Origin of the sequence: Psychrobacter sp. L7, assembly GCF_002810365.1 — a bacterium.
In the GTDB taxonomy this organism is placed as follows: Bacteria; Pseudomonadota; Gammaproteobacteria; order Pseudomonadales; family Moraxellaceae; genus Psychrobacter; species Psychrobacter celer.
On the sequence record NZ_NEXR01000011.1, the window covers coordinates 1 to 57,671 of the forward strand.

The window sequence follows — 57,671 nt, forward strand, 5'->3', positions numbered from 1 at the left end:
ATATATCTAATAACCAAGCAATGTGCTTATCGTTATTAGCGAGCCGACTATCATATCATAACGATTTGGTTTGTCAAGCTTTTTTATTTAATTTGTTTCTCAAGGTTCGCTGCGTTGTTACTATGTAATTTACCCTAGTAATGCTTGGCTCGTCCTGATGAGGTGCGTATTATAGACGTTTTAAATAAGTTGTCAAGAGATAAATTATCTTATTTTAAATTAATTTAGTAGGCTAGATAATTACTTAATAGCTGCGCTATTAATGTGTTAGTCAGTGGAAAACCACTTTCTGATCCGCCTTCCCTTTCGACTGGGTGGCATTATACGCGTATTTGGGTGGGGGTCAAGGGGCCAGACTTATTAATTAAGAGATTATTTGGCATGATGATTGATACTTGATATATATCAAACAGTTAACAGGGGAAATAATTTACCGCTAATCTCAATTTCTCTACTTTAATCTCAATTACTCTGCTTTAGCGTTTAGCCCTCTTGGTTCTCAGACGACGTTATTCTATCTATGCTTCTTTATGCATCCTTTATAGCTTGCCCATTTTTTCAAAAAAAGCTTTATAGGCGGCGATTTTTTTGTCTAGCGCCAAAGGATAAGCGCGTGAGGTGGAGGGCAGACGATATAAGGTCAGCTCTTTGACGGCAGGGTCTTTGTCATGATGCTGCCAATGATAAGGATACTGCATGCTTTGATTGGTCTTCGGATGCTTGGATTTGGCGGGTGGCTCCACTAGTAGGCTTAGCAAGACCTCAGTTGCTTTGCCGCCAGTGGTAAAGAGCGTCTTAACCTTTGGTACTTGCAGCAAGATATTATCTAAATCCACTGGGGTAACGACGGTTAGGTGTTTGTCCGACGCATTTCCGGTCTCACGAATGGCTTGCTTCACCGTCGGGCACGAGGCAATACCGCGATCAAACATAAAGTCACGAATACGCTCAGGATCAAAACGCTTTTCGCCCTCTACTCTAAAGTAATCAATATCGTCAAAAAACACGCCGCCATAAATACGCCACATATCATTATAAAAGTTTGGATAGTGAAAACGCATTGCCCATTTATCAGCGGTCGGTGGAAACGTGCCCATCATCATTACATTGGCATTTGCAGGCAGTACTGGGGCAAACGGATGGGTTTCTACTTCTAAAGCATCGTCTTTTGACAATGCTGCGTCGATTTCTGTATGAGACATGGGGTGCTGGTTGCTAGTTGGTTGATTGGTCATAAGATTCTTCATCAAAAAAGCGGTTTTTTTGGTATCATAGCAGGCCTAAACACTACTTCACCGACCCTGACGTCATATAGTCATCCATAATAGTAAAACATAGTCGATTTAATACAACATAGCATCCTCATTGATGCGCTCAATACGTGGCCGCTTACCATAACAATTCAACTTTGTTGATAATATTTTGCGCGGTAAGCATGTTGTGATAACTCTATATATGTCGCCATTTATGTAGTCAAAGAGAATCGTGCTGTCAAGAGATAAAAGCTCTAGGCGCGGTTGTTAGGCAGGCTAAGCTTACTGTGGATGCGCTAAAGGCGGGGTAACGTGTGGTAAGTGTTTGTATCTTTTATACTAATGGCAACCGCAGCGACTGCGCAAGCATCAGACCCAAAACCAAGCCAAAACCAAGAGAGTACTTATGAGTGACTTAAAAATTACTGTAATCGATCATCCGCTAGTCCGTCATAAACTCAGCCTAATGCGCGAAAAAGACTGTAGCACTTATAAATTTCGTACATTAACCAAAGAGCTTGCGCGCTTGATGGCGTACGAAGCAAGCCGTGATTTTGAAATTGAGACCTTCCCAATGGAAGGCTGGTGTGGTGAAATCACAGGTGAGCAAATCATCGGTAAGACGGCAACCATCGTACCTATCTTACGTGCCGGCATTGGCATGCTAGATGGTGTACTCGACCTGATTCCAACCGCTAAAATCTCGGTCGTCGGTCTACAACGTGACGAAGAGACTCTGCAGCCTGTGCCTTTCTTTGAAAAGTTCGTCAGCCACATGGACAAGCGCCCTGCCCTAATCATTGATCCAATGCTAGCCACAGGCGGTTCGATGGTCGCAACCATTGAGATGCTAAAGAAAAACGGCTGTACCAATATCAAGGCGTTGGTATTGGTAGCGGCTCCTGAAGGGGTGCGTTTGGTCAACGAAGCACATCCTGATGTGACCATCTTTACAGCGGCGCTAGACAGCCATTTAGATGAGCACGGCTATATCATCCCAGGTCTTGGCGATGCTGGCGATAAAATCTTTGGTAAACAGCTATTTAATAGATAAGCGCAAGCTGCCACAAAACAGCGCACCATTCATATCACAAAAGCCACATACGATATCACTTATAAGGACATAACATGAACGTATTGATCACAGGAGCAAGTGCAGGGTTTGGTAAGGCGCTGGCAGAGCGTTTGGTCGCAGGCGGTCACCAAGTGATCGGTTGTGCCAGACGCCGCGATAAGCTTGATGCACTGGCAGCTACATTGGGCGAGGCGTTTTTGCCGGTGGTCATGGATGTCAGTGATACAGCGTCTATCCCGCAAATCATTGCTGACTTGCCGGCTGGCTTTCAGCACATCGATGTTTTGGTAAATAACGCTGGGCTAGCGCTCGGCACTGAGCCTGCCCATGAGGCAGATCTCAATGACTGGATGCGTATGCTCGATACCAATATCAAAGGTCTGGTGGCGCTGACCCACGCTGTACTACCTGCGATGGTGGCACGCGACAGCGGTTATGTCATCAATGTCGGCTCTATCGCTGGCAGTTGGCCATATTTTGGCGGTAATGTCTATGGCGCGACCAAAGCCTTTGTCAAACAGTTTAGCTTAAATCTGCGCGCGGACTTAGTCGGTACGCAGGTGCGCGTCACCAATCTTGAACCAGGTAATGTCGCGGGCACTGAGTTTTCGAACGTGCGCTATCATGGCGATGATAAGAAAGCGGCCAAAGTCTATGACGGCTTTAAAACCATGACCGGTGAGGATATCGGCGATATTTTATTGTGGTTAATTGGATCGCCCGCCCATATCAATGTCAATCGCTTGGAAGTGATGCCAGTGGCGCAAACTTATAATGGTTTGACGATTGCTAAAGACTGACTATAAAAGACTAACTATAAAAAGTAAGCCTGCAAGCTCAAGCGATGTCAAAATAGCCGTAATTATTGTAGTTAGCGTAATTCATAATAACGAAGCAATATAGTCTCGGCTATATTGCTTTTTTTTATCTCGCTTGTCTCGATTACCTCTTCATTCACCAAGCGCAAATCTCTAAAATCCAGTATGAGCACTTCATTACGGGTGCGCTCGCTGGTACGCTTATTATGGCGTATCGGAAAGCCCATAACTTGCTTGCCTACTATAGTTAGCTGATTGACTACCGTCTGTGCAGGTTGCTCAGCACGGCTACTTGGCTGCGCATCGATGATAGCAGTCGCAGGATTGACCGTGGTGGTTAGCAACTTGGTTTGTCGTACCCGCTTTGGCATATCACCTGCAAAAAACAGCACTTGCCCCAGCGGTAAATACTGCGCATGCCGCGTCAGCTCACGGCGAAATAATGCGGGCATATCGGTATTAAAGCTGTCCTCGTTTTGCCGATAAAAAGCGGTAAAGTTCCGATGCAAATAGCGGCCAAACACACTGCTATTAATCCAGTCCTGATACACCTCATTGGCTAATAACTGTTGAGTAAAATCCCGAGCATCAGGCCTGCTCTCTGCGCTTAGCATCGCAACTAGTAGCGCCTGCGGGGTCGCAAAAGTTTGCTGCTGCCAGCGCTGTGGATACAAACTACTATCAAGCAAGGCTAACGTCGATTTGCTCACACACTCTCCCTTTATGTCATTGATAATCATTGATCGGCCGCTCATCCCTTAACCTGCTCGCCGCTATTACCGCTAGGCATTTTTTATGCTATGGTCAGTTTAATTGTTTTAATATAGCAGGGTTTTATCAGTGGCAAAACGTTTGCGTCAGCGCGATGCCCTGCTCTGCAACAAGGTATCATACCTGATGAAAACCAACCTATTTGCTGTGCCGCGCCCTGCTTTGTTCAATCAGTATCAGCTGCATACAAAAAACATCGAGGTGGCAAAAGGCACGCTGCTACCCATGTCAGTTATCGGCCACGGCAAGCCGGTGCTCCTGCTCCATGCGTACGGGATGGATGCACGTGAGTTTTTGCCATTTATCCTGCCTTTGCTCGGTCACTATACGTTTTATCTGCCACATTTACGCGGGTTTGGTGCCGCAAAGGATATCGAGCTGAGTGAGTTTGATTTTTTGCGGCAATACGCCGATGATCTCCATGTCGTCATTGAGCAAATTTGTTTGGCACGCAACATAGACGCATTGCCCGTCGCCGCCATCTCGATGGGTGCACAAGTGATGTGGGCGTATTTTTCGCGTTATGGCAGCGCAAGAGTCAGTCGTTATTTAAACATCGACCAAAGCCCTGCGATTCATAACCAGCCTGACTGGCAAGGCGGTTTGTTTGGTACGCGGCAGCGCGAGGTGTTTGCAGTCTTTCATGAGGTGGTGAATATGACGCTGCCGTATATTCAGCTCGAGAGTTTTACCCACCTGCCCTTTGCGCTCAAGCGCCGCGTCACTGATGTCGAGCGACAGTTTTCCTTACTATCCGTCAACCGCAGACGCTCAAAAGCGTTTATACAAGCGATGACTTATAAGAACGATCCTAAGCTTGCTCTCTATGATCACCGCATTTGGCAGCATAAGATGTGCTGTTTGCAAGCATACTTAAATCTGGAGTACGATTTTCGGGCGGTGATAGAAAAAGTCACCATTCCAGTCGTGAACTTAATCGGCGGTCGCTCACAGCTCTATGACGCTAAGTGGCAGCAGCAGGTGACGCAGATGCTACCCAACGCCACAGAAATCATATTGCCGCACTCTGGTCATGCGGTACCGATGGATGAGCCGATTGGCTTTTATAAAGCATTGAAGGGATTTTTGGAAAATGAGCTATAGGCGATATGGTAAAAATCTGGGTCAAAAACCCAGCCCACGACAGCGTCTCTTAAGCTTCTACTCAAGAGCTTCTATTCAGCCTTTCTATTTCGAACTAATCAGCTAACGCTTTCATCAGCTCAAATCTAGCTACTTCCTTACCATCAACTTCAACAGTTTCAGTAAACATCGCTAATGGTCGTACCCACACGCCATACTCACCGTACAGACAACGATAAATCACTAGTAGCTCTTCGGTTTCTGAATGCTGCGCCGTATGCAAGACTTGGTAGAGATTGCCTTTATAATGACGGTAGATGCCTTGAGGGATTTTATTGTCTGTCATCTGCATGTCCTAGTATGTCGCCAAACTATCTTAACAAAAAAATAAGGCCGACCATCATGTCGACCTTGTTTTAAATATCAATAGTTTATCCCAGTGCCTTGTTTTCAGTGACTTGTTTCCAGCCACTTATAGTCAGTTGAAAACAAAACTGTCATAATTTCCAAAGCGCTACTGGGATGAATGTTGCGCAGCCTCTGTGTATACAGCACGCAAGGAAAATTTATACCAGTAGCGCTATAACATTTTTAAATTGAATCTACTATATTAGGCCACCGTCACTTTTGCATAGGCTTTTTTGCCCGCTTGGATAACCACTGTCTGACCTGAGGTTAAGCTAAAGCCTGCATCGACCACTTCGCCATCTACTTTTACTGCGCCGCGTTTGACCATGTCTTTGGCTGCTGAGTTGTTTTTGGCAAGGGCTGCTTGGTTCAATATTTGCGTGATAAATAACGCATCCGCGCCTTCTAACTCCAACGTCACCTCTGGCAGGTCAACTGGCAGCTCGCCATCAGCAAGTACGTTGCCCGCTGACTTGTGCGCATTAGCAGCAGCGTCGGCATCATGGAAGCGCTCGATCAGCTCTTCAGCAAGGATACGTTTGATCTCTTGTGGATTGCGACCGTTTTCCATCTCTGTCATCAATGCTTCGACTTCTTCCATCGGCTTAAAGCTTAAAAACTCAAAGTAGCGGCGGATTAAGGTATCTGGCATCGACAGCAGTTTTTGGTACATGGTACCTGGGGCATCATAGATACCGACGTAGTTGCCAAGAGATTTTGACATTTTATTGACGCCGTCTAGCCCTTCTAAAATCGGCACCGTGATACACACTTGCGGCTCTTGACCATAGCGACCTTGCAGGGTGCGACCCATTAGGATATTAAAGGTTTGGTCGGTACCGCCCAGCTCGACGTCGGCTTTGAGCGCGATTGAGTCATAGCCTTGCACCAATGGGTACAAAAACTCATGGATGGCAATCGGCGTTTGCGCCGCGTAGCGTTTGGAAAAATCATCACGCTCTAGCATACGCGAGACTGTCAACTGGCTTGATAGCTGAATCATGTCCCCCGCCGACATGTCGTTAAACCACTCAGAGTTAAAGACAATCTTGGTTTTTTCTTTATCCAAAATCTTAAAGACTTGCTCAGCATAGGTCTGGGCGTTGATTTTGATTTGCTCATCACTGAGCGGCGGACGCGTGGTGTTTTTACCAGAGGGGTCACCAATCTTGGCGGTATAATCCCCGATGAGAAAATAAATCTCATGACCCAAGTCTTGGAAATGCTTGAGTTTATTAATCAATACCGTATGCCCCAAATGCAGGTCAGGCGCGGTAGGATCAAAACCGGCTTTGATACGCAGCGGACGACCCAGTTTTAGCTTGGCAACCAAGTCCTCTTCTGAAAGGATTTCTTGCGTACCGCGCTGAATCAGGGCCAGTTGTTCTTCTAGAGTGTGGGTTTGAGTGGTCATGATGCTCTCTTTATTGTCTTTATTAAAAGGGTAACGCGTTTGGGCGAATGCTCCCGAGTGCCAAAATACGATTAGCAGCGTCAAATTCGTTTAGTCTACTAGATATAGCATCTGCTCTATATTAGTACCTGCACTTGTTTTTCTTGCTACTCTATTTTTGCAAACGGGATTGGCGTTTCGTAGCCAGTAAAAGATGTTAGAATTTGAGGGATATACTAGCGTTTTTTAAGGTAAATTGCCATGGCCAACCCTGTCCAGACCACGAATGATCCAGAAAGTAATCAGATTTTAGCAGCTGACCCTTTAGCAGCTGACGAAAATGCCCATTATGCATCGCTCACTGATGCGTTAGAGCAAACGGTGTTTGAAAGCTTTGATGACGGTCTATATATCGGCATGATGTCTGGCACCAGCTTGGATGGGATGGACGCGGTGCTTTGTCAGTTTGCCGCCGACATGAGTCATGAAGAGCAGCCGATGCAGCTTTTAGCCACTTATAGCCAAGACTTCCCGCCGCGCCTGCGCGAAGTGCTGCTCGCTCTGTGTCAGCCTAATGGTATTCAAGCATTGACGCCGAGCGCTGGTGAGCCAAACAACCAGCCAAATAGCGAGCTGGACTGGTTTGGCTGGGCAAGCAAAACCTATGGCGAGTTTGCCAGCGAGGTGGTCAATAATTTATTGCAGCAGTCAAATACCGATAGCGAGTCGGTATTGGCGATTGGCTGTCATGGCCAGACGGTACGCCATCGCCCACAAATGGGTTTTAGCCTGCAATTGGTCGATGCCAATATCATCGCTGAGCGTACGGGCATCAGTGTGATCAGCGACTTTCGTCGCCGTGATATGGCAGTTGGCGGGCAAGGCGCGCCCTTGGTGCCAGCGTTTCATCAGGCATTATTTGCTGATCCTGATAGTACGCGCGTGTTATTAAACTTAGGCGGTATTGCCAATATTACCGTCTTGCCCGCCAGTAATCATGCTGACAACGATCATGCTGCCAATGATTATACTGATAGTGATACTCCTGATACTCATAGCCATGTCGTTGGCTATGACACTGGCCCTGCCAACTTATTACTTGATGCGTGGACCGCGCTGCATACCGACAATGACTATGACGCAGGCGGTGCTTGGGCTCAGTCTGGCCAAGTAATAGAGCCACTCCTAAATCAGCTGCTAGAGCATCCGTTTTTTGCCAGATCTTATCCTAAGAGCACAGGGCGTGAGGAGTTCAACCTAGAGTGGCTACAAGAGGAGCTACAAAGGTTTGATCAAGCATCGGCGCATATTCGTTACTCATCCGCTGATGTACAAGCGACCTTAACCGAGCTGACCGCCATTAGCGCCGGCGCGCAGATTCATCTGTTTGTACAGTCTCATAAAAACAGCGCGGTGTATGTCTGTGGCGGCGGCGCGCTAAATGACTACCTGATGACGCGGCTACAAGCACACCTGCCCCATTGTCATGTCACCACGACCGCAAGCTTAGGACTGCATCCAGCTTGGGTCGAAGCCGTTGCCTTTGCTTGGCTGGCGCGGCAAACCTTGATGGGCGAAACCGGCAATCTACCTGCGGTAACAGGCGCCAAAAAGGGCGTGGTATTGGGTCAGGTATGTTTTGCCTAGTCGGTCAAATTTTAGTTTACATACGTACACTTATGTGTTTTATAATGACGGTTAAAATACCTTCTTTTTAGGATCGCACGTACAGGATATATCGCATGAGCCAACATAGCAGTTCACCGAACACGCAAGCCGCCCCTTCTAATGCTGGCACTACCCAGCAAACACCGCGCCAAAAGCCGCCGCATTACCAGCGCCCAGATGAGATGCGTGTCGTGGTCACGGGTATGGGCGCTATCACGCCACTTGGCCTCGATGTCGATAGCTCATGGGCCAAGCTCATCAATGGCGAGAGTGGTATTACCCCTATCAGCCATTTTGATGCCACTGATTACCGTGCGCAAATCGCTGGGGTGATTAAAGACTTCGATGCCAAACAATACATGAACGCCAAAGATGCGCGCCGCTATGATGAGTTTATGCATTATGGTGTGGCGGCCTCAGCCATGGCGTTAAAGGATGCGGGGTTCATCGATGAGGTGAGCGCGGCCGATGCGCCGGTACAAGGCGTCGACGCTGAGCGATTTGGTATCATCTTAGGCTCAGGCATCGGTGGTATTCAGACCATCGAAAACAGCCGCGACACCCTACGCGAAAAAGGCGCTGGGAGAGTATCGCCCTTTATTATTCCAGGCTCGATCGTCAATATGGCCGCAGGATTGGTTGCGATCAAACATACCCTAAAAGGCCCAAACCTCGCCACTTCGACTGCGTGTACCACTGCCACGCATGCGATGGGACTCGCGGCACGCTTGATCGCTTATGGCGATGCGGATGTGATGCTCGCTGGAGGTAGCGAAAAAGGCTCAAGTCCACTTGGCATGGCAGGGTTTGGGGCGATGCATGCGCTCTCTACACGCAATGACGAACCAACCAAAGCCTCACGGCCATTTGATAAAGACCGTGATGGCTTTGTGCTCGGCGATGGCGCAGGGGTGGTGGTACTCGAAAGCCTCGCCCACGCCAAAACGCGCGGCGCTACGATATTGGCCGAGCTGGTCGGTTTTGGCATGAGCGACGATGCCAGCCATATCACCGCGCCCCCAGAAGACGGTAGCGGTGCCGCTCGCGCAATGAAAAACGCACTCAATGACGCGGGCATCGAGCCTGACGCAGTGGGCTATGTCAATGCTCATGGCACCAGCACCCCCGCCGGCGATGTCGCGGAGTCCATCGCTATCGAAACCGTCTTTGCGCCTGTCAAAGACAGCATCTTGGTCAGCTCAACCAAATCAATGACAGGGCATCTACTGGGCGCAGCTGGAGGTATTGAGGCCATCTTTACCGTTCGCGCGCTGCAGCAACAGCATGTACCGCCCACCATCAACCTAGACAATGTCGAGGACAACTGTAACCTCGATTATGTCGCGCACCAATCCCGAAAAGTGGAAAATTTACAATATGCCGTGTCCAACAGCTTTGGCTTTGGCGGTACCAATGGCTCTTTGATATTTGCCCGCTGGCCTATCACCGCCTAAATACGACCGTCTAATACGGCGCGTTGTAACTTTGGTGTCAGATTTGCTACGTTTGTGCACTTGCAGCCCCTTATCGTACTTGCGTATGATAAGGGGTAATTTTTGTACATTTATGGAAGATACCATGTCAAGCTACTCATTTTCTCATCAGTTTTATCAGCGCTGGACGTGTGCTCCTGAGCCTGTACGCGCCGCCATCACCCAAGAGCTAAAAGACATCATCACCCTGCTACAGACCCAGACGCCGTTTGAAAGCTTTGTATTTAGCACGCCTGATCTAGACACTCATGTCGATGAGCTCTACGACAACCACGATGCCGAGCAGGCCATTGCAAAAGCCATCGCCGATAAGCAAGCGCAAGCGGATGCCAAAGCAAAACAAGAAAAAATAAAAGCAGCAGAGGACGCAAAGCGACAAGAAGAAATAGCCTCAAAAGCACAAGCCGCACAAAAACAACCACCGCATAAGCCAGCAGCAACTGATGATAAAGAAAATAGTACCCATCCAGCCGCCCGTCAAGAGCCCCACCAAAGCACCAAATCAGACGCGCCTGACACCGATAGTAAAACTGACACAGCACAAGCTGGCATAGCAAAAACACAAAGTAATAAAGACGCTACCACCAGCGGCCAGCCGCAGACCGTCCGTGCCCCTGAACGCAGCGGTGAGGAAGCGCAAACGGCTGATCAGCAAACCACTCATGATAAAAACCATGATGCCAATGTCAACAAAGCGGTCAAAGCCATCAAAGATAAGGCCAGTACAGCCATCAAGCTGACACTAAAAGAGGAGCCATCTAGCGCCGCGCATCTAGCGCTCATCCGTGAGCTTGAGATGCAGATCGATGACTATCTCAGTGAACAGATGATGCTGATATCAGAAAACCTCAAATCATGGCTCCATGCTGAGGTGGCACAGCAATTGGGTGAGACAGAGGCTTTAGATCAGCCTATCGTTAACCCTCAATAAAAAGAGCACGGCTATGCCAGCGTGTTACTGGCTTGGTTTTATAGTGGTTTGGGTATTGGATATTGAATGTTGGTTATATGCCCAATAAAGACAGCCAAAAACTATAGATATCGGCTGATAATTTCAACAAATAAGCCCCGTAAACATTTACGGGGCTTATTTATTGGGCGTCTACTAGGGCGTGTCTTCATTTCAAAAAATGGTGATAAAAATGAGATAAATTGCAGTTAAACAAGGAAAATAGCGCCGTTAATATCGGGATATTGACCAGCTATTTGACACCGTTTGGCTAGATTTAGCCATTTTTAGCCCATTTAGATAACTATCGAGTGAATTGAAGACACGCCCTAGCGTGTGCTCATTTCAGAAATAAAGACACGCCCTAGCGTGTGCTCATTTCAGAAATAAAGACACGCCCTAAGGCTTTCGATTAAATCGATTGAGTACGCTCAGTCAGCCAATCAAGCGCTGCACCAGCAACGCGATCTTTTAGCTCAGCATAAACTTGACGATGGTAGTCGTTTAGCCACTCGATCTCTACTTGATTAAGCAATGATTTATCAAGCAAACGGGTATCAATTGGGCAATAAGTGACGGTTTCGAAGTGTAAAAATTCACCAAATTCACTCTCGGTAGGGTTCGCAACTGGGGTGTTGACCACCAAGTTTTCGATACGAATGCCCCATTTACCTTCGCGGTATAGACCCGGCTCGTTACTGGAGATCATACCTGCTTTCATGGCGCGCTCTTTTGGCGTACTGGCACTATAAGCAATGACTTGCGGGCCTTCATGGACGTTTAGGAAGTAACCGACGCCATGCCCTGTACCATGACCGTAGTCCATCTGTGCTTGCCACAATGGCGCACGGCAGATCGCATCAATGAGTGGTGAGGCGATACCATCAGGGAAGCTTGCACGCGCTAAAGCAATATGGGCTTTTAGTACTGTGGTAAAGTCGCGTTTGTGTTCATCGCTGACTTGGCCAATACCGACCACGCGAGTGATATCGGTGGTGCCGTTTTGGTACTGCGCCCCTGAGTCGATCAGCAACAATCCACCCTCACCCTCAGCGACATCAAGGTAGCTGAATTTTTCTGGCGTCGCACGGTAATGCGGCAATGCACCGTTTTCATTAAAGCCTGCAATCGTTGGAAAGCTTGGCGATACATAATGTGGCTGCTGACTACGCACCTCAATCAGCATACTATCAACGTCCAGCTCACTCAGACGCTCGCCGTTTGCTAAACGCTGCTCAAACGTGGCAAAAAACTCACACAAGGCCGCACCATCTTGGCGCATGGCTTCACGGACATGCTCGATATCGGCGTCAGACTTGACAGATTTGAGTAACGTGCTGGGAGCGATTTGCTCGATAAAGCCCACATCATCGGCCATCTTTGATAGCGTACCCACTGCGACTTTACTTGGATCTAATAACAATAAATCCTCTGGCGTCAACGCACTCAAGGCGTCTTGTACTGCATCATAATCAGCAAGCGCGATACCGCTGTCCTCTAAGGCTTTTGCGATATCGCTGCTGACTTTGCTGTTATCGACAAATAATGTCGCACTGTCTGCACTGATGAGCATATGCGCCAAAAACACGGGATTATAATCGACATCGCTGCCGCGCAGATTGGTCAACCATGCAATATCATCTAAGCTTGAAAGCAGATGATGAGTCGCGCCAGCCTCCTGCATCCCTGAGCGTACCGCAGCAAGCTTGTCGGTCGCAGACTGCGCCACAAACTGTGCATCATGCTGATATAACTTTGCTGATGGCAGCGCTGGACGATCTGCCCATATCTCGGTCAGTACATCACGCTCAGTAATTAAGGTAATATCGTTGGCATCAAAAGCGTCTAGTAATTTATCTTGCTCAGCGATAGACAACACATTACCATCGACCGCCACATTATCGCCTTCTGCTAAATGCGTCGCCAACCAATCGATATGGTTTGGCTGAGCTGGTGCCAGTTTTTCTAAGCTGATACCTGTACCCTCCAGCTGGGCGGCGGCATGTACCCAATAGCGGCTGTCCGTCCACAGACCCGCAAAATCGGCGGTGACCACTAGAGTACCGACAGAGCCTGTAAACCCTGACAACCACAAACGCGCCTGCCAATACTCTGGTAGATACTCTGATAAATGCGGATCCGCTGACGGTACGATGATGGCCGTTAGATCTTGGGCGGCCATGCGCTCCCGTAAACTTGCAATACGATCATGAATGTGTTGTTTATTCATTAAAATTTTCCTTATTGGTTTTGAAGACAGTGGGCAAGCGAGGTTGTATTAAAAAATACGACGACGCGGCGACTATGGATAGTCGTCTTATTGGCGCGGGTAAATGAGTAAGCGCGCATTGAATCGTATTGAATGGTCAATAGCCATTGATGCAAATACTGACCATGCAGAAGTGATAAATAGCCAGATATTATTAAGATGTTTGGGCAGATAACAAGCTTTCAATGCTGGAATAAAAAAATGCTTGAACAAAAATATGTCATGGCTTGAGCAAGATTGGTCACGGATAAAAACGATAAGACGTGCTACCAACCATGGTAACACGTCTCATCATCAGCCTATTTATTGATGCACAAAATTAGTACTTGGCTATCCTGACCATTTACTCAAACGCATCCGCTAACTTTTTGGGTGTCGTTTAGCTAACATGATCAGCCTGTTCGCTGTTTTTGAGCATGGTGCTGATGGGCTTGGCCAATAGCAACAAGATAACCGCCGTCACTACCAAAAAGACGGTCATGGTCGTAAATAGCGTTGGCAACCCTTCAATCTTGTCCGCTGAGACATGTCCACCGAAAAACGCGGCAACCAAGTTACCCATGGCGACAGAAGCAAAGAACAGCCCCATCATCTGACCTTGCATACCTTTTGGCGCAAGTTTGGTCATCGATGACAATCCTACTGGACTCAGTGCCAGCTCACCAAGCGTCAACAGCAACAAGCTACCGACCAGCCATAAAGGGGATGCTAGGCCAGTCTCATTGGTCAAAATGTTTTTTGAGGCAATAATCATCAAGCCAAAACCTGCCGCAGTAATCAACATACCAAGCGCAAACTTGACCATACTGTTTGGCTCGATACCTCTATTACCCAGCTTGACCCAAAGAATACTGACAATAGGAGCGAGTAATAAAATAAACAGCGGGTTTAGCGACTGAAACCAAATACTTGGTATCTCAAACCCTAAGACATTAAGGTCGGTATAGCGATCAGCAAATAAGTTAAATGAGGTCGGCTGCTGCTCAAAGCTTGACCAAAACAGCGTCGAGCCGATAATCAAAATAAAGCAAATCAATAAACGCAGCTTATCGGTTTTATCAAGGCGCGGTGAGACAAACATCACGGCAAAATAGCCAATCACCACGGCAGCGATGATATAGGTCATATACTCTGCGACCATGCTTGCCTCAAACGGCATGATACCGGTGGCGACCAGCACAATCACAGCCACCAATAATGCCACAAATCCTGCGACCCAGCGTCCGACATTATGATAGCGGTCGTTAGAGCGCTCCCACTCAGCACTGATGCCTTTGGCTTTGGCATAATGGGTCAATGTTTTTTGGGCAGAAAAACGATAGATAAGTAGCGAGATGAGCATCCCCAAACCACCGACCCCAAAGCCGACATGCCACATGCCCTTTTCTTTAAATATCCCAACGATCAGCGCGGCCAATAACGCGCCGATATTGATACCCATATAAAACAAGGTAAAACCACTATCGCGGCGTACATCACCTTTGGTATACAGCGCCCCGACCATCACCGAGATACAGGTCTTAAATAACCCTGAGCCCAAAACAATACAAATCAAACCGACAAAAAACAGCGTCATACCAAACATCGCCGAAAGCGCGATACATAAGTGACCAAGGGCAATAATGATACTGCCCCACCACAGCGCGCGCTCTTGTCCGAGCCAGTTGTCTGCCAGCCAGCCGCCAGGGACGGCTGCCAAATATAATGAGCCAGCAAAGATACCATAGATAGCAGAAGCGGTGACTTCATCAAACCCAAAACCACCACTGCCTACCGTCGCCACCATAAACAACACCAATAGCGGGCGAATACTATAATAAGAAAACCGCTCCCACATCTCCGTAAAAAATAGCGGACGCAGCGGCTTTGGATGCCCCATAAAACCGTTTTCTAGCGATTCTAATTCAGCGGCACTCACCCCTGAACTTGCTTCTTTGCTCATAAGATTATTCCTTTAAAGACCACTTTAACAATGACCAAACCCCTATTTATTCAGATAAGCGGTCATATAGGAGCAATATTGTTTCACCTGTCTATCGGCAAGTAAAGAATTAATTGGTCAATAATTACACAGTGGCTCACAAAAAAAATCGCCCTCATTAGCTGAGAGCGAGTATTTGTGGCATTGCCAAAAGACAAATATCAGTCACTATGACAAGATAACGATCCTGTCATAATGAGAAAAAAACAGCCCGTATCTAAGCAAGAACACCTTATTGTGCGGCAGTTTCACCCGCTTCCACGTCGCCATCCGCTTGCTCTGCGGTCAAATCAGCATCGGCAACCGCCGCTTGGTTGACCGTACCAGCGGCAGTGGCGGTGCCTGCTTCTGCTGCTACCACGGCACTATCTGCATCCGCTGGCATCACAGTCGCATCTGTCGCTGGCGTAGGTTCGGCCGCTTCTGCTGTTTCCGCTGGGGCTGCATCGTCCTTAGCCTCTGCACTGGCCGCCGCTACTGGCGCGGTCGCTGCTTCATCAGCGGCGACTACAGCTTCGGTCGTCTCAGCAGTGATATGCTCGCCCGCTGGACGCAAAAATCCAGAAATACCGATAAGTAAGACAATACCTAAAAACAAGGCTGTGCCGACTAGAGCATATAACAGCTCTTTTTTTGGGTTGTTATTGACGATACCTTCTGACATATCTTATCCACCTTGCACAAAATATTTGAAATATTGACCCATTATATCGCAATTTATAGCGATTTGTTAAAACCCTTAAGTATTTAAAGGATTTATTATGGGCAGTTTTTTTCATGACTTGAGCACCTTAGCGTTATTATTTGCTTTAAATGGCGCATCGACGACGGAGCAACAGCAAAACTACTTACCCAAGCGCGCTCTTGTCGTTGCCCGTTTGCCCAGATAACTCAATAACAGCAGCAGCGCCACCACAAACAAGACAGGATAATGACCAACACGCATAAACGGCGTGTTGCCTGTCCGCGCTTGTACATCACCGCGCAATACGGTGCGCTCAAACTGCGGGGCGCGCTCAACGATACGGCCTTTGTGATCGATGATGGCGGTGACACCGGTGTTGGTCGCACGCATAAACCAGCGGCCATTTTCGAGCGCGCGCATTTGTACCATCTGTAGATGTTGTAGCGGGCCTGCCGAGGTGCCAAACCACGCATCGTTTGAGATGGTCAATAAAAAGTCTGTACCGATGGCGTTTTTGCGCGTGGTATCAGGATAGGCCACTTCATAGCAGATGGCAGCACCCAAATTGTGCCCACGCACCTGTAGCGGCGACTGCGCCTCACTGCCGCGACTATAGCTCATAATCTCTTGACTACCTGCAAGGTTTGGCAAAATATCGAGCAGCCCTTCAAATGGAATATACTCACCAAATGGCACCAAGCGCTGTTTTTTGTACAGTCCCTCTGCCTCTGCACCCAGCGCAATCACACTGTTATAAAATGGCGGATACTTATCCTGAGCTTCATCAAATGCCGCTTCATCCTTATAAGGAATGCCGGTCACCCACGTGGTATTGGTGGCTTTGGCCATTTTGACCATCTCATTGATAAAGCCGATCGCATCGGTCTGAAACATCGGAATCGACGACTCAGGCCACAAAATAATATCACGCCCCCACTCACTGCGGGTCAACGTGGCATAAATCTTGAGCGTCTCTATTTGATACTCGGTCAGCCATTTTAAATCTTGCGGAATATTACCCTGAATCAATGACACCGACACATCAGGGGTGCCTTTGGGTTTGGTCCACTGCGGATTTAGTAGCCACAATAGTGTGCTGAGCGCTAGCAGGGCAATCGAAGCCACCATATAGCCTGCGCGGCGACGCAGTAGCTCGACTAAACTGGCTGCCAATAATACCGCCACAAAAGACACTGCAAACACACCCGCCACTGGCGCAAGTGACGATAGCCAATACTGCTCTGTAAAGGCGTAACCGACAAACAACCAAGGAAAGCCAGTAAATAACCACGTCTTCATCCACTCTTGCAGCACCCAAAGCGCGGCAAAAGACAGTGGCTGCTTGCCGACCATCTTATTAAACACCAGCCCCAAAAAGCCATGGAACAAGCCCATGCCCAGACCCATCAGCGCAATCATAATCAAAGCAAGCCACGCTGGCGTATCGCCGTACACATGAATAGAGGTGTAGAGCCAAAACGCCCCCACGCACCACAAGCCTGTACCGTAAGCTTGACCGATCAAAAACGCCCGTTTGCCGCTCATCTGTGGCATCAATAAGGCGTACAATATCGCAGGCGATAGCAGTGCTAGCGGCCAGATGTTATAAGGCGCAAGTGCAAAGATAAACACGGCCCCTGCCAACCACGCAATCAATACTGTCGGTGCCACGGGTAAGCCCTTTGGCTTATCGGCATTGAGACGTTTTTGCAAATCATGAGTAGACAGGCGCATAGCAGTTATCCAGAACCATATTTTTAAAATAGTAAGCATTCACTTAGCGACGCTTAAATAAAAAGATAAAAAACCAAGCTCAGACAAAGACCAAGCTCGATAAGCGTTCAGTAAAGACTCAGTAAATAAACCCGCCCATGATACCAGTCTACAGCAATTAATGGGTAAAGTTGCGTAGCAAAAGCCCACGGCAAGACACAAAAAAACACGACCGCAATCGTGTTTTTTTATCTATAGACTGGTATGAGGCGGTGCAGCGGTGCTGTCAAAAGCCTCCGAGGAGCACGTCTCACTTTATAGCCATTTTATTATAAACTGACTATATACCGATGAAGCGGCTCATCATCGATCAATGACTGCCAATCAATACCTGCTGATCGGCGTTCATATTGGTCAGCTCTAAACTATGAATAAAACGCCCTTCGACATCGGTAATGGTGATTTTCCAGTCATCTATCATTACGCTCTCGCCTTCTAAGTCGCCCACATAGCCGAGCGCCTGCATGACAAGACCGCCCATGGTATCGACATCGGTATCATCAAAATGAGTGCCAAGCTCATCATTACAGTCTTCGATGACCGTCGAGGCCTGTACACGCCAAGTATGTGGCTTATCAGGATCAGCGATAATATTATTGATATCACTGTCTTCATCAAAGTCATCATGCTCATCGACGATATCGCCGACGATCTCCTCGAGTAAATCCTCCATGGTGACCACCCCTGCAAAGTTGCCAAACTCATCGACGACGATTGCCATGTGCACTTGGGTGCGCTGCAGTGAGCGCAGCAGCGTATCTGAGCGCGCCGTTTCGCTGATATATAGCGGCTGCCGCACCAGATCTCTGAGGCGCTTGCTGTCGATTTTGTCTTCTTGGTCGCGCACCATGTGCACTAAGATAGGAATCAAGTCTTTGGCAAGCAAGATACCGATGACCGCATCATCGTCTTGGCTATCAAATACTGGGTAACGCGAGTGGGTGGTGTCGAGGATGATATCCATCACCTCAGCCAGACTTGCGCTTTCGTGCAGGCCGATCACTTGCGGGCGTGGCGTCATAATCTCGCGGACTTGAGTGGCAGGCAGATCGAGCACGCCTTCTAACATATCGACAGTATCAGGCTCTAAAAACTGACGAGAGTCCTGTACCAAACGAATCAATTCATCACGGGTTTCGGGGGCGGTCGATAGCCAGCGTTTTAAGCCGCGCATCGACCAACTACTCGGGCTGGGAGTGTCGTCAGACATGATGATGTGGTTTAACCTCTTTAGTTAATAACAATGAGAACAGCAAAAAACCTAGATGGGGATAGAAATAACAAATAAAACAGCCGTTTTATGATTAGGCCATCACAACCACGGCCAAATAATACCTATAAATAGACCAGCCTAAATTAGCTTCACTTTATCGCATGGCTCACCGACATTCAACGATAAATTCACGCAAATTGTATTGTCAGTGTGTTATAAACTTTGCTATGGTCAAAGCCTTTATTTATCAATAATAAACGCCATGTCCTTACGCTCGTTTTTTTCTCGTTTACGCCGATTATGTCCAACTAGCCTGCCGCGCTCTCATGGTACAAGCAGTCACGGCCAAACAATGACGGACGCCACAAACCCTAAAAAAAAGACATGGCGCTACTATCTTGTACAGTTGTTTATCATCACCGCGCTGTTATTATCGGCGCTGTGGTTGCTATTAGCGATTTGGTATCAGTTTGGCGTGCGCTCGCTCGTCACTTGGCTTGCGGCCATCGTCATCGTTTGCCTGCTGGCAGCCTTGCTACGTAGCCGTTACCAGCACTCATTCAAGCACCAAACCATCACAAAAAAACCGGCCAGTGCTTGGCTTATGGGTATGTACGCTGCGACTTGGTGCCTCGGGGTTGGCTGGTTTTTTTCTATCGAAGCCAAACAGCAGCGCGACTGGATGGCAGAGGTCAGCCAGCAAGTCTCCTATGAGCGAGACGCGAGCAACCCTAATATAATCACCCTCAAAAATGTACGCAATTTTGACTGGCATACCGATACAGACGCCACCGAACGCTGGGACACCCGCACCATTGATATGTCCAAACTCTCGGGTGTCGATGTCACCAACTCATACTGGATGGGGCCACTGATTGCTCATACCTTGGTCAGCTTTCGCTTTGAGGATGACAGACCGCTTGCCTTCTCATTTGAGATTCGTAAAGAAGCAGGCGAGTCTTTTTCGGCGCTGGCTGGGTTTTTTCGGCGTTATGAGCTTAGCCTGATTGCTAGCGAGGAGCGTGATATTATCTATACGCGCAGTAATGCGCGCGGCGAGCAGGTGTATCTGTTTCCTATCAGCAATTTGCAACAGCATGAAGTGAGGTCACTATTTGAATCTTATCTAACGGCGGCTGATGATTTGAACGCTAAACCCACTTGGTACAACACATTGATTAGCAACTGTACCAATATTATTTTTTATATGGCGCGTATCGTCAGTGGCGAGCGTTTGCCATGGGATTATCGGATTTGGGTCTCTGGGTGGCTGCCAAACTATCTATACGATGTCGGTATGCTCGACGCCAAGCCCAACAGCGGCGCGCAGAATTGGTCGATGGAGACTTGGTACGAGCGCACTCATATCAATCCAAAAGTGCGTGGTTTTGATAATTTAGCAGGCAGCAGCGTAGTCAATAGCCGCGAGTTCTCCAAGCAGATTCGTCAGGATATTCCTATCCCGCCATTGGCTGACTCAAAAGCGGCAGCTGAAGCCAAAGCACAATCTGCGGCGCAGGCCGCGCCATAAACTCACTACTCGCCATAAACTAACGATAAGAGTCTAAATGGATACCGCTAGGGCTGTACCCATGTCACCACCCGCTCCTCCATCTCTTCATCTGTCATACCAACCTCAGAGACACAGCGCCCTGCCACCCCTACATTGGCTGCGCGCATCTGCTGCTCGGTGCGCGCCGCATCGCCAGTCAATAACAAATGCCAACTTGGGAGCTTCTGCCCTTTATACAAGCGTTTATAGGCGCAGTGTGATGGTAGCCACATCATGTTGGGCAGGTTTTCCATCGTGAGCTGAATACAGTCAGGCACATACTCTTGACGCGTGGCATAGTGCTGACAATGACCCGTCGCACAGTCCATCAGCTGACAGGTCACATCGGTATACTCAACCAACGCTTCGGCGTCATCATCATCGATATATTTGATCAGGCAGCAGCTACCGCAGCCATCACACAAAGCTTCCCACTCAGGATGCGTCAGCTCTGATAAGGCAAATCGCGACCAAAACTGCGGCCGCAAGGTGGCCGCCAGCTCACCATCGCTATCGGCAAACAAGCTTGCATTGGCGGGCACAACAGGCTTTGGCACTGGTTGCGGCGTCGGTGACGAGCCAGCTTGTGATTGTTGGCTGTCGGCAAGTTGGTTGAGCAAATTGAGCGTCATAAAGGTGCAGTAGCATTTTGATAAAGAGCGTTACAGTATTATAGCTGTTTTTGCGAAGCATGGGCGTTAAGGTACTAAAAGTAAGAAAAACGATTTACTATAAATAAAATTCATAACATAAAAAAGGACAGCACTATGTCAATTAAGACGTTTGAACTTATCAGCACCACCAAAAATGGCGTCGAGCTCATCAGCTATGTGGCGCTACCAGAAGACGCATCGGAAGAAAACCCAGCGGCTGGCATCTTGGTCGCACCAGAATGGTGGGGCGTGGTCGATCATCCAAAATCTGTGGTCGAGCGTCTGGCAAAAGCAGGCTATGCAGCGGTGGCAATGGATGTCTACGGTGAAGGTAAATTGACCAGCGATGCGGCAATGGCAAACATGTGGATGGAGCAAGTACTCGCAGACCAAGACATGCTGATGGATCGCTGCCGCCTTATCCTCAATGATTTTAGCGATCAGTTGGCCGTTGATGGTAGCAACTTAGGCGCGATTGGCTACTGTTTCGGTGGTAAAGTCGTGCTTGATATGGCGCGCGACGGTATGCCACTAAAAGCTGTCGCGACATTCCACGGCAACCCATCAGCAAAACAGCCTGCGGACAAAAACTTTACCGCCAAAGTCTTGGTCGCGCATGGCCGTGATGATTCTATGGTATCGATGGAGGCGATAGAAGGCCTAAAATCTGAGCTGGATGCGGCCGATGTCGACTACACCATCGATGTGTATGACAATGCCAAGCACGGCTTTACCAACCCCCACGCCGATGAGCGCGCAGCCACAAACGACGTCGACCTCGGCTACAACGAAGCTGCCGCCAAGCAAAGCTGGGATAATATGCTTGAGTTTATGAAAAGTAACTTAGCATAGACGGTTATCATGAGAAGGCCGCTATCATAGGGCTTTTATAAAACCTATATAAACCGAAAAAAGAGCCGCTGATTTATAAGCGGCTCTTTTTTTGGTTGAGCAGCTCTAGGTACATGACGCTTCTTGTACTCGGACGCAAATCGCGGCATTATCACCTTATCATCAAGCAAATTGAGTGACGAGGATGCTATATCTGTTAATGAATCCGCTGGGCTGGCTGGCTTTTACCATTTTACTCATCATCGCTTCGGTGCTATATATTAGTATCCATAGCCAAATCCAGCAGTTGCGCCGTGAGATGGCAGCGCTACAAGCTGAGTTCAAGCAGTATAAAGACAGTATAGACGCTGCATCCAACGCGCACTCTGAGCCATCCTCTCAAGATACAGAGCATCAGCAGACAACATTACAACTGTCCGTGCTTTCTGAGCGGTCAGAGTTGCCAGAGTCAGCAAACCGGCCTTTATCCGAGCTACCTACACCCCTTTTACCCGCAGTCTCATCACTATCGACAGAAAATCGACAGGCCGCTGCAACCATAGAGCCTGATGAGCGCTCCCTACCTATCGTCACCTCACTGATTTATTCTATCAAAAGCTGGTTTTTTGGCGGTAACTTGGTCGTGCGTGTCGGGGTAATCGTCTTACTCATCGGTGTGGTGCTTTTGCTGCGCTTACTGAGCGACTATATCGAGATTCCGATTACCATAAAGCTTATTGGTATTGGCCTGATGGGATTGGGACTGGCGGCGTTGGGGATACAATTGGCAAAAAACCGCTTTGCTTATGGCATCACTTTACAGGGTGCGGGCTTAGCGACGGCTTATTTGACCGTCTTTTTTGCGTATAGCGTCTATCAGGTGCTCGCAAGCGCACCAAGCTTTATTGGACTTGGTCTTTTATCAGCTGTCATCATCGGTCTCGCTGTGCGTCAAAACGCCTTGCCGCTGGCCTTATTGGCCTTGTCTGGTGGATTTTTCGCGCCTATATTGACCGGTGAAGACACCGGCAGTCTGGTCGCCTTATTTAGCTATTATCTGCTGTTAAACGTCACCGTTGCTGTCATTGCTCACTACCGTACTTGGAAAATGCTCAATCTGCTCGGCGTGTTGGTCACCTTTGGACTGGCATACTATTGGGGTACAACGGAAAATTTAAGGGCTGTTATTGAGGCACAGCGCTGGACGTTGGTACTGCTAGTGGCGCTACATGTATTGCTGTATTTGTTTGTCGTTATCCGCTACGCCCAGCACATCATCGCTTATAACACATTAAATGAAGCAGATATCGCCCAAACGACTGTAGGTGGTATTTACGGTACAAACCCCAGCACAGATGCCAGTACGAACAACAGCACAAACCACAATACAAAAAACAGCGCAAACAACACCTATGTCTTCCCCATTGATACAGGTTTATTGTTTTCCGTACCGATATTGGCCTTTGGTTTATTTGCGGCGTTGTTAGACGCTATTCCTCATGCGCTGACCCTCACCAGTGCTGTTTTAGCGGTGATTTATTTGGGCATTGGCTGGGTATTTGTACAGCACAGTCAGCGATATGCCTTAATCACTGAAGGCATGCTGGCGTTAGGATTTGGATTTTTGGCGTTGATGATTCCGCTGGCTCTCAATGCTGAGTGGATTGCCTTTGGCTGGTCGGTTCAAGGGCTGGCGTTGGTATGGTTTGGTCGGCGCTCGCTACGCGCATGGTCGGTGCTATTTGGGCTAGTGTTACAGCTGCTGAGTATCGCGATGTTGATGATAACTGTGGTCTTTGCAATCAATGACTATCCAACATTGGCCTTGACGATTTCGGCGCTCAGCTACCTCGCCGCCATGTTTGTCTTACGCGCCAGCAATTCCCCTATGGATGACACAAACAGCCAGCGTCACACCGATCAGACGCTGGTGAAATACGCTAACACATTGGGCATCGGTGAACTCGCTACCAAGCAGTGGCTGGCTTCAATCAATAGCCAAAGTATGGCGTTTAACCTGATGTGGCGCAGTCCGAGGTTGAGTCGTTTTTTGACGTTCACCGCCGTGGGCTGGCTGCTGTATGTATTGGTCATCGATTTTGATCAATGGTTTGCCAACTGGCACATCGCAACGACAGCGCTGCTAGGACTGGCCGCGTTAACCAGCCTTGTCATTTATTATGCCGTCAATCAATATCGTCCTTGGTTGGAGATTCGGCAGTTTTGTCATGGTTTACTGTTGTTATTGTATGCCACGCTACTGTTTCAATTACCGCAAAGATATGAATTTGATTATCAATGGTCGACCTTTCATTGGTCGATATTTATTACTTTGCTGATAGGCGGGTTGGTCATTGGGCAGTTATGGCTAAAGACATGGCACAAAGCAGCTGAGTTAACACGTTTTGATAGCGCAAGCTGGCTTGGAGCGGGTATTATCGTTTTGGCAGAAGCCATGCATTATGGCTTACCTGATTCAAAAGGTGTCATGACTATTTTAGTTCCGGTTGCCTTTATGCTGGTTGGACTATGGTGGACACAGCGTCATGCTATGGCTAAATACCATAATGAGCAGTCAAACACGCACTCAAAAGCAGTAACCTCAACCTTGCCGCTCGCTTGGTTTGATTGGCCTCAAGCACTGTTAGATAGCGCCCAAATCTTTGTGCCTATCACCTTAGGCTGGGCAATTTTTACCAATTTTACTTATGATGGCATGATTTGGGGCCTGCCTTACGTTCCTTTATTTAATTTATATGATGTGACGTTATGGCTGGTGGTGTTGTATGTCTTGGGCGTGTATGTATTCCGCCAGCCACATGGTAGCGGTTCGAGAAATCTATTAAAAGCCATTCCTAAAAAGGATATGCTGTTAATTGTGTTAGCGCTGATTGGCCTTTGGATAGGCTCGAGTATGTTGGTCAGGACGCTGCATGCCTTTATCGGTACGCCGTTATGGACTGGCAGTGTATATGGAGTGACTGGCGGCGCGTGGAATAGCGAGCAAGTACAGACGGGATTGACAATTTTATGGACGCTCATTGCTTTGGTCGCGACCATCAGCGCTAGCCGCTATGGACAGCGCACGCTATGGTTTATGGGCATTGGACTACTGGGCGCGGTGGTGCTAAAACTGGTCTTGGTTGACTTGTCACAGACCGAGGCGATTTGGCGGGTGATTTCATTCCTTGGTGCAGGCAGCTTGATCTTAGTCATTGGCTATTTAGCGCCGCTACCACCAGCGCGTAAGGATTTAGTAGACTAGGGCGTACCAATCGATGAGCCTATAGATGGGCCAAACATAAAGACACGCGCAAATCTGCATGACAGCCTGCCTGAAGCCTGACATAAAATTGTAACGTGGCAACATGGCGACTGGATAACATTGGGTGCTGACGCTGGTTGTGTAGTAAACTGAACATCATAAAAAAGTAGACACTGATGGTCTTACTTTTAGCATTTTTTATAAAAGGTTATGAAAGCAGATGGATAAAAGAGCGAATATTCAATGGTTCCCTGGGCACATGAACAAAGCCCGTAACGAAATCAAAGAAATCATGCCGCAGATGGATGTGGTCATCGAGGTGATTGACGCCCGTATTCCTTATAGTAGCGAAAACCCCATGGTCGCAGCACTACGCGGCGAAAAACCCGTCATCAAGATATTAAACAAAGCCGATCTCGCCGACCCTGATCTGACCCAAGCATGGATGGTGCACCTTGAGCAGCAAGCGGGTGTCAAAGCCATCGCGTGTGACAATAACAAAGCCGATGACGTCAAGCGCATCATCGCTCTATGCAAAAAAATGGTGCCCAACAAAGTTGGCACGGGTCGCCAGATCAAAGCCATGATCATGGGCATTCCAAACGTTGGCAAATCGACTTTGATCAACACCTTAGCAGGGCGCGCAGTAGCAAAAACTGGCGACGAGCCTGCGGTGACCAAGTCGCAGCAGCTGATCAAACTCGATGATGACATCATGCTCTATGACACCCCTGGTATGCTCTGGCCAAAGGTCGAAAACGAAAACTCTGGCTATCGACTAGCAGCGACCGGCGGCATTCGCGATACCGCGTTTGACTTCGCCGATGTCGCCAGCTATACCGCTGAGTATTTGCTGAGCGCTTATCCTGAGCTGCTAAAAACTCGCTATAAAATTGACGAGCTGCCCAAGACTGATTGGGAGTTTTTTGAAATGGCAGGGCGTAACCGAGGATTTATCAAAAAAGGCGGAGTCGTTGATACCTACCGCATGTCTGAGATTTTGATTAATGAGCTACGTAGTGCCAAGCTTGGGCGTATTACCCTTGAGACTCCAGCGATGATCGAAGCGGAAGAAATCATCGTCGCCGAACAACGTCTGGCGGCAGAAGAAAAAAAGAAAGCTCGTGAAGAAGAAAAGCGCTTGCGCCGATTAAAAACGCGGAAAAATCGTAAATAAACTCACTTATTTATATAGCTCGCAGGGTGCGCCTAGCGCCCCTGTTTTATCGTCATGTTTATCTTTCAATATATATTATCGTTGACCACCATTGATGTTTAGACAAAAACACCCGAAACAAATCTTATCCAATACTGCTTGCAGCAATCCTCATTACGCCCCATAAACCATCTTAGTTACCCCTACAAAACACCAATTTTGCTTTACAAGGAATACTTTTGCCTACTCATTTTTCTCAGTCAAGCTCATCATTAACCACCTTCGCCCCGCGCCTACTCGATTGGTTTGCCGAAAATGGCCGTCATGACCTACCGTGGCAACAGCACCAGACTGACACCCCCAATCCTTATGTCGTTTGGCTATCCGAAGTCATGCTCCAGCAGACACAAGTCACCACCGTGTTGCCCTACTTTGCGCGTTTTATGGACTCCTTTCCCAGTGTGCAGGATTTGGCCGCCGCAGAATGGGACTTGGTTGCCGAGCATTGGGCGGGGCTTGGCTACTATGCACGCGCGCGTAATTTGCATAAAGGCGCAAAGCAACTGGCCGAGATAATTGACGAGATCGGTGACTTTCCGCAGACGCTAGCGGGCTGGGAAGCCATCTCTGGCGTTGGGCCGTCGACCGCTGGGGCGATTATGGCGATGGGCTTGCACAAGTATGGCGTTATCTGTGATGGCAATGTCAAACGCGTCCTTACCCGCTGGGCGGCGATCGATGGCGATATCACCAAGTCTGCCACCACCAAGACGCTATGGGCGTTGGCAGAGCGCTTAACGCCTGTCGATGACTCAGGACGGTTTGCGCAGGCGGTGATGGATATGGGCGCAACGCTATGCACGCGTAGCAAGCCTGCCTGCTTATTGTGTCCACTACAAGAGGATTGTCTTGCCCATGCACAGGGGCGCGAAACCGACTATCCAGTCAAAGCAAAAAAACAGCCCAAGCCCAGTAAGTTTAGCAACGCGCTTATCATCAAAGATACGGACGGCAAAATACTATGGCTACAGCGCCCTGACAATGGTATTTGGGGCGGACTATGGAGCTTGCCTTTACAGTTTGTAGAAAAAATCGCTGGCAAAGCAAGCGGTAAGCCAGCACCGAACAAACCAGACACCAGCGCCGAGAGACTACGCCTAGTGACCAGCAACGAAAAAGTCTTTGATGCAGAATTTACCACTGCTGAGCAGATTATTCATGAGTGGTTAGATAAGCATAATGTGATAGTCGCACCCATTAATCAAACCTTGCTTGATGATGCGCCTATCAAGCACTCATTGACCCACTTTCATTGGTATTTGACGCCGCGATCCGTCACTTTAGACAATAAGCAAACAACCGCATTGAGCACAGCCTTGCAAGCAGCAGAGATTAATATTCATTGGTTGACCGCAGATGATGCGCGGTCAACGCTAGGATTACCGCGGGCGATGGTGAAGATTTTAGAGATGTAAGTAAGTGTGGTCGAACCACTATAAATAAACACAGTGACAGTGCTACTGGGATGAATTTTGTGCAGCATCTGGGCACGCAGCACGCAAGGAAAATTTATACCAGTAGCACGCTGGCATAGTTTGTATTTTTTTATTTAAGATTTAGGCACCCGCAGACGCATCAACCCTTCTTGTTGCACCGTTGCGACGAGCTTACCATCTTGCCAAAACTGCCCATGATTTAAGCCTTTGGCATTAGAGGTGGTATCGCTCCACATGTCGTATAGTAGCCAATTATTTAGGTCAAAGGTACGGTGGAAGTGCATCGAGTGGTCGATACTGGCCGCTTGTAAGCCACTGGTCATAAAGCTGACCCCATGCGACATCAGCCCTGTGCCGACTAAGTAAAAATCAGACGAAAATGCCAATAGCGCTTGCTGAATCGCCACCGGCTGATTGCCCAGCTCGCGGATACGCAGCCAGTTGGCTTGTTTTGGTTTCATCGGCTCAGGATGGATAGGGTCACGCGGTTTGACAGGCTTAATCTCGACATGACGACGACGCATAAAACGCGCTTTGAGCGCATCTGGCACTTTGCCAACGTACTCTTCTTTTAAATCTTGCTCGGCGAGCAGGTCGTCTGGTGGCGGATAGACGGGCATATCTTCTTGATACTCAAGCCCCTCCTCCATCGGCGAAAACGAGGCAATCATCGAAAAAATCACTTGCTCAATAGGCGCTTTGCCGCGTACTTCTTTGTACTGAATCGCGGTCACTTCACGCGCAGAGAGGCTACGCCCATCGCGTAGACGGCGTACTCGATAAATCACTGGCTGGTTGATATCACCGCCACGCAAAAAATAGCCGTGCAGTGAATGGCAGGGTTTGTCTTTATCCAGCGTATGGGCAGCTGCCATGATTGCTTGCGCCAAGACTTGCCCACCAAAGATACGACTGCCCACATAGTCATGGCTTTTCCCCTCAAAGACATCAGGGCTCACTTCAATAAGCGATACGGTAGCAAGCAGCTCATCAATCAGTTGCGAATAATCAGACATGACGATAGGTTTCCTTATTTTTATCAAAAACGCGGCGCGCCTGCACCAACCCACCTAATGATAGCCAGATGATATAGCGGCAAACCTGCTGCGTTTGAATGTAAAATAATATGAAATCACTTGCTAAAAATACACAAGAGAGATGTTAGAACGAAATTTTAGCGTAAAAATACAGCGATAGCAGCGCCATACACGTATTTATTATCCACTGAAAGGCTAAACATATTACCCAATATCCCGCGCTTTGACCAGTTATGAGTCGCTTACCCGCCAGTCTTGACCGCCTTTTTTATCTTATGACAAAAACATCCGCTGATGGCTGATGCACACGCTTGGCTATCACAAGGTTTGAGGCAGAGGTATCTATCGCAGCATCAGTGCATCGGCCTAAAAAAAACGAGATGATCGGCGCATCTCGTTTTCATTGCTATGCTTCGTTTATGGCTTGACCGCTACCAATACGCGGATAGAGTCTGGTACCAGCGATAGGTTGCCTAATGCCTGCTCGCCTTGTGCTTTTAGCTGCTCTAAGCGCTCTACTTCTTCTGGGCGTACATTGGGGTTGATGGTTTGTAGATGCTTTAGGCGCTTGATTTCACGCGACCACTGCTGATTGAAACGGGCGCTTGCTTGCTCACCGATTTCTGCCAGCTGCTGGCGGGCGATCTCTTCGGCGTCGTAGTAACGCTGCTCGATCACATCACCGCGTACTTTGATGACTTGGCGGGCGCGGTTTTTGTCCAGTCGCTCGATGTGCGGCATGATCATATCGCTACTGATGCGCGCTGACAGATCATTGCCTTGCTCACTGATAAACACCCGAATGTTTTGCGTGGTAATGGTCGCAGGCAGATTGAGCACTCTTGGCGCGATGGCCTCGACACGGAAGTTTACCTCGAGCAGCACCATGCCTTGTGGCACGACCGCGCTTTTTAGCATCGCCACCGTGGTATTGCCAAAGGTGCTGGTACTGGCCAACTCATAAATCGCGCGCATCAGCGGATGCTCATGGGTAATAAAGTCGATATCTTCACGCAGCAATGCCTGCTCGCGATCAAAGGTCAAGGTCATCCCATCTTCATCGCCCAGTGGCAGACCATCGATGTACTCACTGATTTCAGTGCTATCGATAGGAGCGATGACCCACGAGCCATCGCGCTGGATACTATGATCGATATTGGCAGAAGCAAAAAAGCGCTCCATAAAGTGTGGCAGCAGATTGTGCTGATCAAAGTCAATCATGGCATCTTTGATACGCCCAGCGACACGTGGACGGCACGAGTTGTACTCCAGCAGACGGTCACGGCCAGCTTGTAGCTGCGCTTCTAGCCCTAGGCGGGTTTTTTTCGCTTCGGTGATGATGTCTTGTAGCATGGCACGGCTGTCAGGCGTATCAGCACTCTCTAGCACAGGCTTTAGCGTTTGGATGTATTGCTCTTGCACACTTTGGGCAGTCGGTGATATCTGACTAAACATATTGAGCGCTTTGTCATACCAATGATATAAACGCTCCTGCGCGGTGCCCTGCACATAAGGGACATGAAGCATAATCTGCTGCGTCTGACCGATACGGTCTAGGCGGCCTATGCGCTGCTCTAGCGTATCTGGATTGGCAGGTAAGTCCCACAGTATCAGCTGGCTTGCAAACTGGAAGTTACGACCTTCTGAGCCAATCTCTGAGCAGAGCAATATCTGCGCGCCCTCAGAATCAGCAAAAAACGCCGCCGCTTGGTCACGCTCAAGCAGTGTCATCTGCTCGGTAAAGATAGCGGTCTTAATGCCTGCATGCAGACGCAGTACCGCCTCAAGACTCTCAACCGTCGCCCCACTACGAGCGATCAATAGCACTTTTTGATGCTTTAGCTCACCGCGCAAGATATCAATCAACCAAGACACACGTGGATCATCTTCTAGCCAGCCACCATCGGGCTGGTTTTCTTCGCCCCACAGCTGTTCACGCAGTTTGCCCGTGGTTTGGTAGCTATCAACCCATGCGTCAGGCAGGGGTAGTGGATACGGCTGACGGCTTCGTCCATAAAACCCTTTGACACTCTCACGAGTATTGCGAAATAAGATACGGCCGGTACCATGACGGTCCAGTAGCTCGTTAAGGGCATAAGTACGCAAGCGCTCATCGTCATTGATTGCGCCCAGCTCATCCATGCTAATGTCTAATAAATGGCTCAAAGCCGCGATTTGCCCATCACTTAGCGGCTTGTCTTCTATCAGCACGCCAGCGACGGCGGCGGTTTGGGCAAAGGCTTCTTGCCCATCGATAAACTCATCCAAATCATCAAAGCGATCTGGATCTAGCAGGCGCAAACGCGCAAAATGGCTTTGCGCGCCGAGCTGCTCAGGCGTTGCGGTCAGTAGCATCACCCCAGGCGTCTCTTCAGCAAAGTCAGCAATCAAGTCGTATTTGTCATTGCCGCCCTGCTCTTCATCCCAGTGCAAATGGTGCGCTTCGTCGACGACCAATAGATCAAATCCTGCCTCCATCGCCTGATCGTACAAATCAGGATGGTCAAGCAACAAATCCATACCCGCGATGATACATTGCTCGGTGGCAAAGACGTTTTGTTCAGGATCATGCTCTTTGATCGCGGCAGTACGCACCAAATCAAACAACGCAAAATTTAGATTAAAGCGGCGACGCAGCTCGATCATCCACTGGTATTGCAGACTGTCTGGTACCAAGATAAGTACGCGCTCAGCCTTTCCTGTGATTAGCTGCTGATGAATGATCAAGCCCGCTTCGATGGTTTTACCCAGTCCCACTTCATCGGCCAAAAGCACACGCGGCGCGATACGCTTGCCGACCTCGTGAGCGATATACAGCTGATGCTCGATAATATCGACACGCGCGCCCATTAGGCCTTTGAGCGGATGACCTGCCAGCGCCGACTGCATGCGCAAGATGTCTTGGCGCAGCTCGTACCAGTCGCCACGCTCGATGCGACCAGCGAGCAGACGCTCAAGCGGCTTGGCAAGCGTGATATTGGCCGCGAGTCGGGTTTCCATGATACCGCGCTCATGCTCATCGACGCTGTACTTGAGCACACCCATCACCTCGTCTACCGCATTGACCGTATAGCCGTTGCCATCTTGGTCATAAATGCTATCGCCCGCCTTAAATACCACGCGCGACAGTGGCGCTGAGTTTTTGGCATAAACACGTGTCTCCTCGCTTTGCGGAAACAAGATGTGCACACAGCGATCATCCACATCGATGACCACACCCAAGCCAAGCTCAGACTCTGTATCAGATAAATAACGTTGGCCAACGGCGAATTCAGTACTGTGCAATGAAGCGATAGAGGTAGTCATAAGGCGATGTCTTTTTTGTACTCAGGTAATAAGAAATAAAATAGATAGCAATGGCCGCTAATGATGGCTGTGCATAGGGTAACACCCATTTAGTCGACAGCTAAGGTAGACCATTATATAACGTTAGCGGCTAGATGAGTGCGTTTAGTTGACTTTTCAAGTAGACAATTGTGACAGCGCTTGGGTTTCTCAGGTTTTTATGGTTTGGTTTTTGACTAAACCCACCGACATGCTACATTAAGCCTCAAACCCACAAAGCCTTAAAACCATAGAAAAAATCAATACAACAATCAATTCATCAGGGAGTCACTATGCGAGCGGTTTTTTTAGACAAGGGTACTTTTTCGGACGGTATCGATTTGCCAGCCCCAGCTGGAATTACAGATTACGTGACTTATCATGACACGCCAAAGGACAACCACGTCATCCTCGAGCGCTGCCGTGACACCGATATCATCATCACCAACAAAGTCCAAATAGACGCCGAGGTGATCGGTCAACTGCCCAACCTCAAGCTGATTCAGCTGACTGCCACAGGGATGAACAACGTCGATCAAGACGCTTGTGACAGACATCATGTCACCCTTTATAACGTCGCAGGTTACGCGGTCAAAAGCGTGCCTGAGCATACTTTTATGCTGATGCTCAATGCCATGCGTGCAGGCATTCATTATCATCAAAAAGTCGCCGATGGTACATGGCGCGACAATGGCAATTTTTGCTTGCTCGACATACCGCTGATCGACTTAGAAGACAAGACGCTCGGCATCATCGGCGTCGGTACTATCGGCAAGCGCGTCACCGAGATTGCACGCGCCTTTGGCATGACGGTGTTATGGGCGGAGCATCAAGGGCGTGCACCGCGCAGTGCAGACTATACCGCCTTTGATGACGTACTGGTGCAGTCAGATGTATTGAGCTTACATTGCCCATTGACCGAACAGACCCAGCATCTTATCAATAAGGACACCTTGGCCAAAATGACCAAGCAGCCCTTATTAGTCAACGTTGCTCGCGGCGGCATCGTCGATAGTCAAGCATTGGCAACTGCCATCCATAACGAGCAAATCATCGGCTACGCCAGCGACGTGTTTGAGCAAGAGCCGATCACGGCAGATGATCCGCTACTCAGCCTCAGCGAGCATCCACGGGTGATATTTAGCCCGCACAATGCTTGGGGCAGCAAAAGCGCACAACAGACCTTATGGCAGATATTAACTAAGCAGGTGAGCGACTTTATCGAACACTATCATCAACCCTAAATATAGCTGGCAGGCAAGATACTAGGGCGTGCCTTCATTTTAAAGCAGGTAAAAAACGAGGGCTCGCCCTAACCGCAAAACCGTGGCCAGTCGTCCTTTATGTTGCGATACTATTGCGATACTTCAGCATGATGCGATCATTGATATCGTTATTGGTCATGTGGTTAAGTCATCATCTGGTTGAGTGGCCAGATTAAAACGGGCACGGACTCTCCCAGTCCATCCACGCACCCAGTGTCGGGTGCTTTAGGCGTAGCTGCTGTGCGTGCAAGTTTAGCCGCGGGGCTATCATCAGTGCCGCCCCTTCGGCATAAATCGGATCACCAATCATCACATGACCGGCATGGACCATATGCACACGTAACTGGTGACTACGGCCCGTAACCGGCTTTAGTAACACGCGTGTGACGGTCTGATCATTGCACATTTCGTGAGCCAAGACCTCATATAAAGTCAGTGCCTGTTTAGGCCAATCGTGATCGACGATATGGCGCGGTTTGGTCGTGGGCTCATAACGTACCGGCACCGATATATTACCGGTCGCCCCAATACTTTCCCATTGGCCAAAGACGCGCGCTTGGTAGCTTTTTTGTGGCAACCGCTCAATAAACTGCTTACTAATATGGCTTTGGGCAGCGGCATTTTTGGCAAAAATCAGTAGCCCTGAGGTGTCCATATCCAAGCGGTGAATGAGTTTGACGGCTGGATTGACGCGCTCAAGCCGCGCAAGCAAGCTGACTTTGAGGGTTTTGCCATCGACGCTGAGGAGGCCCGCTGGCTTATCCACCACCCAAATATCGTCATCTTCATATACTGTAATATCTTGGGCAAATGTTTTAAAAAACGCCAGCGGATACGCGCGTTCTTGTTGGTTTAACGCGTTGACTTCTTCTTCAGTAAAAGGCATAAAAATCGGTTACTTATATAAATGAGAGTAAAGATGACATGATAGAGGCTATGACATAGAAAAAAAACCAAAAAGTGACAAGTGACAGCGCACTCACTGGCTGTATGGTTGTGTTTCGATTTATTGTACCAATCGTAATTGTTAAACAATTTAACCAGCCTGCATCTGTCAAGTAAGAACAAACATGTTAATATGATGGCACATTTTCACCATTTCGAAACGACTCTTTAGCCGCTTATCATTACTTTATACCGCTGGTCTTTAGCTACACAAAGCAGCGATAATTTGATAAACGACGATAAAGACAATAAAACAAGAGAGATAACTATGTCAGACCTAATCGTAAATACCACCGATGCAAACTTTGACCAAGACGTGCTGCAATCAGACCTGCCTGTATTGGTAGATTTTTGGGCGACGTGGTGTGGCCCTTGTAAAGCCATCGCGCCTATTTTAGAAGATCTAGCCAGCGAGTACCAAGGCAAAGTAAAAATCGTCAAAGTCGACGTCGACAATAACCCACAAGCCGCCAGCCGCTTTGGTATCCGTAATATCCCAACGCTATTTGTCTTTAAAGACGGCGAAAAAGTTGACTCAGTCATGGGCCTACAGCCAAAAGCAGAGCTAGCCAAAGTTCTTGATAAGCATCTATAAGCACTTCTTCAGTGTGGATACGCTTGTGTCAGTCTATCTGCTGAGAGTATCTACACATCATAATAGATGCCAATCAGTAAAAAACCATTGTCCTGCTAAGATAATGGTTTTTTGCTCGTTTTTTATGCAAAAAAACCACTAATACGACTTTTTTGGCAAAATTCATTGACAATGCCATTGTGAAGACCGTATAGTCTGCTGACAAGAGAAAACGAACCGTTTTCCTAAGTGTCTTGTCGCTATTCTCCTCGTGTTTATCAACAAAAACACAATCGTCATTATAAACACCATTACTGAACGAAATGACTAAACACAATTACTGATACTGAGTTTTTGACGCAGACTCTTATGTAGCCTTCTGTATCCTTATTTCTTATTACCTTGCACTCTATTCTTGCAACTTGTATATAAGTCAACACGCAATACCCAAACTACATAACTCTGGCTCTGTGCTCGCGCCCTCTATCGCCATACTATCGTTGTTTTAATCAATGTCGTGACTTGTGCTGCTAATGGCATCTCTCATCTGATCAATTGCTAATGACCTACCTATGAATCTAACTGAACTAAAGAAAAAATCAATCTCTGAGCTATTGGCCATCGCCAAAGACATGGGTCTTGATAATATGGCGCGTAGCCGTAAACAAGACATTATCTTCGCTATCTTAAAGACCCACGCCCGTAACGGCGAAGCCATCTATGGTGACGGCGTGCTCGAGGTCTTACCCGATGGCTTTGGCTTTTTGCGCTCATCAGAGGGCTCTTACTTGGCAGGTCCTGACGACATTTATGTCAGCCCCAGCCAAATCCGCCGTTTTAGCCTAAAGACAGGCGACAGTATCGCTGGGACGATTCGACCACCAAAGGATTCTGAGCGTTATTTTGCGCTACTAAAGGTCGGCGAGATTAACTTTGATACACCCGATCGCTCGCGTCACAAGCTGATTTTTGAAAACCTCACGCCCTTATTCCCCACCGAGCAGTTAAAGCTAGAATTAGGTAACGGTACGACCGAGGATTTGACAGGCCGTATCATCGACCTGATTGCCCCGATTGGTAAAGGCCAGCGCTCTATCATCGTCGCGCCGCCAAAAGCCGGTAAAACCATGCTTTTGCAATCGATTGCCCAGTCTATCACCCGCAACAACCCCGAATGCTACCTTATTGTCTTGCTCATTGATGAGCGCCCAGAAGAGGTGACCGAGATGGAGCGCACCGTGCGCGGTGAAGTCGTTGCCTCAACCTTTGATGAGCCGCCGCAGCGCCACGTACAAGTTGCCGAAATGGTCATCGAAAAAGCCAAGCGCTTGGTCGAGCATAAGCAAGACGTGGTCATCTTACTTGACTCCATCACTCGCCTCGCTCGTGCGTATAACACTGTCATTCCATCATCTGGTAAAGTGTTGACCGGTGGTCTAGACGCCAATGCCCTTGAGCGTCCTAAGCGCTTTTTTGGCGCGGCGCGTAACGTCGAAGAAGGCGGCAGCTTGACCATCATCGCCAGTGCTTTGATTGACACCGGTAGCAAAATGGACAGCGTCATCTTTGAAGAATTTAAAGGCACCGGCAACCAAGAGATTACCCTTGAGCGTGACTTGGCCGAAAAACGCGTTTTCCCAGCGATCAATATCAAAAAATCTGGTACTCGCCGCGAAGAGCGCCTGCTTGATGAAGATAAGCTACGCAAAGTCTGGATCTTGCGCAAATTGCTACAGCCAATGGATGGTGTCCAAGCCACTGAGTTCTTGCTTGAGCGCCTAAAAGAAGCCAAAACCAATGATGAGTTTTTTGAACAAATGAAGCGTAAATCACAAAACTAATGTGCGATGACAAGCTTTATTCATACCAATAGCACCATGTCATTTTTGACATGAATTGATTATAGATATGAAAGACAAATACCAAAAACCGCCTTAGGGCGGTTTTTGTACGTTGGGTCGTAGCAATATAGCCAGACGACAAGCTATAGTAAGTGCTAAATAGAAAATTGCAGCCTCTATAGCGGATCGCCTATATCACACGAAGCAAATATAGCTGCCCTATTTTTAAACATAGATAGCGCTGGCAGTGACAAAAACAGTTAGCGTATTATCAATACAAATACAATGACACTAAGCAAAACCCCTACCAAGGATACAGTGGGGAAACATCTTTTACAGCTTGCTTGCAAAGCTTAGCGCTTTTACTACGCCTAGAGACGAATTGATGGGTTACTATAAGCGTTAGTATAGATATACTCTGCTATCGGGTGCGATAGCAGTACACGTATTGAGATATTGAAAACCCTTAATATAATCTTATGTCTTGCGATAGCAATACAGATTATTCTAAGACAATTGCTGGATTCGCTTGGTATGGTTTATTTATATCAAACACATAGCACTAAAAATCTCGTATTCTTCTTTTGACCCAACTTGATAATTTGACAGGTGATATTATGAAATTTGCTAAAACTATCGCAATGACTGCCATTACTAGCTCTGCTTTGATCATGGGCGGCTGTGCGACCAATGGCTACAACTCTGGCTTGAGCAATACCGCTAAAGGTGCAGCAGCGGGCGCAGCAGCGGGCGCTTTGATCAGAAGTGGCGGCGACAGTAAAGATATCGCTCGCGGTGCACTAGGCGGTGCTGCTGTAGGTGGCGCTGGCGCTTACATCCTAGACCAAACCAGATAATTTGGTTTATAACGGATAGACAGCACTTCTAGACAACACTTCAAGCAGTTTGGTTAGACCAGTCTTTTCAAAGACATATCTTCTGAGTGTTTTAAGCTTAGATAAGTAAAGACGCTTTGAGCTTAAAAGACAATGAGGTGAACTTTCTCATAAGCTGTCTAAATAGTATGTAAAGACAAACAAAAGGCCTGCAATCATTGCAGGCCTTTTGCGATTAGCAGGCATGTATTTTTATTTTAAACAACGATCAAATCAGAATACATCAGATATATGGCTAAAAAATCGTTCAATTAAGTATAGCCCATTCACAACAAAAGGATGATACCGTTAAGTGCGCGACTCAGATACTGTCTTTAAATGTAGGTTGCACCGCTACTGGCCGCGTAGACGACCCAGCACGTAAGGCAGACTGATACCAGTAACGTCATATACTTTTTAGAGTGCGTCAACTCTAACCTATCAGCGTTATAGAGCGCCACTAAAGGTATCACATGCCTGTACATTGCCACTCTGCAGACCGCGGGTAAACCATTGCACACGTTGTTGGCTGGTACCATGCGTAAAATTATCTGGTACAACCGCGCCGCCGCTCGCGCGAGCGAGGCGATCATCACCGATTTGGCCTGCAGCATTAATGGCCTCATCGATATCACCTGCTTCTAAGAACTGTACGCGCTCCTGATTACGCTGCGCCCATACCCCAGCAAAACAGTCCGCTTGTAACTCTTGCATGACCGACAGCTTATTGGCCTGTGCGCGGCTGACTTGACGACCAGCCTCATTCACCTGCTGAGTGATACCAAGCAACGTCTGCACATGATGGCCCACCTCGTGCGATATCACATAGGCTTGCGCAAAGTCGCCTGCCTTACCTTGGTTATCTTGATCCCCTGAGCCTTGCTGATCGCCTGAGATACCTAGGTTTTGACGCATTTCCACAAAAAACGACGTGTCCAAATAAATGGTTTGATCCCCCGGACAATAAAATGGCCCTGTTGCAGCGCTGGCACTCCCACAAGCAGAGCTGACTTGACCATTAAACAATATGAGCGACGGCTCTTGATACGTACTGCCCGCTTCATTAAATATCTGATGCCAAACGTCTTCTGTATCGGCCAATACGACTTTGACAAACTGCGTATCGCGGTCGTCACTGGTGGCAGGCTCACTCGCCGTACTGCCGCCACCGCCTGCCACCACTTGCCCTGTCTGTAATGCCGTCATGGGGTTGACCCCAAAAACCAACCACAAAATACCCGCGATAATAATACCGCCGATACCACCCCCTATCATCTTACCGCCGCCGCGACTGCTGCGCACGTTTGAGCTACCTCGCCTACCTTGCCACTTCATACCTTCTCTCCTTAAATATATGATTTATACCATCATACTATCGACCATTTATACAAGTATTTTTAGGTCTTTATTGTCTGACTCATTGTCGTACCTAGCTTTTACGGTGTCCCCAAGCTTTTTGCTTATTATGTTTTATGACTTTTATATGCCTATCAGTAGCCTTTAACAGATACAGCACAAAAACAAAGCCGAAATTGATTACGTTATCGTAAAATTTACTGACCGCAATACGCCAATTACCGAATACCAGCCATCTTCAATGAAAGCACTACACAACACCAACAGTTAAAGAATATCAAGACAGCAAATATGCTTTTATAATAAGCCGATCTTATTGATTATACGCATATTATTTTGTGTCATTTTCTAAGAGATGATGAGAGGTTTGAGATATAAAATTACATTTACAATTTTATTGTTACTTAATTGTACAGCCTCTTTCCATTCAGAAAGAAAACATATAGAATGCGTGAAAGCTGAGTAGTTGTAACTAAGATTAGTTGAACTCTGAAAAACATCAGATTTCGACCTTTTTTTTGGCTTTTGTTACTACTACTGCTCATTTCATTTTTTCGGAGAAACAACTATGAACCTTAAATTACTTGCTCTAGCTGGTATCATGACTGCATCTATGGGCCTAACTGCCTGTGACAGCAACACTGAAAACGCTGCTGAAGATTTATCTGACGCACAAGAAGAAGTACAAGACGCTCAAGAAGAGCTAAACGAAGCTGCTGCTGACGGCGAAGCTGTACCTGCTGACGCAGAAGCTGCTGCTGCTGAAGCTGAAGCTGACATCGCTGATGCACAAGCTGCAACTGCAACTGACGAAATGGACGCTGAAGTACCTGTAGACGGTACTACTACTAGCGTTGATGTAGCTAGCGAAACTGACACTGCAGCTGTTGATGCAGCTGACGAAGTGGTTGTTGAAGAAGCTCAGTAATTTTATTGGTCACACAATAAACACTGTAGTAAAAAAGAGAGCCTATGCTCTCTTTTTTTATATCTGCTATTTAAGCAAAATGATAGCAGGATAGCCTGCTAACTAGATGGACACCGATTTTTTGTGCTAAGCTAGTAGATAAGAGATACCCAAAAAAGTCCCTATTAAACAGCGTTATCTTTGGTTCTTTTTCTCTGAGCAGGCCTATGTGTATAGACAAAGACTAAGCATCAAACAAACGCTCATCAACCTGCTGGCGAAATTTCTGACCTGTCTTAAAGGTCACCACTCGGCGCGCAGATACGGCAACGGGCTCCCCTGTCTTTGGATTGCGACCAGGGCGGCTATTTTTGTCTTTTAGCTCAAAGTTGCCAAAGCCTGAAAGCTTGACTTCTTTGCCATCGATCAAACTCTCTGACAATTCCTCAAAAAAGCGCTCTACCAAACAGCGGCTATCTTGGCGCGTTAGGTTTAGGTGGCTCATCAAGTGCTCAATCATGTCAGATTTGGTTAAAGTGCTCACAGTACGACTCCTATGCTATGTCGTGATGTCGAATATCATGGTTTAGCGGTATGAGGGGATAGCAGTTATTATAAAGGTTTTTTGTGGTCTTTTTAATATAGACGTTATAAAATCTCTTTTATTAATAACCACTTACCATTTTTTAGACAAAAAACGTCTCGATCATAATTTTTTTGACAAATAAGACACCACAGCCTTTTAATTAAAAAAGGCCATGATGCGTTATTAGTTTTCGGGTATAGAGGTTAGCTGTCACGCAGCTGTACTGAATGCTGCTCAATCAAAGCGTGAACGACTTTATCAGTGGCAGTTTTTACTGCCTCGTCAGATAGGGTTTGTGACAAATCTTGCCATATCAGAGCAAATGCAAGCGAGCGCTGACCTGTCGGTACTTTGTCACCTTGATAGACATCAAATAACCACATATCACTCAATAAGGCTCCAGCAGCACGGCGCACCGTCGACTCTAGCGTCTGTAGGCTAATCTCGGTATCTACCAAGATGGCGATATCACGGCGCACTTGTGGAAACTTACTTGGCGTGGTGATGTCATGCTGCTCGCGGGCCAAGTTAAGCAGCGGCGCAAGCGATAGCTGGGCAACCCAAGTGGCAGGCAGATCCAGCTGTTTTGCGGTGCTCGGATGCAGCTGACCCAACCAGCCGACATAGATATCATCGATATATAGCTTGGCGCTTTGACCAGGGTGCAAAAACGCTAGCTGACTGCGCTCATAGCGTACGCGCGCACGATCGATTTGGGCTGGAAGTAGCTGCTCGATATCGTGCTTGAGATCATAAAAATCTAAAGCTCGGTTTTGGTAAGCTTGTTCATCCCAAATATCGCCAACTGCGACCAGCGCCATGCTCGGCGTCTGCACCAAGTCACTGACACTCTGACCGACAAAGCTCAGACCCGTTTCAAAAAAACGTACACGCGGCTGCTGACGATTGAGGTTGTATTGTACACAAGGCAACAAGCTTGAAAGCAAAGTACGGCGCATGACCGCCAGATCGCTTGAGATCGGATTGGCCAATGCCAACACTTCACCTAACGCTTCATCATCAAGTAGCGTCTCAAGTTTGGCATCACTAAAGCTAAAACTAATCGCTTCCATATAGCCATTATTGACGAGTGCCAGCTTCATCTCATGCGTCAAATCAGCCGTATCATCATAATCCATACTGACTTGCAGATGCGGCAGGACGCTTGGAATATTGTCATAACCATAGATACGGGCAATCTCTTCGATAAGATCCTCGCGAATACTCATATCAAAACGATACGACGGCGGCGTACAGATTAGACTCTCTGCTTGCTGCGCGACCTCAAAGCCCAGCTGGGTTAAGATACGCACCATGACCGCAGGCTCTATCTCGATACCGACGACTTCACGGACTTTGCTGATTGGCAAGGTAATCGGCGTACGGGCTGGCAAGTGCTCGCTGTTTTCTACTTTTACTATTTGCCCAGCTTGTCCGCTTGTGACACTAGTAATCAAATCAACAGCACGCGCCAAAGCAAGCGCTGGCAGCTCAAAGTCTACCCCGCGCTCAAAACGCTGTGAGGCATCGGTATGCAAACCAAAACGACGCGCGCGCGCCGCGATAGCCAACGGATTGAAAAACGCACTTTCTAAAATAATATTGGTGGTGCTATCGGTGACGCTACTGCGCTTACCCCCCATGATTCCCGCTAAGGCAAGCACGCCCTCATCGTCGGCAATCACCAGCTCATCACCAGTTAGGGTAATGGTTTGCTCATTTAGTAGCGTCAATGTCTCTGCAGGCTGCGCCAAACGCACCACGATATCACCTTGAATGGTATCGGCATCAAACGCATGTAATGGCTGACCAAGCTCTATCAATACATAGTTGGTCACATCCACCAAAAAGTTATGCGAGCGTAGTCCTGACTGCACCAAGGCATCAGCCATCCATTTTGGCGTATCGATACTGCGATCAATATTGCTAATTGATTGTAAGAGATAGCGTGGGCAAGCCTCAATGGCACTAACGGTGACCGCAGGCGTTGCATCATTGTCCGTTACCGCTACATCAGTGGCAATCTCCGGCTGCTGCATCGGCAGATCATTGATCACTGATATCTCACGGGCAATACCGCGGACGCTAAAGCAGTCGCCGCGGTTTGGCGTGATAGAGATATCGAGTATTTGATTGTCTAAACCTAGGTAGTCACGGATATCAGTGCCAATTGGGGCATCTTCAGGTAGCTCAAGTAGGCCATCTATATCATCGACTAGGTCAATTTCAGAAGCACCGCATAGCATACCGTTTGAGGCCACGCCGCGTAGTTTACTTTTTTTAATCTTAAAGCCTGATTTACCATTACTGACATCATCACTCGGCAGTACCGCCCCAACGGTAGCAACAGGCGCTTTCATACCGACCGTCACATTCGGCGCGCCGCAGACGATTTGTAATGGCTCAGACTCACCAATATTTACCTGCGTGACGCGCAGCTTATCGGCATCAGGATGCGGCTCGACACTGATGACTTCACCGACCACCACACCGCTAAAGGCTCGGGCAACGGCAAAGCGATCATCAATCTCAAGCCCTGCCATGGTCAGCTGTTCGGCCAATTGCTCGCTGGTATTATTGGGGTTCACCCATTGACGTAGCCACTGTTCGCTAATTTTCATAAATATCTCGGATCAGAATTTTGTAATAAAGATGTTGGAGTAAAGCTTGGCACATACACTTGTTATATCAACAAGGCGCGCTTTTTATATAAAAAAAGCACTCTAGCCAAATTGCTTTAAAAAGCGCACGTCATTTTGGAAAAACAAACGCAAGTCATCGATGCCATAATACAACATGGCAAAGCGCTCAATACCCATACCAAAGGCAAAACCGGTGTATTTATCGCTATCGATACCGCAGTTGGTCAGCACCTGCGGATGCACCATACCGCAGCCCATCACTTCTAGCCATTTGCCATTGTCATCGAGGATATCCACTTCAGCAGAAGGCTCAGTAAATGGGAAAAATGACGGACGAAAACGTACAGTCAATTCTTTGGCAAAAAACGCCTCTAAAAACTCACTGATCAAACCCTTTAGCTCAGCAAAGGTGCTCGACTCGGTCACCATCAGCCCTTCTAGCTGGTGAAACATCGGCGAATGCGTTTGGTCTGAGTCGTTACGATAGACGCGGCCTGGGCAAATGATACGAATCGGCGGCTCGTTCTTTTCCATGGTGCGAATCTGTACCGGACTGGTGTGCGTACGCAGCAAGTAGTGCGCATCAAAATAAAACGTATCGTGCATCGCGCGCGCAGGGTGATGGGAGGGAATATTAAGCGCTTCAAAGTTATAGTAGTCGCTCTCAACTTCAGGGCCTGTCGCGACGTTAAAACCAGCCTGCACAAAGTACTGCTGCATACGCTGGGTCACCATCGTCACTGGATGCAAATGGCCTTTTTGACCACCGCGCGCCGGCAAGGTGATATCGATACTCTCGCTTGCAAGCTTGGCATTCAATGCAGCGACTTCTAGCTGCTGCTGCTGCTCGGTGAGCGCCTGTCCGATACGGCTACGCACACTGTGCAACCAGCCGCCGTAGGTTTTTTTGTCATCGCTACCAAGCTTACCCATCTGTTTTGACCAGCCGGTAAGCGAGCTTTTTTTGCCCGTTAGCTGTACACGCAAGTCTTGTAGGGTACGCGCGTCATTTACTTGCAAAATTAGCGCTTCAGCAGCACTGGCAAACTCATTGAGCTGTGATTCATTTAGCTCATCAAGCTCTGAGGACAAGGTCGGTAGCGCCGACAAATCGGTGATAGCAGCAGGGGTAGTCATAAGACGCATTATTCCTGATTTAAACGGACTATTAAGTAAGTATGGTGCTTGGTAATTGTAGGGATTTGACCAAATATTGCAAACCATTTGCTCGGTTATCTCACGATGATCATGAGTGATGCTAATGGCTTGAATATGTAGACATATATATCTAGCAAAATAGATATTTAGCAAAAATGCGTGTGTTTAACCGCAATAGTGATGACGCCAAAATAATTTACTATAAAAAAAGCCACCGACCAGCGGTAGCTTTTATTAATATCGTACTATTAATCAATATTAGTCCGATCCATCTAGGTATTTGCTAAAAAAGCAAGCCACCTAACGGAAAGGGTAATATTTAGGCCAATTCCGCTTTTGCTTTTTCGACCAATGCGGTGAAAGTAGCTGCATCATGCATAGCGATGTCAGCTAAGACGCGACGATCGATTGCGATGTTTGCTTTTTTCAAGCCATTGATAAAGCGGCTATAGCTTAAGCCGTTGATGCGAGCACCAGCATTGATACGTGCGATCCAAAGACGACGGAAAGTACGTTTTTTGTTGCGACGGTCACGATAAGCATATTGACCAGCTTTGGTCACTGCCTGTACCGCTACGCGGTAAACACGTGAACGGGCACCGTAGTAGCCTTTAGCACGCTTTAAGATTTTTTTGTGACGGCGATTTGCCTGTACACCACGTTTTACACGGGCCATAAATTACTCCAAGATTTTTTAATCATTATGAAACGAATCACGATGTCATTATATAAGTGAATACCAGACATCGTTATCAGATTGCAAAGTCAAATACCTTTAATACATTAAAGCTAAGTGACCATAGGCTATTAGATGTATGGGCACATACGACGAACTGCTGCTTCGTCAGACTTGTCCACCATCTTTAGACCGCGCAACTGGCGAATACGCTTAGCTGATTTCTTGGTCAAGATATGGCTTTTGAAGGCTTGCTTACGCTTAAAGCCATTCGCTGTTTTTTTGAAGCGTTTAGCGGCACCGCTTCTGGTTTTCATCTTAACTTTCATGATGAGTTGCCTCTTTGTCTTTGATAGAACCTGGTCGTCAAATCGTCAGTCATAAATAGTGGCTTTAAAAACAACCACTAAACTGTTATTTGCCTCGAGGTGGGAGGCGCTATTTTAGCAGATAGCGCTCTGTTTTGCCAAGTGAATTTTCGCCCAAGCGCTCAGCTGTTTATATAGCCAGCGCTTTTAGTAAGCGTATATCACTATGGCTCCCCTACACTCCGCCCAATAGCCTGCCGCAAAGACGGCGATACACTTTATAGGATCGGGTCATAAAGTCGGGTCATAAAATCGGGGATTTTTTTGCAAATAGATTGAATGTGAGACAAAGCTGTGCTTAAGTAGAGGTTTGGCTTGACTGCTTATCGTGCACGAATTGTATGCCAGTAACGATAGCCATTGACTCGGTATTATGCTCATCCGTTTTATGACCATAATCCGTTCTGACGCTGTACACCTATAACATGATTGGCAACCCCCATCATTGCCTGCCATCACTCTAGGAGATAACGTGTCAAATCAAGAGTTAGACTTTGATGACAGCCTATTTGTATTTGAGACAGTGATGCGAGTGCGTCATACTGAAATCGATAGGAGTCAGCATATCTCGTTTGAAGCGTTGACCGCTCTGCTTTGTGAGGCGCGGCATCGGTTTTTGCATGCAAAAGGTATACAAGAGATCAATGCGGACCATCGAGGACTGATCATCGATGGCATACAGCTAACCACCAATAGCCGTGTACGGGCGCGCGAAGAGCTGTTGTTTGAGGTGGGGGTCGAGCCGCTGTATGATAACGGCGGCCATATGATCATCAAAATATCGCGTATGTATGGTGGCGAGGTGGTGGCAAAGGCACGGATCCATTTTATCAACTACGATTTTCACCTCAACAAAACCGCCGCCTTGGATAAAGACACAAAAGCGGCGCTATATCCGCATTGATTTAGGCTGTGATGCCCTTGACGCTCTGAACCCCTATCACCATTAGGCCAAAATGTCACATAGAGGGTCGAGCACAGCCCCACTAACTATCTATTTCCTATTTCTCATCACAAGACAGACATATTATGACTTTACCTGCTTGGCTTGCCGCCATAAAATTTAATGCTGATGGTTTGATTCCCGCTATTGCTCAAGATCATAAATCTGGGCGTATCCTCATGATGGCATGGATGAATAACGAAGCCCTCCAGCTTACCGCCGAGACAAAGACAGCGGTGTATTTTTCGCGCTCGCGTGGTCAGTTATGGCACAAAGGAGAATCGTCAGGTCACACCCAGACAGTCCATGATATCCGCTTAGACTGCGATGCAGATGTGATTGTGCTGAGCGTGACACAAGCGGGCGGCATCGCCTGTCATACAGGACGTGAGTCTTGTTTTTATCAGCGTTTAGACTTATCAGGCGCGCAGCCTCAATGGCAAACGGTGGATAAAGTATTAAAAGATCCGGCAGAGATTTATGCGTCTACTTCGGCTGCCGAGGCCGTCTCTAACCCCCAACGTCACGATGCCAGCACTAAAGGGACTACTAAAAAAGAGACTACTAAGATCGATACCAACTCGATTTTACAGCAACTAGATCAGGTATTAGCAGAGCGCAAACACGCCGATGCTGACAGCTCTTATGTGGCAAGCTTGTACGCAAAAGGCCTAAACAAGATATTAGAAAAGGTGGGCGAAGAGAGCACCGAGAGCATCATCGCTGCCAAAGACTTGGCTATCTGTGACGTTTCTGGCGATCAAGCACACTATGATGCCGCGCGTCATGAGCTTGTCTATGAAGTGGCTGACGTGTGGTTTCATACGTTGGTCGGGCTGGCATGGTTTGATATCGAGTCAGACGCCATCTTACACGAGCTGGGCCGACGCTTTGGTCTCTCAGGCATCGATGAGAAAGCGTCGAGATAACCTATCATATAGTGAGTTCAGTATAAAAAAGATACAGTAGGACTGGGATAAATTTTTCGCAGCCTCTGTCTGCGTAGGCATAGCACGCAAGGAAAATTTAGACCAGTTCCACGTTGATATATAATGTCTCTGTTTTATTTAGGATTGACTATATGTCGAAAACAAAAGTGCCACTACCTATTTACTCTGTGTGATTGTTGCGACTTTCACCTTTTTGTCATAAGGGCAAGGTATAATAGTATTTTTACGTCAGCGTTATGTCTGTATTTTTGTCAAATAGATCAGTATTCTATAAAATAACAGTAGCGCGGTGGCGGCAATACTGATGCCAACAACTAAAGAGCAGCATTCACACTCAGAAATCTCAGACATGAGGTCTCAGACATTAAGGATATCATTATGGGCAGTTTTTCTATTACGCATTGGCTGATATTACTGGTGGTGGTGGTGGTGGTATTTGGCACCTCAAAGCTTAGAAATGCCGGCAAAGACTTGGGCGGTGCGGTCAAAGGCTTTAAAGACGCAGTCAAAGACGAAAATGCTGAGCATGCCAAAAAGCAAGTGGTACTCGATCACGACGGCGCAGCTCATCCAGCAGAGCGCCAAGCACCTAATAAAGTCGATGAGCATAGCAGCACGCTCCCTACTGACGATAAGCATCATTGATCATAGCAAATACCATGCTAGGTATAATGCCGCTAGCATCTAGATAGTGACAATCCACCATTATGTTTGATATTGGGTTTTCTGAATTACTGCTCTTTGGCGTGATTGCTTTGATCGTCTTGGGCCCCGAAAAGCTGCCGCAAGCGGCGCGCACGGCTGGGCAGTGGTATGCCAAAATTCGCCGTACTGTCTCTACCCTACAATCGGAAATAGAGGCTGAGCTTGACTTGGCCGAGACTCGGCAACAAATGCAAAAAGAGCTGGCAAAAATCCGTCAGACAGAGGCGGAGATGAGACGTGAAATGGCAGAGATGCGCGGCAGTATGCAAGAGTTTGAGTCGTCACAGAACCGCGCCCTAACAGCCTATCCGCATGCAGAGCATCAGCCTGTGATTAACGATGATACAGCGCGTCACAAGGCTGATACTGCGCGCAATACCGTAAACGAGCAGCCTGAGGTGGCAACAGCATTTGCGCACGCCTATGAGCATAATGAGCCTTCTGACGGCATCGATCAGCAAACAGCACCGCCCATCATGACCAAACCTTGGGAAAACATGTGGTTTCGCCTCGGTGATTATGATAAAGCACGCCGCCTACCCGCTGCCCCCTATCTCCCCAATTATCAAGCAGATATCCTATTAAATAGCGCGCCTGCCAATCCTAACGCCTCACAAGCGTCTGCCCAGATGCAGGAGGCCGACTGATGGATTTGTTTAAACGCAAAAAAAGCCGACAAGAAAAAATCGGCGATACAGGGACAGAAAAAACCCGCTCAGCCGATATGGCTTATGATAGCGATGATGGGGATATGTTAAGCTCGCTTGGCGATATGCCCATCACCGAGCATCTCATTGATTTACGCCGTCATCTGATCAAAATATGCGTGGCGGTGCTGGTGGTATTTTTGGCCTTAGTTGGGTTTTCACGCGAGCTTTATAACCTGTTATCGGACCCATTGGTCGCGCAGTTACCTGCCAACTCGACAATGATTGCTACCGATATCACCTCAAACTTTATGGCGCCGATACGCTTGAGTATCTTTGTCGCCGCCTTTGTGGCCATGCCTTATATCTTGTATCAAATTTGGTCATTTGTCGCCCCAGGTCTGTACAAAAAAGAAAAAAAAGTCGCCATTCCAGTGCTGATGTCTTCTATCGTATTGTTTTATGCTGGGGTGGCATTTTCTTATTTTATTGTGCTCAAAGGGGTTTTGAAATTCTTTATTACCTTTGCGCCGCAAAACGTCTTACCCATGACAGATATCGACAGTTATTTGAGCTTTGCATTAAAGCTTTTTATGGTATTTGGCTTGACCTTTGAGATACCAGTCGTCACCTTACTGTTGATATTGGCCGGTATCGTCTCCATTGACAGCTTAGAGGATAAACGCCGTTATATCATCGTTGGCTGCTTTGCCATCGCGGCCGTGGTGACACCACCTGATGGGGTGTCGATGTTGATGCTGGCTTTTCCGATGTGGCTGCTGTTTGAGCTGGGGCTGTTTTTGGCGAAGATTTTGATTAAAGAAGAGCGCCGCCCTGCTTTGGCAAATGAGAGTCAACTGGATAAAAAGTAATACCTTGGACAACAAACAACGCCGTTGATGATAAGCTACGCCTCTGACGACTATCGGTATTTGACAAGCGCCATCGACCTCATCGCCAGCCATTGTTTATGCAGTGGCTTTTTTTGCCTTTATGGTTTTTGACCCTATGGCTTTGCCCTTATAGCTGTTGTCCTGTCTTGTTTGTCCGCAGATTTTTCGATCGTTTTTTACTCATCCATCGTGTCAGCAGATGTTGACACCGTTAGTATTTTAGGTAGCTTTTATGTCCGCATCTATGCCCGCTTATATGAGCGACCCCACCGATGAGCAGCTAAATGCGCTAAATATGGCGATGGACCACAAGTCGTTTAAAGTGGTGGCGTATGCGGGCGCGGGTAAAACCACAACGCTCAAGCTCATCGGCGAGCGTCTGCGGGGGCGCGGCTTGTATTTGGCCTTCAACAAAGCGATCGCCAATGATGCTCGGCAAAAATTTCCCAGTCACGTGGACTGCCGTACGTTTCACTCGCTTGCCTATCGCCATGTCGCACGTGATATCACTGCCAAATTGTCCTTACCACGGTTTTCACCCAAGCGTTTGGGCGATGACTTGGGGCTACAAGCGGTGCAAGTACGTCGGCAAATGGATGGGGTAAATAAATACATCACTTTGACCCCAGCCCGCCTTGCGCGGTTTGTCAGCGATGCGGTCAGTCATTTTTGTAGCACCCATGCCAGCTACCCTGCGCCCCGGCATTTATTGTTTCCCAGCTGGCTCGATGCGTCAGATAGCGAGCAGCTGCGTGAGATGCTCTACCCTGCCGTCGAGCAGCGCTGGCTACAGTCTATCGATGCCCGCCATCCTGCTGGTATCGGCCATGATATTTATCTCAAATTATGGGCACTCTCCAAGCCCAGTATCCCAGCGGATTTTATCTTGTTTGATGAAGCGCAGGATGCTGATCCGTTGATGATGGGGATTTTGACCCAGCAGCCACGGCAAGTCATCTATGTGGGCGACGCTCATCAGCAGATTTATGAATGGCGCGGCGCGGTGAATGCGATGAAAAAGCTACCACTACCACAAACCCTATTGACACAGTCGTTTCGCTTTGGAGAGCCCATCGCTGAGGTGGCCAACACCCTACTAAAAGCCTTACAAGAAGAAGTACCGCTAAAGGGCAATCCTGCCAAGCAGTCCTCTACCGATAAAGGCATGGTCCATAGCAAAAAAGACGCCATCCTCTGTCGCACCAATGCCGCTGCGATGGCGCAGTTATTGACGGGACTCAAGCTTGGGCACCGCGTGGCACTGCAAGCCGATACCGATCGTATGCTAAAATTCTGTCAAGCGGCTGAGAACCTAAAAAACGGCAAATCAGCTTATGGCGTGCCAGAGCTGGCGTATTTTTATAATTGGGGCGATGTGCAAGAGTACTCTGAAACCAATGAAGGCAGCGACCTTAAAACATTGGTCAAGCTGGTCGATGATCACGGTACCAACGTCTTAAGCCAAGCGGTCAATAGTTTGACCAGCATCGATAACGCCGATTATGTCATCTCTACCGCGCACAAGGCCAAAGGGCTTGAATGGGGGCGCGTACAGCTCGATGACGATTTTTATTATGATGTGACCACCAATGCAGTCAAGATCAGCCCAGAGGAGCTGCGCTTGCTCTACGTTGCCTGTACACGCGCGCAGAGCAATCTCGACATTCATCATATCAAAGACTTGATCATCGGATTGCAAACGGGGAAAAAGGTCATCTTTGGCAATACCTAACACCGCTCCGCTCTATTCGATCACGTTATCGCCTTTCATTTAGATACTAAGCCTCAATCATGACTCAACATTCATCCCTCGAAATACGCCAGCGTACCCTGCAGCAACTATTTGCCCATCCTGTGCGCCTACTTGCTCCAATGGAAGGTTTGACCGATCCATTAATGCGGCAAATTTTAACGCAAATTGCCGCCGACTTAGGCCGCCCCTATGATTGGTCTGTCAGTGAGTTTATACGGGTGACTCAAACGCTGCTGCCCGCACATGTGTTTTATAAATATGTGCCAGAGCTACATCAAGACACCAAAACGACTGCTGGTACGCCCATACATATCCAGCTACTCGGCAGTGACGCTAGCCTAATGGCAGAAAACGCCGCGTACGCCTGTGAGCTTGGCGCGCCAGCGATTGATATCAATTTTGGCTGCCCTGCTAAGACCGTCAATAGCCACCGCGGCGGCTCGGTACTGCTCGATGAGCCAGAGGTCATGTATGATATTATCAGTGCCGTACGCCGCGCGGTGCCTGCCCATATTGCCGTCTCAGCAAAGATTCGCTTGGGTTACACAGATACCAGCCGTATGGACGATATCCGAGGTGCGATTGGGGCTAGTGGCGCAGACTGGCTGACCATTCATGCCCGCACCAAAACCCAAGGCTACAAGCCGCCCGCTTATTGGGACAAAATCCAAAATTTTAATAAGCTTGATATCCCAGTGATTGCCAATGGCGAGATTTGGAATAGTGAGCAAGCACAGCAATGCATGAGGCAGGCAGGCACGCCGCACCTGATGCTAGGACGCGGCGCTGTGACCCGTCCTGACTTGATTGCCCGTGTCGATAGTAGCCATGATGATGAGAGCGCGGCGGCCAGCGTTAGAGCAGATAGCAAGACCTTGACGTGGCACGCACTCATACCGCATCAAATTAAGTTTTTGGAAGGGGCAGCAAAAAACGATGTGGTACTGGTGGGCCGCTATAAACAGTGGCTGGGGATGCTGACCAAAGGCTATGATGAGGCGCAACCGGTGTGGGAGCGCATCAAGCGTGAAAAAGACAAAGCCGTCATCATCGATGCTCTTATCGCCAGCGTCTCATCAGCGACAGCATAAACAGCAAAGACAATAACGGCTCGTCTTTTATCATAAAACAGAAGCTCGCCGCGGTGGCTAGTTGTTCATAAGCCCTAGCGCTAGACGCTCACACGTATTGCTAAATAAAACAGCATGAGAGGACACGCCATCGATAACGTCCAAAGTATCGAACGAAACGTCGCCAAATTGCTGATATAAGCGATGCAAAAGCCAATACGAATCAGTACGTACAACCAAGCCAACACGTTGACAATCAGCTGAGGCACAAAAAACAACATCGCCACCAGCACTGCTGCCAAAAATACCGGCAACGTCTCATAGCTGTTTTGCTGAGCGGCATTGGCGCGCGCAGCGGCGCCCGTTGTCTCTTGCAAAAAACGGCGCGGATGGGCGTTGTCAGCCAACCGAAAACCGCCAAGGGCTTTTGCACTCAGCGCCATCACGAGTGGCAACAAGCTTGCCACCACCATCGCCCAAATCGCGGATGCGGCGGTATCAGGAATCAACCCAAAAAATACATTCATGCGCGCTCTCGCCCCTACCCTGCAATCACTTCAAAATCATGAGTCACATTCACCCCGCCCTGTACCAGCATACGACTGGCCGAGCAGTATTTTTCTGCTGATAGGTTCACCGCTTTTTCGACCTGCTTATCCTTGATGTCTTGACCGGTCACGATGAAGTGCATATGAATATCGGTATAGACAGCAGGGACGGTCTCAGCGCGATTTGCGCTCAGCTCACAACGTACATCCGTGACCTCTTGACGTGATTTTTGTAAGATAGACACCACATCATAGCTGGCACAGCCGCCCAAGCCGAGCAAAATCAGCTCCATCGGGCTTGCGCCATTTTCTTTGTCGGCGTCGATTTGCACATGATGCCCTGAGGGTGACACGCCCAAAAATGCTTTTTTCTCTTGCCACGTGACACTTGCTTTTGATTCTGACATGTTCGTTTTTCCTTATTTTGATTGGCAGATGATCTGATTATTATTTTCAATAATACACGCGATAAGGTTAGTGTAGCACAAGCCAAAACCAGATTTTATAAAGACCTGATAAAGCAGTAGCCATCTGTATTTATTTGACGGCAACTTATCGTCATAACGTTGCATACCTTATTAGCAAACAACCAAAACCAATAAGCAACCCAACTCTAGTTTGGTTATATTTATCAAAATCACCTTAAGAAACTAACTTACAAAAGTCTATTTATAAGCTATTGATTTTAATAGGTAAAACTCGTGAAACATTTTATAGCAAAATACTGTTACACATTTTGCTTGTTTCTTGGTTTAATAACGGTAATGAATCTTATTTTGGCCAGATATAGGTGGCAATCGACTTATAATAATTAAGATTGTCATCATGGTATCGGTTTGAAATAAGCTATTTTTAAACAAATTAAAAGGGTTAGTCATGATAGATGCAGACGGCTTTCGCGCCAATGTCGGCATCATCTTGGCAAATACACAAGGGCAAGTACTGTGGGCAAAACGTATTGGTCACAACGCTTGGCAGTTTCCTCAAGGCGGCATCGACCGCGGGGAGACGCCGATGGATGCGATGTATCGCGAGCTCTGGGAAGAGGTCGGCCTACATCCGCGTCATGTAGACTTATTGGCCGTCACTCAAGACTGGCTGCGCTATCGTCTGCCTAAGCGTTATGTACGCCATGGACAGCACCCTTTGTGTATTGGGCAAAAACAAAAATGGTTTTTGCTGCGCTTAGATGAGCCGAATACTCAACACATTCGCTTTGATGAAGGTAAACCAGAATTTGACCACTGGCAATGGGTCAGTTATTGGTACCCTCTGGGACAAGTGATTCATTTTAAACGTGGGGTATATCGCCGCGCCTTGCAAGAGCTAGTGCGCGAGCTTCCCCTAAAACAAGAGCTGATCCTTCCGGAACAGGACAACCATTTGCTGGCATGACTTTGATAGAGTCTTGATAGCGTTTTGACATAGTTTTGGTGTGATTTTGGCATCGCTAATTAACTATATATGCTCACCGTGATACTGTTATGGAATCACCGTGAGCATTTTTATGCGCCGGTTGCAGCCGCGCTTGCCTCGCGGCTAACGAGCGTGGCGGTGGTTTTTTTACTACTTGCCCCTTTATGCTTGTCTTGGCGCAAGGTTAAGATGCTTTGAGTACGGGTACCATAAGTAGGGAGAGGTGCCTGCCGCTGATCAAATGCCACAGGCTCGATATAGACAGAGGACAGCATCTGCTCAACCTCTCTACTCATGCCGGTATCGGGTAGCTGATCGGCGGGGGCTTGTCGGTTGTCAGATAGCACCGCATAGGCAGCGTCCTGCCAGTAAGCAGGCGAGCTGTCTTCGGCGATAAGTGGCAGCACTTCTTGACGCAGCCTACCACGCAGTTTTTCGGTTTTGAACCAACCGTCGTCTGGCTGACCGTTTGAGATCACATGCAATCCTGCATACAGTGGCGTGGGCGCATGGCCGCGATTATTGACCATCACTGCTTGCAGCGCATCACCAATGATCAGGTTAAAACCTGCATAGTCTTGCAACTCAATTTGCCGAGCAAAGTCCATCGGGCTTCTATCACTGGTCAAAAAATCTGTAACCAGTGCCCCACGCGAGCGCTCATCTGCCCCTGCCTGCACCCCATCACGAAAGTTTAGCACCGCCGCCCAGCGTCCATTTTGCTCATAAAGACCGTCGTGCATGACTTGGTGAATACCCAGCCAAGTACCGCCACTTTGCTGATCGCGACCTGCATAAATCGGCTTATCAGGCCACTGGTGCAGCGGCTCAGTCGGACGCTGCAAAAACTCATCTCGGTTGGATAAGAGCACCAGCGGCACCTCATCAAACAACTGCCAAGCGATGGCGACGATACACATAGTTTTCCTTTTATGGGATTGGTAGTTTATGGGACTGGTCGTCTTTTTAATAGGTAATCTTTTCAGTACAAAATAACGTCGTTCAAAATAGCCTGCATCTTTCTATTCTTATATTAATTGGTGCGGAGTTTTTTATCAGCAGGATAGCTAATCTGTGTGGTCGATTGAATCACTTTTGATTGTTTACTTGGCAAGTCAAACTCCCAAGCGACCATGCCGGTATTGTCATTCCAGTCGCGTTCAGTGACGGGCGGGGTATGCACCGTGGTTACTTTAAGACTGTCATCACGGCTGATAGTCTCACTGCCCAGTACCTGCAAGCGTCTGGTGCGGCTATGCTGATTGGTCAATTGATAAGCTTCGGTACTACTTAAGGTTTGCTTACGATTAAACGCGCCCTTATCGCCTTGTTTATCTTCGTCGGTTATTTGCTTGATGAGGATATTTGGATCAACGCCAAAGCCGATACCTTGCTCTTTGAGCGTTTGATACTGATAGCGCGCTTGACCAATATAGTTATCATCACGGTAGAGCTGAAGTGCTCCATCGGCCCATTCAGGTGTCAAAAATGGTGCCGACGCATACCAATAAGCCGTTTGCTCAACACTTGGCGTACTGCGGATCCAAAGCTTACTACGACCAGACTGCTCATCGACGACCGTACGCACGTGCCTGCCATCGCTTGGCAGGCTCACGCGCTGCGGCAACCGGTACTCGATGATGCCGTTTTTGTTTTGACGACTCACGCTAAAGCTTGGCAGCGGTGCCATCGTCGGTGCCGCTGCTTCCCTGTCATCGCTACTTCTTTCTGAGACGACGATGGGAGAAGGCTCCATCAGGGATGATGCAACCCTAGCACGTGATGCTGGCTCTTTTTCATATAAAGACAGGCGCGCCACATTTGGCAGCTGGCCTGTGGTGCGTTGATTGGGGTTGACTGAGCTGAGTACGACAGGGACGTTTTGCCAATTCTCTCCGGTCTGCTGAGCGATGATGGCGGATGCGGTAATGCTAAGCTGCTCGGTATTGGTATCGAGACGCGCCTGATAAGTCGGCTGCCAACCTGCGCCGCGCACTTGATAATGAAGCTTTACCGCGGCGGGCTTGCGGCTGGCAGTACGCACACTGACCTGTGTTACGCGATTTTGCGTCGATGTGCTACTGCCCGCCATCGTTTGATTAAGCGTGGCCTGTGCCCGTGCTTGCCGCTGCTTGATATCCCATATGCGTTTATTGATACTTGCCGCTTGTGTTTCTATATCACGGGCGTTATTGGCCACTGTGCCCTCTGTACTGAGTTGACTGACCTTGGTGAGGTTTTGTAGATAGGCTTTTGCTAGATTGGCGGCTTCTAGCTCGGCATTGATTTTAGCAAGCGCGGCTTGTTGCGCTTGTACATTGGCATCGCCCTCATACTGACACTGCGCTGCTTGCTCACCGCTTAGCGTCTCGATACTGACTTCACCGAGATTGACGCTTGTGACGGCCTGCACGCTCACGCTGTCTTTGTCGATATAAGGAGACAAGCAAGAAAACACCAGCGTCTGCTCTCCATTACCCTTGACAGGTAGCACGCGGGTGACACTGGCCAAGCCTTGATAAATAGTGACTTGCTCGATACTGCTACTTGCTGCATATGCAGGCGTCAGGGATAGTGCCAGCAGACTGGGTAGGCTGAGCAAGATCGGGCCTTTTTTTGCCCAATGGTACTCAGTGGCTGCTGCTACTTTTGATACATCAGCTTGCATAATCTATCCTTAAAATACGGTTTATCCATTCATACGGCCTATCAGCGCCAGCCCATATCCGCTCATGCTTCTGAAAATATTGAGGTATTTATCATTAGCAGCTTTTTTATATCTTAGCGGTTTTCTGTCGTGGTTTCTAGCGGCTGGCAGGCGCAAATCACATTTATGCAGTCTCTGTGATGCAATTGTCTAACCGTAATTTGGTATGCCTGCCAAGCTATTTTTGCTATTATGACCCCCATTCTATTATCAATAATTATGATGTCCTTATGATGATTCATCCTCAGTACGATCCCGTAGCGCTGTCCTTGGGCCCTGTAGAAGTACATTGGTATGGCTTGATGTATCTGCTGGCATTTGCCGCCGCGTTTGGTCTGGCATGGTACCGCAGTGGCCAGCGTGAGAGCTGGAACACTGACATGGTGTCAGACCTTATTTTTTATGGCGCGCTCGGTGTCATTTTGGGTGGCCGTATCGGCTATGTGCTGTTTTATCAATTTGGTGAGTTGCTACAAAACCCCGCTTATTTATTTAAAGTGTGGGAAGGCGGTATGTCGTTCCACGGCGGCATGATTGGGGTTTTACTCGGCATGTTGTATTTTGCCCGTAAGTACAGAAAAACGCCTTTTCAAGTGCTGGATTTTATCGTGCCGTGTGTACCGACGGGGTTATTGTTTGGCCGTATCGGCAACTATATCAACGGTGAGCTGTGGGGGCGCGTCTCTGATGGCGGCTATAA

The 57,671-nt window shown here is 48.0% G+C and carries 48 protein-coding genes (1 of these 48 running past the window's edge); 25 read left to right on the forward strand and 23 right to left on the reverse strand.

Annotation, left to right across the window (positions count from 1 at the left end; all coding sequences use genetic code 11):
• Positions 1-539: 539 nt before the first annotated feature.
• On the reverse strand, positions 540-1,202 hold the full coding sequence (locus CAP50_RS11600) for a DNA glycosylase (RefSeq protein ID WP_075101977.1): 663 nt from the start codon (positions 1,200-1,202) through the stop codon (positions 540-542).
• Positions 1,203-1,659: 457 nt separating this feature from the next.
• On the opposite strand from CAP50_RS11600, the gene upp reads away from it, so the two are divergent.
• Positions 1,660-2,307, forward strand: coding sequence for a uracil phosphoribosyltransferase (gene upp / locus CAP50_RS11605; RefSeq protein ID WP_075101966.1), 648 nt, complete (start codon positions 1,660-1,662; stop codon positions 2,305-2,307).
• Between the two features lie 74 nt (positions 2,308-2,381).
• On the forward strand, positions 2,382-3,128 hold the full coding sequence (locus tag CAP50_RS11610) for an SDR family NAD(P)-dependent oxidoreductase (protein WP_075101965.1): 747 nt from the start codon (positions 2,382-2,384) through the stop codon (positions 3,126-3,128).
• A gap of 71 nt (positions 3,129-3,199) precedes the next feature.
• Here CAP50_RS11610 and CAP50_RS11615 read toward each other — a convergent pair whose 3' ends face one another.
• Positions 3,200-3,856, reverse strand: coding sequence for a hypothetical protein (locus tag CAP50_RS11615; RefSeq protein WP_075101976.1), 657 nt, complete (start codon positions 3,854-3,856; stop codon positions 3,200-3,202).
• A gap of 187 nt (positions 3,857-4,043) precedes the next feature.
• On the opposite strand from CAP50_RS11615, the gene CAP50_RS11620 reads away from it, so the two are divergent.
• Positions 4,044-5,021, forward strand: coding sequence for an alpha/beta fold hydrolase (locus tag CAP50_RS11620; protein ID WP_075101964.1), 978 nt, complete (start codon positions 4,044-4,046; stop codon positions 5,019-5,021).
• 94 nt (positions 5,022-5,115) lie between these two features.
• Here the strand turns inward: CAP50_RS11620 and CAP50_RS11625 are convergent, their stop codons facing one another.
• Together CAP50_RS11625 and tyrS are read right to left on the reverse strand one after the other, a co-directional pair.
• The gene (locus CAP50_RS11625) at positions 5,116-5,346 is read right to left on the reverse strand and encodes a DUF1653 domain-containing protein (protein WP_075101963.1); all 231 of its coding nucleotides are present in this window, start codon (positions 5,344-5,346) and stop codon (positions 5,116-5,118) included.
• 264 nt (positions 5,347-5,610) lie between these two features.
• Positions 5,611-6,822 (reverse strand): tyrosine--tRNA ligase, encoded by a 1,212-nt coding sequence (gene tyrS, locus CAP50_RS11630; RefSeq protein WP_075101962.1) that lies wholly within the window; start codon positions 6,820-6,822, stop codon positions 5,611-5,613.
• Positions 6,823-7,062: 240 nt separating this feature from the next.
• On the opposite strand from tyrS, the gene CAP50_RS11635 reads away from it, so the two are divergent.
• The 3 genes from CAP50_RS11635 to CAP50_RS11645 all read left to right on the forward strand — a co-directional run bounded on the left by CAP50_RS11635 (position 7,063) and on the right by CAP50_RS11645 (position 10,893).
• Positions 7,063-8,448 (forward strand): anhydro-N-acetylmuramic acid kinase, encoded by a 1,386-nt coding sequence (locus CAP50_RS11635; protein WP_075101961.1) that lies wholly within the window; start codon positions 7,063-7,065, stop codon positions 8,446-8,448.
• 203 nt (positions 8,449-8,651) lie between these two features.
• A complete protein-coding gene (gene fabF, locus CAP50_RS11640; protein ID WP_075101975.1) occupies positions 8,652-9,923 on the forward strand; it encodes a beta-ketoacyl-ACP synthase II in 1,272 nt (423 codons plus the stop codon).
• A 124-nt stretch (positions 9,924-10,047) separates the two neighbouring features.
• On the forward strand, positions 10,048-10,893 hold the full coding sequence (locus CAP50_RS11645; protein ID WP_241900766.1) for a hypothetical protein: 846 nt from the start codon (positions 10,048-10,050) through the stop codon (positions 10,891-10,893).
• 430 nt (positions 10,894-11,323) lie between these two features.
• On the opposite strand, the gene CAP50_RS11650 is transcribed toward CAP50_RS11645, so the two are convergent.
• From CAP50_RS11650 to CAP50_RS11670, 5 genes are all read right to left on the reverse strand, one after another.
• Entirely contained in the window at positions 11,324-13,141 is a 1,818-nt protein-coding gene (locus tag CAP50_RS11650) for an aminopeptidase P family protein (RefSeq protein ID WP_075101959.1), read from the reverse strand.
• A gap of 418 nt (positions 13,142-13,559) precedes the next feature.
• Positions 13,560-15,122 (reverse strand): peptide MFS transporter, encoded by a 1,563-nt coding sequence (locus tag CAP50_RS11655; protein WP_075101958.1) that lies wholly within the window; start codon positions 15,120-15,122, stop codon positions 13,560-13,562.
• 271 nt (positions 15,123-15,393) lie between these two features.
• Positions 15,394-15,825, reverse strand: coding sequence for a hypothetical protein (locus tag CAP50_RS11660; protein ID WP_075101957.1), 432 nt, complete (start codon positions 15,823-15,825; stop codon positions 15,394-15,396).
• A 180-nt stretch (positions 15,826-16,005) separates the two neighbouring features.
• Complete coding sequence (gene lnt / locus CAP50_RS11665) at positions 16,006-17,580, reverse strand: apolipoprotein N-acyltransferase (protein ID WP_075101956.1); 1,575 nt, start codon at positions 17,578-17,580, stop codon at positions 16,006-16,008.
• A gap of 349 nt (positions 17,581-17,929) precedes the next feature.
• Positions 17,930-18,829 (reverse strand): HlyC/CorC family transporter, encoded by a 900-nt coding sequence (locus tag CAP50_RS11670; RefSeq protein WP_075101955.1) that lies wholly within the window; start codon positions 18,827-18,829, stop codon positions 17,930-17,932.
• Between the two features lie 355 nt (positions 18,830-19,184).
• On the opposite strand from CAP50_RS11670, the gene CAP50_RS11675 reads away from it, so the two are divergent.
• Positions 19,185-20,363, forward strand: coding sequence for an Lnb N-terminal periplasmic domain-containing protein (locus tag CAP50_RS11675; RefSeq protein WP_241900767.1), 1,179 nt, complete (start codon positions 19,185-19,187; stop codon positions 20,361-20,363).
• Positions 20,364-20,410: 47 nt separating this feature from the next.
• Here CAP50_RS11675 and CAP50_RS11680 read toward each other — a convergent pair whose 3' ends face one another.
• A complete protein-coding gene (locus tag CAP50_RS11680; protein WP_241900769.1) occupies positions 20,411-20,884 on the reverse strand; it encodes a YcgN family cysteine cluster protein in 474 nt (157 codons plus the stop codon).
• Positions 20,885-21,151: 267 nt separating this feature from the next.
• Between CAP50_RS11680 and CAP50_RS11685 the strand changes: the two genes are divergently transcribed.
• The 4 genes from CAP50_RS11685 to mutY all read left to right on the forward strand — a co-directional run bounded on the left by CAP50_RS11685 (position 21,152) and on the right by mutY (position 27,764).
• Positions 21,152-21,889, forward strand: a complete 738-nt coding sequence (locus CAP50_RS11685; RefSeq protein WP_075101954.1) for a dienelactone hydrolase family protein — start codon at positions 21,152-21,154, stop codon at positions 21,887-21,889.
• A 184-nt stretch (positions 21,890-22,073) separates the two neighbouring features.
• Positions 22,074-25,133: a DUF2339 domain-containing protein gene (locus CAP50_RS11690; RefSeq protein WP_075101953.1), complete on the forward strand. Its 3,060-nt coding sequence runs from the start codon at positions 22,074-22,076 to the stop codon at positions 25,131-25,133.
• A 220-nt stretch (positions 25,134-25,353) separates the two neighbouring features.
• A complete protein-coding gene (gene ylqF, locus CAP50_RS11695; protein ID WP_075101952.1) occupies positions 25,354-26,310 on the forward strand; it encodes a ribosome biogenesis GTPase YlqF in 957 nt (318 codons plus the stop codon).
• Between the two features lie 218 nt (positions 26,311-26,528).
• Positions 26,529-27,764 (forward strand): A/G-specific adenine glycosylase, encoded by a 1,236-nt coding sequence (gene mutY / locus CAP50_RS11700; protein ID WP_075101951.1) that lies wholly within the window; start codon positions 26,529-26,531, stop codon positions 27,762-27,764.
• A 134-nt stretch (positions 27,765-27,898) separates the two neighbouring features.
• Here mutY and CAP50_RS11705 read toward each other — a convergent pair whose 3' ends face one another.
• Together CAP50_RS11705 and rapA are read right to left on the reverse strand one after the other, a co-directional pair.
• Positions 27,899-28,801, reverse strand: coding sequence for an acyl-CoA thioesterase (locus CAP50_RS11705; RefSeq protein WP_075101950.1), 903 nt, complete (start codon positions 28,799-28,801; stop codon positions 27,899-27,901).
• 438 nt (positions 28,802-29,239) lie between these two features.
• Entirely contained in the window at positions 29,240-32,128 is a 2,889-nt protein-coding gene (gene rapA, locus CAP50_RS11710) for an RNA polymerase-associated protein RapA (protein WP_100750111.1), read from the reverse strand.
• Between the two features lie 311 nt (positions 32,129-32,439).
• On the opposite strand from rapA, the gene CAP50_RS11715 reads away from it, so the two are divergent.
• Entirely contained in the window at positions 32,440-33,390 is a 951-nt protein-coding gene (locus tag CAP50_RS11715) for a D-2-hydroxyacid dehydrogenase (RefSeq protein WP_075101948.1), read from the forward strand.
• A gap of 193 nt (positions 33,391-33,583) precedes the next feature.
• On the opposite strand, the gene CAP50_RS11720 is transcribed toward CAP50_RS11715, so the two are convergent.
• The gene (locus tag CAP50_RS11720; protein ID WP_075101947.1) at positions 33,584-34,297 is read right to left on the reverse strand and encodes an RluA family pseudouridine synthase; all 714 of its coding nucleotides are present in this window, start codon (positions 34,295-34,297) and stop codon (positions 33,584-33,586) included.
• 288 nt (positions 34,298-34,585) lie between these two features.
• On the opposite strand from CAP50_RS11720, the gene trxA reads away from it, so the two are divergent.
• The 3 genes from trxA to CAP50_RS11735 all read left to right on the forward strand — a co-directional run bounded on the left by trxA (position 34,586) and on the right by CAP50_RS11735 (position 37,628).
• Positions 34,586-34,951 (forward strand): thioredoxin, encoded by a 366-nt coding sequence (trxA, locus tag CAP50_RS11725; protein ID WP_256713761.1) that lies wholly within the window; start codon positions 34,586-34,588, stop codon positions 34,949-34,951.
• Between the two features lie 551 nt (positions 34,952-35,502).
• Entirely contained in the window at positions 35,503-36,771 is a 1,269-nt protein-coding gene (gene rho, locus CAP50_RS11730) for a transcription termination factor Rho (protein ID WP_075101945.1), read from the forward strand.
• A gap of 617 nt (positions 36,772-37,388) precedes the next feature.
• Positions 37,389-37,628 carry a hypothetical protein gene (locus tag CAP50_RS11735; protein WP_075101944.1) on the forward strand — a complete coding sequence of 80 codons (240 nt, stop codon included), beginning with the start codon at positions 37,389-37,391 and terminating at the stop codon, positions 37,626-37,628.
• A gap of 465 nt (positions 37,629-38,093) precedes the next feature.
• Here the strand turns inward: CAP50_RS11735 and ypfJ are convergent, their stop codons facing one another.
• Positions 38,094-38,981 carry a KPN_02809 family neutral zinc metallopeptidase gene (gene ypfJ, locus CAP50_RS11740; RefSeq protein WP_075101943.1) on the reverse strand — a complete coding sequence of 296 codons (888 nt, stop codon included), beginning with the start codon at positions 38,979-38,981 and terminating at the stop codon, positions 38,094-38,096.
• Between the two features lie 589 nt (positions 38,982-39,570).
• On the opposite strand from ypfJ, the gene CAP50_RS11745 reads away from it, so the two are divergent.
• Positions 39,571-39,930: a hypothetical protein gene (locus CAP50_RS11745; protein WP_075101942.1), complete on the forward strand. Its 360-nt coding sequence runs from the start codon at positions 39,571-39,573 to the stop codon at positions 39,928-39,930.
• Between the two features lie 223 nt (positions 39,931-40,153).
• Here CAP50_RS11745 and CAP50_RS11750 read toward each other — a convergent pair whose 3' ends face one another.
• The 5 genes from CAP50_RS11750 to rpmI form a co-directional block, all read right to left on the reverse strand.
• Positions 40,154-40,453, reverse strand: a complete 300-nt coding sequence (locus CAP50_RS11750) for an integration host factor subunit alpha (protein WP_075101941.1) — start codon at positions 40,451-40,453, stop codon at positions 40,154-40,156.
• Positions 40,454-40,698: 245 nt separating this feature from the next.
• Positions 40,699-43,116, reverse strand: a complete 2,418-nt coding sequence (pheT, locus tag CAP50_RS11755; protein WP_075101940.1) for a phenylalanine--tRNA ligase subunit beta — start codon at positions 43,114-43,116, stop codon at positions 40,699-40,701.
• A 102-nt stretch (positions 43,117-43,218) separates the two neighbouring features.
• Complete coding sequence (gene pheS, locus CAP50_RS11760; RefSeq protein ID WP_075101939.1) at positions 43,219-44,274, reverse strand: phenylalanine--tRNA ligase subunit alpha; 1,056 nt, start codon at positions 44,272-44,274, stop codon at positions 43,219-43,221.
• A 340-nt stretch (positions 44,275-44,614) separates the two neighbouring features.
• On the reverse strand, positions 44,615-44,971 hold the full coding sequence (gene rplT / locus CAP50_RS11765) for a 50S ribosomal protein L20 (protein ID WP_075101938.1): 357 nt from the start codon (positions 44,969-44,971) through the stop codon (positions 44,615-44,617).
• A gap of 131 nt (positions 44,972-45,102) precedes the next feature.
• Positions 45,103-45,300 (reverse strand): 50S ribosomal protein L35, encoded by a 198-nt coding sequence (gene rpmI, locus CAP50_RS11770; protein ID WP_011281253.1) that lies wholly within the window; start codon positions 45,298-45,300, stop codon positions 45,103-45,105.
• Positions 45,301-45,811: 511 nt separating this feature from the next.
• Here rpmI and CAP50_RS11775 point away from each other — a divergent pair.
• The 7 genes from CAP50_RS11775 (at position 45,812) to CAP50_RS11805 (ending at position 52,321) form a co-directional block, all read left to right on the forward strand.
• Positions 45,812-46,243, forward strand: coding sequence for a thioesterase family protein (locus CAP50_RS11775; protein WP_075101937.1), 432 nt, complete (start codon positions 45,812-45,814; stop codon positions 46,241-46,243).
• A 125-nt stretch (positions 46,244-46,368) separates the two neighbouring features.
• Positions 46,369-47,211 (forward strand): bifunctional phosphoribosyl-AMP cyclohydrolase/phosphoribosyl-ATP diphosphatase HisIE, encoded by an 843-nt coding sequence (gene hisIE / locus CAP50_RS11780; protein WP_075101936.1) that lies wholly within the window; start codon positions 46,369-46,371, stop codon positions 47,209-47,211.
• 399 nt (positions 47,212-47,610) lie between these two features.
• A complete protein-coding gene (gene tatA / locus CAP50_RS11785) occupies positions 47,611-47,877 on the forward strand; it encodes a Sec-independent protein translocase subunit TatA (RefSeq protein WP_075101935.1) in 267 nt (88 codons plus the stop codon).
• Between the two features lie 62 nt (positions 47,878-47,939).
• Entirely contained in the window at positions 47,940-48,584 is a 645-nt protein-coding gene (tatB, locus tag CAP50_RS11790) for a Sec-independent protein translocase protein TatB (protein ID WP_075101934.1), read from the forward strand.
• Positions 48,584-49,456: a twin-arginine translocase subunit TatC gene (tatC, locus tag CAP50_RS11795; protein WP_075101933.1), complete on the forward strand. Its 873-nt coding sequence runs from the start codon at positions 48,584-48,586 to the stop codon at positions 49,454-49,456. The genes tatB and tatC overlap by 1 nt, the downstream gene beginning before the upstream one ends.
• Before the next feature lie 253 nt (positions 49,457-49,709).
• On the forward strand, positions 49,710-51,209 hold the full coding sequence (locus CAP50_RS11800; protein WP_075101932.1) for a UvrD-helicase domain-containing protein: 1,500 nt from the start codon (positions 49,710-49,712) through the stop codon (positions 51,207-51,209).
• A 59-nt stretch (positions 51,210-51,268) separates the two neighbouring features.
• Complete coding sequence (locus CAP50_RS11805) at positions 51,269-52,321, forward strand: tRNA dihydrouridine synthase (protein WP_075101931.1); 1,053 nt, start codon at positions 51,269-51,271, stop codon at positions 52,319-52,321.
• 80 nt (positions 52,322-52,401) lie between these two features.
• Here the strand turns inward: CAP50_RS11805 and CAP50_RS11810 are convergent, their stop codons facing one another.
• On the reverse strand, positions 52,402-52,827 hold the full coding sequence (locus tag CAP50_RS11810) for an MAPEG family protein (protein ID WP_075101930.1): 426 nt from the start codon (positions 52,825-52,827) through the stop codon (positions 52,402-52,404).
• Between the two features lie 14 nt (positions 52,828-52,841).
• A complete protein-coding gene (locus tag CAP50_RS11815) occupies positions 52,842-53,255 on the reverse strand; it encodes an OsmC family protein (RefSeq protein WP_075101929.1) in 414 nt (137 codons plus the stop codon).
• Between the two features lie 469 nt (positions 53,256-53,724).
• On the opposite strand from CAP50_RS11815, the gene CAP50_RS11820 reads away from it, so the two are divergent.
• Positions 53,725-54,243 carry an RNA pyrophosphohydrolase gene (locus CAP50_RS11820; protein ID WP_075101928.1) on the forward strand — a complete coding sequence of 173 codons (519 nt, stop codon included), beginning with the start codon at positions 53,725-53,727 and terminating at the stop codon, positions 54,241-54,243.
• 110 nt (positions 54,244-54,353) lie between these two features.
• Here CAP50_RS11820 and CAP50_RS11825 read toward each other — a convergent pair whose 3' ends face one another.
• Together CAP50_RS11825 and CAP50_RS11830 are read right to left on the reverse strand one after the other, a co-directional pair.
• On the reverse strand, positions 54,354-55,184 hold the full coding sequence (locus tag CAP50_RS11825; RefSeq protein ID WP_075101927.1) for an NRDE family protein: 831 nt from the start codon (positions 55,182-55,184) through the stop codon (positions 54,354-54,356).
• Positions 55,185-55,297: 113 nt separating this feature from the next.
• Positions 55,298-56,932 (reverse strand): DUF4139 domain-containing protein, encoded by a 1,635-nt coding sequence (locus tag CAP50_RS11830; RefSeq protein WP_075101926.1) that lies wholly within the window; start codon positions 56,930-56,932, stop codon positions 55,298-55,300.
• A 269-nt stretch (positions 56,933-57,201) separates the two neighbouring features.
• Here CAP50_RS11830 and lgt point away from each other — a divergent pair, with 269 nt between their 5' ends.
• A protein-coding gene (lgt, locus tag CAP50_RS11835) for a prolipoprotein diacylglyceryl transferase (protein ID WP_075101925.1) crosses the window boundary here: on the forward strand, positions 57,202-57,671 show its 5' portion. 415 nt of this gene lie beyond the right edge of the window; the window shows 470 of its 885 coding nt (coding positions 1-470); the start codon lies at positions 57,202-57,204; its stop codon lies off the right edge, out of view.

What these genes read in the sequence shown, in the direction of transcription:
- pheS (WP_075101939.1), bottom strand. Translation starts at nt 44,274, where the DNA reads ATGACTACCCCTGCTGCTATCACCGATTTGTCGGCGCTACCGACCTTG.
- CAP50_RS11660 (WP_075101957.1), bottom strand. Translation starts at nt 15,825, where the DNA reads ATGTCAGAAGGTATCGTCAATAACAACCCAAAAAAAGAGCTGTTATAT.
- CAP50_RS11735 (WP_075101944.1), top strand. Translation starts at nt 37,389, where the DNA reads ATGAAATTTGCTAAAACTATCGCAATGACTGCCATTACTAGCTCTGCT.
- CAP50_RS11720 (WP_075101947.1), bottom strand. Translation starts at nt 34,297, where the DNA reads ATGCCTTTTACTGAAGAAGAAGTCAACGCGTTAAACCAACAAGAACGC.
- CAP50_RS11745 (WP_075101942.1), top strand. Translation starts at nt 39,571, where the DNA reads ATGAACCTTAAATTACTTGCTCTAGCTGGTATCATGACTGCATCTATG.
- CAP50_RS11690 (WP_075101953.1), top strand. Translation starts at nt 22,074, where the DNA reads ATGCTATATCTGTTAATGAATCCGCTGGGCTGGCTGGCTTTTACCATT.
- CAP50_RS11645 (WP_241900766.1), top strand. Translation starts at nt 10,048, where the DNA reads ATGTCAAGCTACTCATTTTCTCATCAGTTTTATCAGCGCTGGACGTGT.
- tatA (WP_075101935.1), top strand. Translation starts at nt 47,611, where the DNA reads ATGGGCAGTTTTTCTATTACGCATTGGCTGATATTACTGGTGGTGGTG.
- fabF (WP_075101975.1), top strand. Translation starts at nt 8,652, where the DNA reads ATGCGTGTCGTGGTCACGGGTATGGGCGCTATCACGCCACTTGGCCTC.
- CAP50_RS11635 (WP_075101961.1), top strand. Translation starts at nt 7,063, where the DNA reads ATGGCCAACCCTGTCCAGACCACGAATGATCCAGAAAGTAATCAGATT.
- CAP50_RS11600 (WP_075101977.1), bottom strand. Translation starts at nt 1,202, where the DNA reads ATGTCTCATACAGAAATCGACGCAGCATTGTCAAAAGACGATGCTTTA.
- pheT (WP_075101940.1), bottom strand. Translation starts at nt 43,116, where the DNA reads ATGAAAATTAGCGAACAGTGGCTACGTCAATGGGTGAACCCCAATAAT.
- rapA (WP_100750111.1), bottom strand. Translation starts at nt 32,128, where the DNA reads ATGACTACCTCTATCGCTTCATTGCACAGTACTGAATTCGCCGTTGGC.
- hisIE (WP_075101936.1), top strand. Translation starts at nt 46,369, where the DNA reads ATGACTTTACCTGCTTGGCTTGCCGCCATAAAATTTAATGCTGATGGT.
- CAP50_RS11675 (WP_241900767.1), top strand. Translation starts at nt 19,185, where the DNA reads ATGACGGACGCCACAAACCCTAAAAAAAAGACATGGCGCTACTATCTT.
- CAP50_RS11830 (WP_075101926.1), bottom strand. Translation starts at nt 56,932, where the DNA reads ATGCAAGCTGATGTATCAAAAGTAGCAGCAGCCACTGAGTACCATTGG.
- CAP50_RS11815 (WP_075101929.1), bottom strand. Translation starts at nt 53,255, where the DNA reads ATGTCAGAATCAAAAGCAAGTGTCACGTGGCAAGAGAAAAAAGCATTT.
- CAP50_RS11805 (WP_075101931.1), top strand. Translation starts at nt 51,269, where the DNA reads ATGACTCAACATTCATCCCTCGAAATACGCCAGCGTACCCTGCAGCAA.
- CAP50_RS11610 (WP_075101965.1), top strand. Translation starts at nt 2,382, where the DNA reads ATGAACGTATTGATCACAGGAGCAAGTGCAGGGTTTGGTAAGGCGCTG.
- CAP50_RS11625 (WP_075101963.1), bottom strand. Translation starts at nt 5,346, where the DNA reads ATGACAGACAATAAAATCCCTCAAGGCATCTACCGTCATTATAAAGGC.
- ylqF (WP_075101952.1), top strand. Translation starts at nt 25,354, where the DNA reads ATGGATAAAAGAGCGAATATTCAATGGTTCCCTGGGCACATGAACAAA.
- tyrS (WP_075101962.1), bottom strand. Translation starts at nt 6,822, where the DNA reads ATGACCACTCAAACCCACACTCTAGAAGAACAACTGGCCCTGATTCAG.
- CAP50_RS11800 (WP_075101932.1), top strand. Translation starts at nt 49,710, where the DNA reads ATGTCCGCATCTATGCCCGCTTATATGAGCGACCCCACCGATGAGCAG.
- CAP50_RS11670 (WP_075101955.1), bottom strand. Translation starts at nt 18,829, where the DNA reads ATGTCTGACGACACTCCCAGCCCGAGTAGTTGGTCGATGCGCGGCTTA.
- tatC (WP_075101933.1), top strand. Translation starts at nt 48,584, where the DNA reads ATGGATTTGTTTAAACGCAAAAAAAGCCGACAAGAAAAAATCGGCGAT.
- CAP50_RS11705 (WP_075101950.1), bottom strand. Translation starts at nt 28,801, where the DNA reads ATGTCTGATTATTCGCAACTGATTGATGAGCTGCTTGCTACCGTATCG.
- upp (WP_075101966.1), top strand. Translation starts at nt 1,660, where the DNA reads ATGAGTGACTTAAAAATTACTGTAATCGATCATCCGCTAGTCCGTCAT.
- CAP50_RS11825 (WP_075101927.1), bottom strand. Translation starts at nt 55,184, where the DNA reads ATGTGTATCGTCGCCATCGCTTGGCAGTTGTTTGATGAGGTGCCGCTG.
- rpmI (WP_011281253.1), bottom strand. Translation starts at nt 45,300, where the DNA reads ATGAAAGTTAAGATGAAAACCAGAAGCGGTGCCGCTAAACGCTTCAAA.
- CAP50_RS11685 (WP_075101954.1), top strand. Translation starts at nt 21,152, where the DNA reads ATGTCAATTAAGACGTTTGAACTTATCAGCACCACCAAAAATGGCGTC.
- rho (WP_075101945.1), top strand. Translation starts at nt 35,503, where the DNA reads ATGAATCTAACTGAACTAAAGAAAAAATCAATCTCTGAGCTATTGGCC.
- CAP50_RS11810 (WP_075101930.1), bottom strand. Translation starts at nt 52,827, where the DNA reads ATGAATGTATTTTTTGGGTTGATTCCTGATACCGCCGCATCCGCGATT.
- CAP50_RS11820 (WP_075101928.1), top strand. Translation starts at nt 53,725, where the DNA reads ATGATAGATGCAGACGGCTTTCGCGCCAATGTCGGCATCATCTTGGCA.
- rplT (WP_075101938.1), bottom strand. Translation starts at nt 44,971, where the DNA reads ATGGCCCGTGTAAAACGTGGTGTACAGGCAAATCGCCGTCACAAAAAA.
- CAP50_RS11655 (WP_075101958.1), bottom strand. Translation starts at nt 15,122, where the DNA reads ATGAGCAAAGAAGCAAGTTCAGGGGTGAGTGCCGCTGAATTAGAATCG.
- ypfJ (WP_075101943.1), bottom strand. Translation starts at nt 38,981, where the DNA reads ATGAAGTGGCAAGGTAGGCGAGGTAGCTCAAACGTGCGCAGCAGTCGC.
- tatB (WP_075101934.1), top strand. Translation starts at nt 47,940, where the DNA reads ATGTTTGATATTGGGTTTTCTGAATTACTGCTCTTTGGCGTGATTGCT.
- CAP50_RS11620 (WP_075101964.1), top strand. Translation starts at nt 4,044, where the DNA reads ATGAAAACCAACCTATTTGCTGTGCCGCGCCCTGCTTTGTTCAATCAG.
- CAP50_RS11650 (WP_075101959.1), bottom strand. Translation starts at nt 13,141, where the DNA reads ATGAATAAACAACACATTCATGATCGTATTGCAAGTTTACGGGAGCGC.
- CAP50_RS11715 (WP_075101948.1), top strand. Translation starts at nt 32,440, where the DNA reads ATGCGAGCGGTTTTTTTAGACAAGGGTACTTTTTCGGACGGTATCGAT.
- lnt (WP_075101956.1), bottom strand. Translation starts at nt 17,580, where the DNA reads ATGCGCCTGTCTACTCATGATTTGCAAAAACGTCTCAATGCCGATAAG.